This is a genomic window from Kitasatospora sp. NPDC002551, from assembly GCF_040296005.1.
In the GTDB taxonomy this organism is placed as follows: Bacteria; Actinomycetota; Actinomycetes; order Streptomycetales; family Streptomycetaceae; genus Kitasatospora.
Genome location: NZ_JBEOWI010000052.1, coordinates 1 through 55875, shown reverse-complemented (window position 1 = coordinate 55875; position 55875 = coordinate 1). Strand labels below are relative to the sequence as shown.

General features: G+C 74.0%; 50 protein-coding genes and 2 tRNA genes (1 of these 52 only partly in view). 17 read left to right on the top strand and 35 right to left on the bottom strand.

The genetic code is table 11. The annotated features are described in order from the left end of the window. The 3 genes in view from purL to purS are tightly spaced (each overlapping or abutting the next) and all read right to left on the bottom strand, a layout consistent with a single transcriptional unit that may run on beyond the window. On the bottom strand, nucleotides 1–1057 hold the 5' portion of the coding sequence (purL, locus tag ABT093_RS32280; RefSeq protein WP_350570415.1) for a phosphoribosylformylglycinamidine synthase subunit PurL. 1199 nt of this gene lie to the left of the window's left edge; the window shows 1057 of its 2256 coding nt (coding positions 1–1057); the start codon lies at nucleotides 1055–1057; the stop codon falls past the left edge of the window. After that, the gene (gene purQ, locus ABT093_RS32275) at nucleotides 1057–1734 is read right to left on the bottom strand and encodes a phosphoribosylformylglycinamidine synthase subunit PurQ (RefSeq protein ID WP_350570413.1); all 678 of its coding nucleotides are present in this window, start codon (nucleotides 1732–1734) and stop codon (nucleotides 1057–1059) included. The genes purL and purQ overlap by 1 nt, the downstream gene beginning before the upstream one ends. Then, the gene (gene purS / locus ABT093_RS32270; protein ID WP_350570411.1) at nucleotides 1731–1985 is read right to left on the bottom strand and encodes a phosphoribosylformylglycinamidine synthase subunit PurS; all 255 of its coding nucleotides are present in this window, start codon (nucleotides 1983–1985) and stop codon (nucleotides 1731–1733) included. Before purS ends, purQ begins: the two co-directional genes overlap by 4 nt. Nucleotides 1986–2454: 469 nt before the next feature. On the opposite strand from purS, the gene ABT093_RS32265 reads away from it, so the two are divergent. From ABT093_RS32265 to ABT093_RS32235, 7 genes are all read left to right on the top strand, one after another. Continuing rightward, a complete protein-coding gene (locus tag ABT093_RS32265; protein ID WP_030304494.1) occupies nucleotides 2455–2772 on the top strand; it encodes a histone-like nucleoid-structuring protein Lsr2 in 318 nt (105 codons plus the stop codon). A 132-nt stretch (nucleotides 2773–2904) separates the two neighbouring features. Next, a tRNA-Gly gene (locus ABT093_RS32260) sits at nucleotides 2905–2977 on the top strand. Nucleotides 2978–3017: 40 nt separating this feature from the next. Beyond that, nucleotides 3018–3090 (top strand) — tRNA-Gly (locus tag ABT093_RS32255). A 177-nt stretch (nucleotides 3091–3267) separates the two neighbouring features. Next, nucleotides 3268–4272: an ABC transporter ATP-binding protein gene (locus tag ABT093_RS32250; RefSeq protein ID WP_350570410.1), complete on the top strand. Its 1005-nt coding sequence runs from the start codon at nucleotides 3268–3270 to the stop codon at nucleotides 4270–4272. Then, nucleotides 4269–5099, top strand: coding sequence for an ABC transporter permease (locus tag ABT093_RS32245; protein WP_350570409.1), 831 nt, complete (start codon nucleotides 4269–4271; stop codon nucleotides 5097–5099). The genes ABT093_RS32250 and ABT093_RS32245 overlap by 4 nt, the downstream gene beginning before the upstream one ends. Before the next feature lie 92 nt (nucleotides 5100–5191). Then, on the top strand, nucleotides 5192–6418 hold the full coding sequence (locus tag ABT093_RS32240) for a sensor histidine kinase (RefSeq protein ID WP_350570408.1): 1227 nt from the start codon (nucleotides 5192–5194) through the stop codon (nucleotides 6416–6418). Nucleotides 6419–6527: 109 nt separating this feature from the next. Further along, a complete protein-coding gene (locus tag ABT093_RS32235) occupies nucleotides 6528–7148 on the top strand; it encodes a response regulator (RefSeq protein ID WP_350570406.1) in 621 nt (206 codons plus the stop codon). A 37-nt stretch (nucleotides 7149–7185) separates the two neighbouring features. Here the strand turns inward: ABT093_RS32235 and ABT093_RS32230 are convergent, their stop codons facing one another. The 4 genes from ABT093_RS32230 to purD all read right to left on the bottom strand — a co-directional run bounded on the left by ABT093_RS32230 (nucleotide 7186) and on the right by purD (nucleotide 13424). Then, nucleotides 7186–8085 carry a phosphoribosylaminoimidazolesuccinocarboxamide synthase gene (locus ABT093_RS32230; RefSeq protein WP_350570405.1) on the bottom strand — a complete coding sequence of 300 codons (900 nt, stop codon included), beginning with the start codon at nucleotides 8083–8085 and terminating at the stop codon, nucleotides 7186–7188. 14 nt (nucleotides 8086–8099) lie between these two features. Continuing rightward, on the bottom strand, nucleotides 8100–9731 hold the full coding sequence (locus tag ABT093_RS32225) for a N,N-dimethylformamidase beta subunit family domain-containing protein (protein WP_350570404.1): 1632 nt from the start codon (nucleotides 9729–9731) through the stop codon (nucleotides 8100–8102). A 238-nt stretch (nucleotides 9732–9969) separates the two neighbouring features. Continuing rightward, entirely contained in the window at nucleotides 9970–11553 is a 1584-nt protein-coding gene (locus ABT093_RS32220) for a hypothetical protein (RefSeq protein ID WP_350570402.1), read from the bottom strand. Nucleotides 11554–12176: 623 nt separating this feature from the next. Continuing rightward, nucleotides 12177–13424, bottom strand: coding sequence for a phosphoribosylamine--glycine ligase (purD, locus tag ABT093_RS32215; protein WP_350570401.1), 1248 nt, complete (start codon nucleotides 13422–13424; stop codon nucleotides 12177–12179). Nucleotides 13425–13895: 471 nt separating this feature from the next. On the opposite strand from purD, the gene ABT093_RS32210 reads away from it, so the two are divergent. Further along, complete coding sequence (locus tag ABT093_RS32210; RefSeq protein ID WP_350570400.1) at nucleotides 13896–14681, top strand: SLATT domain-containing protein; 786 nt, start codon at nucleotides 13896–13898, stop codon at nucleotides 14679–14681. A 57-nt stretch (nucleotides 14682–14738) separates the two neighbouring features. Here ABT093_RS32210 and ABT093_RS32205 read toward each other — a convergent pair whose 3' ends face one another. The 3 genes from ABT093_RS32205 to ABT093_RS32195 form a co-directional block, all read right to left on the bottom strand. Then, nucleotides 14739–15386 carry a putative DNA-mimic protein gene (locus tag ABT093_RS32205; protein ID WP_350570399.1) on the bottom strand — a complete coding sequence of 216 codons (648 nt, stop codon included), beginning with the start codon at nucleotides 15384–15386 and terminating at the stop codon, nucleotides 14739–14741. Nucleotides 15387–15503: 117 nt separating this feature from the next. Beyond that, nucleotides 15504–16628, bottom strand: a complete 1125-nt coding sequence (locus ABT093_RS32200; protein ID WP_350570397.1) for a GntR family transcriptional regulator — start codon at nucleotides 16626–16628, stop codon at nucleotides 15504–15506. Between the two features lie 209 nt (nucleotides 16629–16837). Then, a complete protein-coding gene (locus ABT093_RS32195; protein ID WP_350570395.1) occupies nucleotides 16838–17635 on the bottom strand; it encodes a carbon-nitrogen family hydrolase in 798 nt (265 codons plus the stop codon). Nucleotides 17636–17809: 174 nt separating this feature from the next. On the opposite strand from ABT093_RS32195, the gene ABT093_RS32190 reads away from it, so the two are divergent. Further along, complete coding sequence (locus tag ABT093_RS32190) at nucleotides 17810–18631, top strand: maleylpyruvate isomerase family mycothiol-dependent enzyme (RefSeq protein WP_350570393.1); 822 nt, start codon at nucleotides 17810–17812, stop codon at nucleotides 18629–18631. 183 nt (nucleotides 18632–18814) lie between these two features. Here the strand turns inward: ABT093_RS32190 and ABT093_RS32185 are convergent, their stop codons facing one another. Together ABT093_RS32185 and ABT093_RS32180 are read right to left on the bottom strand one after the other, a co-directional pair. Beyond that, nucleotides 18815–20164, bottom strand: a complete 1350-nt coding sequence (locus tag ABT093_RS32185; RefSeq protein WP_350570391.1) for an MFS transporter — start codon at nucleotides 20162–20164, stop codon at nucleotides 18815–18817. Nucleotides 20165–20256: 92 nt separating this feature from the next. After that, nucleotides 20257–21492 (bottom strand): M64 family metallopeptidase, encoded by a 1236-nt coding sequence (locus ABT093_RS32180; protein WP_350570390.1) that lies wholly within the window; start codon nucleotides 21490–21492, stop codon nucleotides 20257–20259. A gap of 387 nt (nucleotides 21493–21879) precedes the next feature. Between ABT093_RS32180 and ABT093_RS32175 the strand changes: the two genes are divergently transcribed. Then, a complete protein-coding gene (locus ABT093_RS32175; protein ID WP_350570389.1) occupies nucleotides 21880–22908 on the top strand; it encodes an LPXTG cell wall anchor domain-containing protein in 1029 nt (342 codons plus the stop codon). Between the two features lie 155 nt (nucleotides 22909–23063). Here ABT093_RS32175 and ABT093_RS32170 read toward each other — a convergent pair whose 3' ends face one another. The 4 genes from ABT093_RS32170 to pdhA form a co-directional block, all read right to left on the bottom strand. Next, complete coding sequence (locus tag ABT093_RS32170) at nucleotides 23064–24224, bottom strand: alkaline phosphatase PhoX (RefSeq protein WP_350570388.1); 1161 nt, start codon at nucleotides 24222–24224, stop codon at nucleotides 23064–23066. 261 nt (nucleotides 24225–24485) lie between these two features. Further along, nucleotides 24486–25901 carry a dihydrolipoamide acetyltransferase family protein gene (locus ABT093_RS32165; protein WP_350570386.1) on the bottom strand — a complete coding sequence of 472 codons (1416 nt, stop codon included), beginning with the start codon at nucleotides 25899–25901 and terminating at the stop codon, nucleotides 24486–24488. Between the two features lie 15 nt (nucleotides 25902–25916). Then, nucleotides 25917–26891 (bottom strand): alpha-ketoacid dehydrogenase subunit beta, encoded by a 975-nt coding sequence (locus ABT093_RS32160; RefSeq protein WP_502884368.1) that lies wholly within the window; start codon nucleotides 26889–26891, stop codon nucleotides 25917–25919. Beyond that, a complete protein-coding gene (gene pdhA / locus ABT093_RS32155) occupies nucleotides 26891–28045 on the bottom strand; it encodes a pyruvate dehydrogenase (acetyl-transferring) E1 component subunit alpha (protein WP_502884367.1) in 1155 nt (384 codons plus the stop codon). The genes ABT093_RS32160 and pdhA overlap by 1 nt, the downstream gene beginning before the upstream one ends. Before the next feature lie 379 nt (nucleotides 28046–28424). On the opposite strand from pdhA, the gene ABT093_RS32150 reads away from it, so the two are divergent. Then, nucleotides 28425–29087 (top strand): response regulator, encoded by a 663-nt coding sequence (locus ABT093_RS32150; RefSeq protein WP_350570383.1) that lies wholly within the window; start codon nucleotides 28425–28427, stop codon nucleotides 29085–29087. Nucleotides 29088–29148: 61 nt separating this feature from the next. After that, on the top strand, nucleotides 29149–30237 hold the full coding sequence (locus ABT093_RS32145; protein ID WP_350570382.1) for a phosphotransferase: 1089 nt from the start codon (nucleotides 29149–29151) through the stop codon (nucleotides 30235–30237). A 9-nt stretch (nucleotides 30238–30246) separates the two neighbouring features. Here the strand turns inward: ABT093_RS32145 and ABT093_RS32140 are convergent, their stop codons facing one another. The 12 genes from ABT093_RS32140 to ABT093_RS32085 all read right to left on the bottom strand — a co-directional run bounded on the left by ABT093_RS32140 (nucleotide 30247) and on the right by ABT093_RS32085 (nucleotide 42802). Beyond that, the gene (locus ABT093_RS32140; RefSeq protein ID WP_350570381.1) at nucleotides 30247–32067 is read right to left on the bottom strand and encodes a protein kinase domain-containing protein; all 1821 of its coding nucleotides are present in this window, start codon (nucleotides 32065–32067) and stop codon (nucleotides 30247–30249) included. Between the two features lie 110 nt (nucleotides 32068–32177). Continuing rightward, nucleotides 32178–33584 carry a protein kinase domain-containing protein gene (locus tag ABT093_RS32135; protein ID WP_350570380.1) on the bottom strand — a complete coding sequence of 469 codons (1407 nt, stop codon included), beginning with the start codon at nucleotides 33582–33584 and terminating at the stop codon, nucleotides 32178–32180. 306 nt (nucleotides 33585–33890) lie between these two features. Further along, entirely contained in the window at nucleotides 33891–34499 is a 609-nt protein-coding gene (locus ABT093_RS32130; RefSeq protein ID WP_502884366.1) for a bacterial proteasome activator family protein, read from the bottom strand. A 202-nt stretch (nucleotides 34500–34701) separates the two neighbouring features. Further along, the gene (locus tag ABT093_RS32125; protein WP_350570378.1) at nucleotides 34702–35748 is read right to left on the bottom strand and encodes a hypothetical protein; all 1047 of its coding nucleotides are present in this window, start codon (nucleotides 35746–35748) and stop codon (nucleotides 34702–34704) included. Between the two features lie 149 nt (nucleotides 35749–35897). Then, nucleotides 35898–36875 (bottom strand): NAD(P)H-quinone oxidoreductase, encoded by a 978-nt coding sequence (locus tag ABT093_RS32120; RefSeq protein ID WP_350570376.1) that lies wholly within the window; start codon nucleotides 36873–36875, stop codon nucleotides 35898–35900. A gap of 52 nt (nucleotides 36876–36927) precedes the next feature. Then, nucleotides 36928–37491, bottom strand: coding sequence for a YbaK/EbsC family protein (locus tag ABT093_RS32115; protein WP_350570374.1), 564 nt, complete (start codon nucleotides 37489–37491; stop codon nucleotides 36928–36930). A gap of 10 nt (nucleotides 37492–37501) precedes the next feature. Further along, entirely contained in the window at nucleotides 37502–38572 is a 1071-nt protein-coding gene (locus tag ABT093_RS32110; protein ID WP_502884365.1) for a potassium channel family protein, read from the bottom strand. Further along, nucleotides 38569–39759: a molybdopterin molybdotransferase MoeA gene (locus ABT093_RS32105; protein WP_350570373.1), complete on the bottom strand. Its 1191-nt coding sequence runs from the start codon at nucleotides 39757–39759 to the stop codon at nucleotides 38569–38571. Before ABT093_RS32105 ends, ABT093_RS32110 begins: the two co-directional genes overlap by 4 nt. A gap of 5 nt (nucleotides 39760–39764) precedes the next feature. Further along, nucleotides 39765–40034, bottom strand: coding sequence for a DUF6457 domain-containing protein (locus tag ABT093_RS32100; RefSeq protein WP_502884369.1), 270 nt, complete (start codon nucleotides 40032–40034; stop codon nucleotides 39765–39767). A gap of 127 nt (nucleotides 40035–40161) precedes the next feature. Beyond that, the gene (gene mobA, locus ABT093_RS32095; RefSeq protein ID WP_502884370.1) at nucleotides 40162–40749 is read right to left on the bottom strand and encodes a molybdenum cofactor guanylyltransferase; all 588 of its coding nucleotides are present in this window, start codon (nucleotides 40747–40749) and stop codon (nucleotides 40162–40164) included. A gap of 23 nt (nucleotides 40750–40772) precedes the next feature. Next, nucleotides 40773–41804, bottom strand: coding sequence for an MBL fold metallo-hydrolase (locus ABT093_RS32090; RefSeq protein WP_350570371.1), 1032 nt, complete (start codon nucleotides 41802–41804; stop codon nucleotides 40773–40775). A gap of 236 nt (nucleotides 41805–42040) precedes the next feature. After that, nucleotides 42041–42802: a polyprenol monophosphomannose synthase gene (locus ABT093_RS32085; protein WP_350570370.1), complete on the bottom strand. Its 762-nt coding sequence runs from the start codon at nucleotides 42800–42802 to the stop codon at nucleotides 42041–42043. A 324-nt stretch (nucleotides 42803–43126) separates the two neighbouring features. On the opposite strand from ABT093_RS32085, the gene manA reads away from it, so the two are divergent. After that, complete coding sequence (gene manA / locus ABT093_RS32080; RefSeq protein WP_350570368.1) at nucleotides 43127–44323, top strand: mannose-6-phosphate isomerase, class I; 1197 nt, start codon at nucleotides 43127–43129, stop codon at nucleotides 44321–44323. 41 nt (nucleotides 44324–44364) lie between these two features. Here the strand turns inward: manA and ABT093_RS32075 are convergent, their stop codons facing one another. Next, nucleotides 44365–45783: an acyltransferase family protein gene (locus ABT093_RS32075; protein WP_350570366.1), complete on the bottom strand. Its 1419-nt coding sequence runs from the start codon at nucleotides 45781–45783 to the stop codon at nucleotides 44365–44367. 58 nt (nucleotides 45784–45841) lie between these two features. After that, nucleotides 45842–47317 carry a replicative DNA helicase gene (gene dnaB, locus ABT093_RS32070; protein WP_350570416.1) on the bottom strand — a complete coding sequence of 492 codons (1476 nt, stop codon included), beginning with the start codon at nucleotides 47315–47317 and terminating at the stop codon, nucleotides 45842–45844. Between the two features lie 591 nt (nucleotides 47318–47908). Between dnaB and ABT093_RS32065 the strand changes: the two genes are divergently transcribed. Next, the gene (locus ABT093_RS32065) at nucleotides 47909–49234 is read left to right on the top strand and encodes an MATE family efflux transporter (RefSeq protein ID WP_350570365.1); all 1326 of its coding nucleotides are present in this window, start codon (nucleotides 47909–47911) and stop codon (nucleotides 49232–49234) included. 101 nt (nucleotides 49235–49335) lie between these two features. Here the strand turns inward: ABT093_RS32065 and rplI are convergent, their stop codons facing one another. From rplI to rpsF, 4 genes are all read right to left on the bottom strand, one after another. Continuing rightward, a complete protein-coding gene (rplI, locus tag ABT093_RS32060; RefSeq protein ID WP_350570363.1) occupies nucleotides 49336–49782 on the bottom strand; it encodes a 50S ribosomal protein L9 in 447 nt (148 codons plus the stop codon). 17 nt (nucleotides 49783–49799) lie between these two features. Further along, nucleotides 49800–50036: a 30S ribosomal protein S18 gene (rpsR, locus tag ABT093_RS32055; protein WP_030304537.1), complete on the bottom strand. Its 237-nt coding sequence runs from the start codon at nucleotides 50034–50036 to the stop codon at nucleotides 49800–49802. A 77-nt stretch (nucleotides 50037–50113) separates the two neighbouring features. After that, a complete protein-coding gene (locus ABT093_RS32050) occupies nucleotides 50114–50713 on the bottom strand; it encodes a single-stranded DNA-binding protein (protein ID WP_350570361.1) in 600 nt (199 codons plus the stop codon). Between the two features lie 96 nt (nucleotides 50714–50809). Beyond that, on the bottom strand, nucleotides 50810–51100 hold the full coding sequence (gene rpsF, locus ABT093_RS32045) for a 30S ribosomal protein S6 (protein ID WP_350570360.1): 291 nt from the start codon (nucleotides 51098–51100) through the stop codon (nucleotides 50810–50812). Nucleotides 51101–51398: 298 nt separating this feature from the next. On the opposite strand from rpsF, the gene ABT093_RS32040 reads away from it, so the two are divergent. The 3 genes from ABT093_RS32040 to ABT093_RS32030 all read left to right on the top strand — a co-directional run bounded on the left by ABT093_RS32040 (nucleotide 51399) and on the right by ABT093_RS32030 (nucleotide 54076). Further along, complete coding sequence (locus ABT093_RS32040) at nucleotides 51399–51698, top strand: hypothetical protein (protein ID WP_350570358.1); 300 nt, start codon at nucleotides 51399–51401, stop codon at nucleotides 51696–51698. A gap of 167 nt (nucleotides 51699–51865) precedes the next feature. Beyond that, nucleotides 51866–52984, top strand: coding sequence for a lipid II:glycine glycyltransferase FemX (locus ABT093_RS32035; RefSeq protein ID WP_350570356.1), 1119 nt, complete (start codon nucleotides 51866–51868; stop codon nucleotides 52982–52984). Nucleotides 52985–53041: 57 nt separating this feature from the next. Next, nucleotides 53042–54076, top strand: a complete 1035-nt coding sequence (locus ABT093_RS32030; RefSeq protein WP_350570354.1) for an alanine racemase — start codon at nucleotides 53042–53044, stop codon at nucleotides 54074–54076. A gap of 10 nt (nucleotides 54077–54086) precedes the next feature. Here the strand turns inward: ABT093_RS32030 and ABT093_RS32025 are convergent, their stop codons facing one another. After that, complete coding sequence (locus ABT093_RS32025; protein WP_350570353.1) at nucleotides 54087–55640, bottom strand: glycosyltransferase family 87 protein; 1554 nt, start codon at nucleotides 55638–55640, stop codon at nucleotides 54087–54089. Between the last annotated feature and the right edge of the window lie 235 nt (nucleotides 55641–55875).

The window sequence follows — 55875 nt, the reverse complement described above, 5'->3', positions numbered from 1 at the left end:
TGACGTTGGCGATGACGTCCCACTTCTCGCAGATCTCCAGGAAGCGGGCGACCTTGTCGGGCTCGACGATGGCGCACATGCGCTCCTGCGACTCGCTCATGAGGATCTCCTCGGGCGAGAGCGTGTGGTCGCGCAGGTGCACGGTGTCGAGGTCGATCCGCATGCCGCCGGAGCCGGCCGAGGCCAGCTCGGAGGTGGCGCAGGACAGACCGGCGCCGCCGAGGTCCTGGATGCCCTTGACGAGCTTCTCGCCGAAGATCTCCAGGGTGCACTCGATGAGGAGCTTCTCCTGGAACGGGTCGCCGACCTGGACGGCCGGACGCTTGGCCGGCTTGGTGTCGTCGAAGGTCTCGGAGGCGAGCACGGAGACGCCGCCGATGCCGTCGCCACCGGTGCGGGCGCCGTACAGGATGACCTTGTTGCCGGCGCCGGAGGCCTGCGCGAGGTGGATGTCCTCGTGCTTCATGACACCCACGCACAGCGCGTTGACCAGCGGGTTGCCCTGGTAGCAGGAGTCAAAGACGACCTCTCCGCCGATGTTCGGCAGGCCCAGGCAGTTGCCGTAGCCGCCGATGCCCGCGACGATCCCGGGCAGCACGCGCCGGGTGTCCGGGTGGTCGGCCGCACCGAAGCGCAGCGGGTCCATCACGGCGACCGGGCGGGCGCCCATCGCCAGGATGTCGCGGACGATGCCGCCGATGCCGGTGGCCGCGCCCTGGTAGGGCTCGATGTACGACGGGTGGTTGTGCGACTCGACCTTGAAGGTGACCGCGTAGCCCTGGCCGACGTCGACCACACCGGCGTTCTCGCCGATGCCGACGAGCATCGCGTCCGTCTCGGGCTTCTTCTCGCCGAACTGCTTCAGGTGGACCTTGGAGCTCTTGTACGAACAGTGCTCGGACCACATGACCGAGTACATCGCGAGTTCCGCGCCGGTCGGGCGGCGGCCGAGGATCTCCCGGATGCGCGCGTACTCGTCCTGCTTGAGGCCGAGTTCGGCCCACGGCTGGGCGGCGTCCGGGGTCTGCTCGGCGTTCTTGACGGTGTCGAGGCTCATCAGGCGTTCACCAGCTGCTTCAGGACGGAAGTGAAGAAGCCCAGGCCCTCGGTGGTGGGACCGGTGAGCGGCTCCACGGCGTGCTCGGGGTGCGGCATCAGGCCCACGACATTGCCGGCGGCGTTGGTGATGCCGGCGATGTCACGGTACGAACCGTTGGGGTTGACGTCGAGGTAACGGGCGACGACCCGGCCCTCGGCCTCCAGCTCGTCCAGGACGCGCTCGTCGGCGACGAAGCGGCCCTCGCCGTTCTTCAGCGGGACGACGATTTCCTGGCCGGCCGCGTAATCGCGGGTCCAGGCGGTGCCGTTGTTCTCGATCCGCAGCTTCTGGTCGCGGCAGATGAAGTGCAGCGAGTCGTTGCGGGTGAGCGCACCGGGCAGCAGGTGCGATTCGCACAGCACCTGGAAGCCGTTGCAGATACCGAGAACCGGCATTCCCGCCCTGGCCTGCTCGATGACGGTGTCCATCACCGGCGAGAAGCGGGAGATCGCACCGCAGCGCAGATAGTCGCCGTAACTGAATCCGCCCGGCAGGACGACCGCGTCGACCTGGTGGAGATCCTTGTCACGGTGCCAGAGCGCGACCGGCTCGGCGCCGGCGAGGCGGACCGCGCGACGGGCGTCGCGGTCGTCGAGGGAGCCGGGGAAAGTGACGACGCCGACGCGGGTGGTCACTTGCCCTCCTCCTCGACGCGGACCATGAAGTCCTCGATCACGGTGTTGGCGAGAAAGGTCTCGGCGGCTTCGCGGATACGGGCGAGCGCGGCGTCGTCGACCGGGCCCTCCAGCTCCAGCTCGAAACGCTTGCCCTGGCGGACGTCGGCGATCCCGGTGAATCCGAGACGGGGCAGTGCGCGCTGCACCGCCTGTCCCTGGGGGTCGAGGATCTCCGGCTTGAGCATGACGTCGACTACGACGCGTGCCACTGGCACTCCCGGTGGTGTCTTCGTGAGGCGGGGGAACTCCAGACTACCGGGGGTTTCGGGCGGGATTGCTGGCCGGGCGTAGTGACGCGCGTAGACCCACGACCCTTACGCCGCAAGGCCCGGACCGCCCCGCGACCCCCCGCCGCACGCCCCTTTTCGCCGGATTCCCCGGGGCGCCGCGGGAACCGCCGAAGAGCACCCGAATACCGGCACTCCGGACAGATCGACCAGTCGAGTGCTTCGGGTATCCGGCACCCCGGCGAAGACACGTGAATATCCGGAAAAGAAAGCCGGACTCTTCGATTTCTCCCCGCTTCGGGTGCAGAATAGGGCCACCTGCCGCGGCGAGTGCTGCGTATCCGGCACGGCCATCCGGCCTGCCCGTATGCACTTGAGCGAGTGGTGCACATCAGGCCCGGGAGCGCACCCGCGCCCTTGTCGGCCGAATTGCCCGAGAGGATTGACGCCCATGGCTCAGCGTGTAGTTGTCACGCTCTCCGACGACCTGGACGGCGGCGCCGCCGCGGAAACCGTCCACTTCGGCGTGGACGGGAAGTCGTACGAGATCGATTTGTCCGTGGACAACGCGGAAAAGCTGCGGGAGGCCCTCGCCCCGTTCGTCGCCGCCGGCCGCCGCCAGAGCCGTACCGGGAAGTCCTTCCGCCGCACCGCCCTCACCCCGGATCCGGCCGCGGTCCGGGCCTGGGCCCAGTCCCGCGGGATGGAGCTTCCGGCCCGCGGCCGGATCCCGAAGCACGTGTACGAGGCGTTCGCCGAGGCGAACTGACCACCGCGGACATCCGGTCGTCCCGCCCGCAACCGCAGGGCGGGACGACCACCCCTTCGGATGCTGTAGAGTATTCCTCGTCGCCGCAACGGAGAGATCCGAAGAGGCGGCCGGTGCCCCACCAGGCACCGTGCGGACGTGGCTCAGTTGGTAGAGCATCACCTTGCCAAGGTGAGGGTCGCGAGTTCGAATCTCGTCGTCCGCTCGCAGTGCGCGAGCACAGCACAATTACATAGTTCCATCCTGCGGACGTGGCTCAGTTGGTAGAGCATCACCTTGCCAAGGTGAGGGTCGCGAGTTCGAATCTCGTCGTCCGCTCCGGTACGAAGGGCCCTCTCGATCGAGAGGGCCCTTCGGCGTTCTCCGGTTCCGGCACCCGGTTCCGCCGGCCGCTCCGCACCCATGACATTTGTCATCGCCCACCCGTGGATCCGCACCGGGTTCTCATGAGGGCGCACACTGCCTCCGGCCGCCCGGCGACGGGAGGCTTGAGGCATGGAAACGAGCCAGCCCCACCAGCCCGGCGACCACGTGATCGAGGTCACCGACCTGCACCGCCACTACGGTGCCGGCAGCAGCCGCTACCACGCCGTCCGCGGCGTCGACCTGACCGTCGGCCGCGGCGAGCTCTTCGCGCTGCTGGGCACCAACGGGGCCGGCAAGACCTCCACCATGGAACTGATCGAGGGCCTGGCCACCCCGAGCGGGGGCACGGTCCGGGTGCTCGGCCACGACCCGCACCGCGAGCGCGCCGCCGTCCGGCCCCGGATCGGCATCATGCTCCAGGAGGGCGGCTTCCCCGGCGACCTCACCGTCGCCGAGACCGGCCGCGCCTGGGCCGGCGCCACCAGCCACGCCCGCCCGCTGGACGAGGCGCTGGAGCTGGTCGGCCTCGGCCACCGCCGCGACGTCCGGGTCAAGCAGCTCTCCGGCGGCGAGCGCCGCCGCCTCGACCTGGCGATGGCCCTGCTCGGCCGGCCCGAGGTGCTGTTCCTGGACGAACCGAGCACCGGCCTCGACCCGGAGGCCCGGGCCGCCGTCTGGCGGCTGGTGCGCGAGCTGCGCGCCCAGGGCACCACGGTGCTGCTCACCACGCACTACCTGGAGGAGGCCGAGGAGCTCGCCGACCGGCTGGCGATCATGCACGGCGGCCGGATCGTCGCCGCCGGCACGGTGGCCGAGGTGATCGCCGGGCGGCCGTCCCGGATCACCTTCGAGCTCCCCGGCTTCACCGGCACCTCGATCCCCCCGCTGACCGGCGCCACCGTGACCGCCGACGGCCGCAAGGTCACCGTGCAGACCCCGCACCTCCAGGCCACCCTGACCGACCTGCTCGGCTGGGCCGACCACAACGGCATCGCGCTCGGAGCCCTCGACGCCCGCAGCGCCTCGCTGGAGGAGGCCTTCCTGGCCATCGCCTCCGAGGCCGCCGACCGGCCCCCGGCCGACACCCCCGCCGCCCCCTCCGCCCGCCGCAAGCTGATCGGACTCGCCCGATGACCACCGCCACCGTCACCGCCGCCACCGGGCCGAAGAGCACAACCGTCCGCCGGCTGCTCGCCCTCGGCCGGGCCGAGGCCATCCTGCTGGTCCGCAACCGGACCGCCCTGTTCACCGCCGTCCTGCTGCCGCTGCTCCTGGTCTTCGGACTGCAGAACGTGCTCGCCCAGCAGGCCAAGAGCAACCCCGGCCTGGACGTCGACTCGCTGCTGGTCAACGGCGCGGTCGGGATGGTGCTGGCCTTCGTCGTCTACTACAACCTCACCGCCGCCTACGTCGCCCGCCGCGGCGAGCTGGTGCTCAAGCGCCTGCGCACCGGCGAGGCCCGGGACCTCGAAATCCTGGCCGGCACCGCCGTCCCCTCGGTCGGCCTGGCCCTGGTGATGTGCACCGTGATCGGCGTCGTCGGCGCCTCGGCGCTGGACCTGACCGCCCCGGCCAACCCGGTCCTGCTGGCCGTCGGCCTGGTCCTGGTCATCGCGACCCTGATGGCGCTGGCCGCCGTCTCCAGCGCCTTCACCCGCACCGTGGAGAGCGCCGGCATCACCACCATGCCGGTCCTGCTGCTCACCCAGTTCGGCTCCGGCCTGTTCGTCCCGCTGGAGGTCATGCCCTCCCAGCTCGCCGACGTCTGCCGGCTGCTGCCCACCACCCCGGCGTTCCAGCTGGTCCGGGTCGGCTGGTTCGGCACCGACGGCTCCGCCGCCCCGACCGGCTTCGCCGGCACCTGGGCCACCGCCGCCCCGCACCTGGTCACCGGTGGCATCTGGCTCGCCCTCGCGGTCTGGGGCGCCGTCCGGTACTTCCGCTGGGAGCCGCGCCGCTGACCACCGCGCTCCTCGAACCGAAGGTCCGCTCTCCGTTCCACCTCTGATAGGAAGGCAGCAGCACGATCATGGTCGAACGGGGAGCTGGGCAGATGGGCGTCACGAATCCGGTGCGCGCGTGGAAGGGCTACTCCAAGCCCCAGCGTTCCGAGCTCTACCTCCGCTGGTCGCTCTACCTGATGGCGCTCGCCCCGCTGCCGATCGGACTGCTGATCAACCTGTCCGACCCGAACTACCGCACCCACCCGGCCGCCCGGGTCGCCCTGGTGCTCGGGTTCGCCCAGACCCTGGTCACCCTGCGGGCCTACCGCACCTCTCTGGACCACTACCTGAAGCGGCCCACCGACCACCTGCGCTGGCTCGCCCTCACCGGCGGCCTGGCGGTGGCCGGCTGCTGGGCGGTGCTGCTGCTCGGCCCCCGGGTCGGCGCGGCCTCCGAGGCGGAGTCCGTGGTCTTCACCCTCCCGGTCACCACCACCGTCCTGTTCTCCGCCTTCGGTCCGGCCTCGGTCGGGCTGCCCCCGCGCCGGGCGGCCCTCGCCGGGGCCGCCGGCCTGCTGGCCGTCTTCCCCGCGATGCTGCTGACCGGCGCCACCCCGGGGACGTGCCTCGGGCTCGTGACCGGAAGCGCGCTGGTGATGCTCTTCATCGGGTGCAGCTGCCGCAGCTTCGCCTGGCTCCAGTCGGTGGTCTGGGAGCTGGACTCCGCCCGGGAGGCGCAGTCCCGGCTGGCCGTCGCCGAGGAGCGGCTGCGGTTCTCCCGCGACCTGCACGACGTGATGGGCCGCAACCTCACCACCATCGCCCTCAAGAGCGAGCTGGCCGTCCAGCTGGCCCGGCGCGGCCGCCCGGAGGCCGCCGACCAGATGGCCGAGGTCCAGCAGATCGCCCAGGAGTCCCAGCGCGAGGTCCGCGACGTGGTCCGCGGCTACCGCACGGCGGACCTGCACGCCGAGGCGATCGGCGCCCGCGCGGTGCTCCGCTCCGCCGACGTGGCCTGCGACATCGACCTCGGTGAGGACGCCGACCGGCTGCCGGCCCCGGTCCAGTCGGTGCTCGGCTGGGTGATCCGCGAGGCCACCACCAACGTCCTGCGGCACAGCGAGGCGGGCCGCTGCGCGATCCGGCTCCGCCGGGAGGACGGCCGGGCGGTGCTGGAGCTGGAGAACGACGGGGTGCCGGCCGTGCCGCTGCCCTCCCAGGGGAGCGGCACCGGACTGCGCGGACTGCGCGAGCGGCTCGCCGCCCACGACGGCGAGCTGACCCTCCCGGACGCCGCGCCCGGCAGCTTCCGGCTGCTCGCCAGCGTCCCGCTCTGAGGCACCGGGCCGGGGCCGCGGGACCCCGGGGCCGGGCGGCCTGAGACCCTGAGGCCCTGAAGCCCCGAGGTTGCGAAGCCCGAGAAGACCCGCACGGAAGGCCCCGCCGATGACCGACACCGCGCCCGTCCGCGTCCTGCTCGCCGACGACGAGCACCTGATCCGCGGCGCGCTGGCCGCGCTGCTCTCGCTGGAGGAGGACATCACGGTGGTCGCCCAGGCCGCCTCCGGCCCGGAGGCGCTGGCGATGGCCCAGGCGCACCGGCCGGACATCGCGGTGCTCGACCTGCAGATGCCCGGGCTGGACGGCATCGAGGTGGCGACCAGCCTGCGCGCGCTGCTGCCGGACTGCCGCTGCATGATCGTCACCGGCCACGGCCGCCCGGGGTACCTCAAGCGGGCCCTGGAGGTCGGCGTCCGGGGCTTCCTGCCGAAGACGGTCTCGGCGGCCGACCTCGCCGGGATCATCCGGACCGTCCGGGCCGGCGGCCGCTACGTGGACCCGGAGCTGGCGGCGGACGCGATCGCCGCCGGGGAGAGCCCGCTGACCCCGCGCGAGACGGACGTGCTGGAGCTCGCCGCGGACGGCACCTCGATCGCCGAGATCGCCGAGCGGGCCTCGCTCTCCCAGGGCACCGTCCGCAACTACCTGTCCGCGGCCGCCGCCAAGCTGGGCGCGGAGAACCGGCACGCGGCGGTGCGGATCGCCCGCGAGCACGGCTGGATCTGACGGATCCGACCGCCGGGCCCGCGGGCGCGTCCGGGCCTCAGACCCAGCCGAGGCCGGTCAGCCGCTCGTAGGCCTCGACGTACTTGGCGCGGACCTTCTCCACCACCTCGGCGGGCAGCGCGGGCGGCGGCTGCTCGCTCTTCCGGTCCCAGCCGGAGGCCGGGGAGGTCAGCCAGTCGCGGACGATCTGCTTGTCGAAGGAGGGCTGCGGGCGGCCCGGCTCCCACTGGTCGGCCGGCCAGAACCGCGAGGAGTCCGGGGTCAGCACCTCGTCGCCGATCACCAGCTCGCCGTCCAGCAGACCGAACTCGAACTTGGTGTCGGCCAGGATGATGCCCCGCTCACGGGCGATGTCCCGGGCGCGGGAGTAGACGGCCAGGGTGGTCTGGCGCAGCTGGGCGGCCAGCTCGGCGCCGATCCGGCGGGCGGTCTCCTCGTAGGGGACGTTCTCGTCGTGCTCGCCGACCTCGGCCTTGAGCGCCGGGGTGTAGACCGGGGCGGGCAGCTCGGAGCCGTCGTCCAGGCCCTCGGGCAGGGCGATGCCGCAGACGGTGCGGGAGGCGCGGTACTCCTCCAGGCCGGAGCCCGCCAGGTAGCCGCGGGCCACGCACTCGACCGGGATCATGTCCAGGCTGCGGCAGACCAGGGTGCGGCCCTTCCAGTCGGCCGGGGCGCCGGCCGGGACCTCGGTGGAGATCACGTGGTTGGGCACGAGGTCCGCGATCCGCTCGAACCACCACAGCGAGAGCTGGGTGAGGATGCGGCCCTTGTCCGGGATCTCGTTGGGCAGCACCCAGTCGTAGGCGGAGGTGCGGTCGCTGGCGACCATCACGAGGTCACCCGACTCGGCGCGGTACAGGTCGCGCACCTTGCCGGTGTGCAGGTGGACCAGGCCGGGCACCTGGACCGGCTCGGGCTTGGTGACAAATCCGCTCAAGGTCGTCTCAGTCCTCAGGGGTCGTTCGCGGGCGGTGCGGCGCGAAAGGGGAGGTCACTGGGGTCGAGTCTGTCATGGCCACCCGCGCGGACCGGCCCGAGGGCCGTTCGGTCGTTCTTGCAGAGGCGGTCCAGCAGGTTGGCGGTGGCCCGCTGGATCCGTTCGTCGGTGAGCCCCGGGCGGTCCAGGGCGGGCGACCAGGCGAAGGTGCCGGCGGCGAACACGTACGCGCCGCTGGGCGCCCGGTAGAGCGAGGTCTCCTGGTAGCGGGTGCGCCCGGCCGGGTCCTGGTACGGGGAGTGGGCGAGCAGCACGCGTTCGGTGTGCCCGGGCAGGGCGACCTTGGGGTAGTAGCGGTCCGCCTCGCCCGCCACCAGCCCGGGCAGGCCGTCGCCCTCGTGCAGGCCGGTGCCGTCCCAGAACCAGTGCGCGGTGTGCCGGGCGACGAGCGGGACGGGTGTGGCGACCCGGCCGGAGTACTGCACGCCGAGCAGGTGCTGCTCCGGCTCGCCGGCGTCGCGCCACAGCGCGCTGGCGGCGCCGGGCGCCCCGGCGGCCGGGCTGTCGGGGCGGACCTTCTGGCGCTTGCGGCAGTTGAGCATCCGGTTGGGCTCGCCGGAGGGGCCGGGGCTCAGCTCGACCCGCCAGTACATGGTGTTGGCGGAGAGGAAGACCAGCGAGGTGCCGCCGTCCCGGGCGTCCTCGACGGCGCGGCGCATCGGTTCGGACCAGTACTCGTCGTGGCCGGGGAAGACCAGCGCCTTGTGCCGGGAGGCGTCGACCAGTCCGGCGTGCAGGTCGGTGGCGGTGGCGTAGGAGAGGTCGTAGCCGTAGCGCTCGGCCCAGCGGATGAAGTCGTAGGCGTGGCCGACGTGCAGCGGCAGGCCGGCGGTGGCGTGCGGGCGGTCGAAGGAGACGGTGACGGCCGCCTCGGTCTCGCCGACCAGCAGGCCGCCGTCCCAGGCGTGGTAGAGGCTGGCGCCGCTGCGGCCGTCCTCGGGGAAGAGGTTGTACGCCTGCCAGGTGACGTCGGGGACCACCAGCAGCAGCTCGGCGGCGCGGGTCTGGTCCTCGAAGTCCCGGACGGTGAAGGGGATGTGGCTGCGGTGCAGCATGTCGGCGGTGGTGAGCACCGCGACGTACGCGCCGGGCCGCCAGTGCTGCGGGATCTGCAGCCGCCAGGTGTGCCACCAGTGGTGGCAGGAGACGGTCCGGCCGGCCACCATCGGGGCGGGCTGGACCATGCCGGCGATCAGCGGGCTGGAGGTCATGTGGTGGGCGCCGTCGCCCGCGTAGTGGCCGATCCGGTAGACGTCGACGGTGAACTCGCGGGGCGGGTTGACGGTGACCCGCAGGTCCACCGAGCCGCCGGGGCGGACCACGCCGGCCGAGGCGAAGCCCTTGATCTGCTGTTCCTCGTCGTTGGCGCTCAGCGGGGTGCCGACCGGGGGCTTGCCGCGCACCCCGGCGGCCAGCGGGCGCTGTCCGGGGGCGTCCACCGAGACGTACCAGGGGACGTCCCCCTCGGCGCCGGCGAGGTACTGGTCCGGGCTGCGCAGCCAGGGCAGCGGACCCTGGCCGAAGGGGTCGGAGACGCTGTGCGCGTGCGTCCCGGACTCCCAGCGGCGGTTGAGTTCGGTCCCCACGCGCGCCCCTCCCAGGTGCACCTCCGCCGGTTGGCACGTGCCTCCCGGATGTGCGTGCGGACTAATACACCACACCGCGCTGGCGCTGCGTCACCCCGCGGTAGCAACTAGTGGCGGGAATCTTCCGCTCCGGCGGGTGGAGGGCCTCCGGCCTGCGACGACCCGGGGCGGCCGGTTCGGCCGGGGGCGCTCGCGGACGGGGTTCGCGCCCCTCTCGCGGGCGTCGGCGCGGGGCCGGTCAGAGCCGGACCGGTTTCTCCAGCCGGACGTCGGCGGCGTCCAGCCAGGCCCGCAGCGGCCCGTCCTGGCCCTGCTCGACGGCCTGGGCGACCGGTTCGGCGAGGTCGGTGCGGCGCACCCCGCCGAGCAGCAGCACCGGGCCGTCCAGCCAGTCCAGCCCGGGGACGGCGCCCGCGGTGTCCACGGCGGCGCAGCAGACCATCGCGGTGACGTGGTCGACCAGCACGTCCCGTTCGGTGCGGACCGGTTCGAGCAGGGGGGCGGGGGCGTCGGTGCGGGCCGACCGGGCGGCGAGCGCGGCGGCCAGCCGTTCGCCGTCGCCGTCGGCGAGCCGGCCCAGCAGCCGGGTCAGCGTCGGGGCGCCGGGGCGGGCCTGCGGGGCGAGCAGGTCCAGGGCGGACTGCAGGGCGGCGGCGCGGGCCCGCCAGCCGGCGTCCACCACCTCGGCCGGGTAGTCGGCCCACTCCAGCTCGCGCCAGCCGCCGGAGGCGGGCGCGCCGAAGAACAGCTCGGCGGCCAGCCGGGAGACCGCGGCGTCCACCGCGCCGGGCTCCTCCAGCAGGTCGCAGGCCGGACGGTCGCCGAGCCGGCTGCCGTAGCCGTCGGCCAGCCGGTCGCGCCGGGACAGTTCGGTGAGCGCGGCGGCCACGCCCGCGTTGAGGTGGGCGGGGTGCCGGCCGAGCCGCCAGGCGGGCAGCGCGACCCGGGTGAGCAGCCGGTCCCAGCCCGCGTAGGCGAGGCCGACCTGCTCCTGGGCGGCGATCCGCAGGCCGTAGTCGACGCCGCGGGCCTGTTCGGAGGCCCAGCCGGCGACGGAGCGCTCCAGCTCGGCGGCGTGCGCGCGGCAGGCGCCGAGCAGCCGCCGGGTGATCCGGTCGGTGACCCGGTCGGCGAGCGCGGCCGGGCCGCGCCGGTGCGGGCCGGCACCGCCGGGCCCGGGGGCGCCGGCCGGGCCGGGGCCGGAAGCGGTGTCCAGGCTGGCGTCGAGGGCGCGCAGGAAGCTCCGGGCGGCGGCGATCTCGGGGTCGGCGGCGGCTGCGGTGCCGGCCACCACCGGGGCGAGCAGGGCGCGCAGCTCGCCGGCCCGCATCCACCAGAGGAAGGGCGAGCCGATCACCAGGACCGGTGCGGTCGGCGCCTCGCCGGCGGCGCGGGCCCGGCGACGGCGGGGCCGGGGCGCGGGGACGTCCTCCAGCCAGCTGTCGCAGTCCGGGGTGAGCGCGACGGCGGAGGGCGCGGGCACCTCCAGCCGGTCGGCCAGCTCGTCGATCAGCCGGTACAGCTCGGGGGCCTGGGCGCGGCCGAGCGGGACGGCGGGGGTCTGCGGCGGGACGGCCCGGCGGTGCCTGCGGGCGGCCAGGGCGGCCACCAGCAGGGTCAGCGCGGCCACCGCGCAGACCGTCCAGCGGGCGGCGTCCCAGCCGGCGGCGTCGGGGGATCCGGGGGCACCGATCCGGCCGGTGAACCGGCCGGCGAGCAGGACCACCGCGGCGGCGGCGGGCAGCGCGGCGGCGGCCAGGGCGAGTCCTCGGATCCGCAGGACCGCTTGGGCGTGAGCGCGCGCGGTGTCGACAGCGGCCATACGGTGCGGCACCCCCTTCGGAGCCCTCGGGCGCCCGGCGAAGGGCCCCTGAGCCGATTCGAAACGATCAGTTCCGACCGGGAAACGGCGGCGGCCGAGCCCCGGTCGTCCATGCTGGTGGCGCTTCTGACATTTTCGACGCCCGTGTCCGGGTGGGTGTTCCGGATCGCCCCGGTTCCACTCGTCCCGGTGACGTCGCCCGGATTCCGGACGACCGCCCGGGGCGGCCTCGGACGGCCCGGGCAGGTCCGGTCCGGCCGGACGCCGTCCAGCATCCCCCCGCGCGACCACCGCTACCCGGCGGCGGGCGGAAACGGCCCGGCCTGTGGCGCCTCGGTCCAGCGCACCATAAGGCCGGGCGCCCGGTTACGTCAGCCGGATGCGCCCGCTGTCACTCGATGGGCTGGATTCCGGCCGCCGAACGGTGCGTCGGCCCCGGGAGCCGCTCCGGCCCCCTCCGGGCCCGAAACGCCCGGGGGACCCTGCGTCCATGGGGGTTGTCCGCGGGGCCCGCGGCGGTGCGCGGGGGGCACGGGGGCCGCACGGGGGCCGGCAACGCCCGGGCCCCCGGCGCGCGGATCGCTCGCCGGGGGCCCGGGGGTGGAACAGGGGGTGCGCGGCCGCTACTGCGCGGCCTTCAGCGCGATGTCGCCGCGGTGCTGGCCGCCCGGCAGCGAGATCCGCTCGACCGCCCGGTAGGCCCGCTCGCGCGCCTCGGCCAGCCCGGCCCCGGTCGCGGTGACCGACAGCACCCGGCCGCCGGCGCTCAGCACCCGGCCGTCCTCGGCCGCCTTCGTCCCGGCGTGCAGCACGTACGCGGTGCCGTCGGCGGCCTCCGCCTCGGCCAGGCCCTCGATCGGGTCGCCGGTGCGCGGCGAGGCCGGGTAGCCCTCGGCGGCGATCACCACGGTGACCGCGGCGCCCTCGTCCCAGCGCAGCGGCTCCAGCTGGTCCAGCGTGCCGGTCGCCGAGGCGTGCAGGACGCCGGCCAGCGGGGTGCGCAGCCGGGCCAGCACGACCTGGGTCTCCGGGTCGCCGAAGCGGGCGTTGAACTCGATCACCCGGGTGCCGCGCGAGGTCAGCGCCAGGCCCGCGTAGAGCAGGCCGGAGAACGGGGTGCCGCGGCGGCGCAGCTCGTCCACGGTCGGCTGCAGGACGCTCGCCAGGACCTCCTCGACCAGGCCCTCGGGAGCCCAGGGCAGCGGCGAGTAGGCACCCATGCCGCCGGTGTTGGGGCCCTGGTCGCCGTCCAGGGCGCGCTTGAAGTCCTGGGCCGGCTGGAGCGGCAGCACGGTGCTGCCGTCGGTGATCGCGAACAGCGAGACCTCGGGGCCGTCCAGGTACTCCTCGATCACCACCTGCCCGCAGGCGGCGGCGTGGGCCAGCGCCTCGTCGCGGTCGGAGGTGACCACGACGCCCTTGCCGGCGGCCAGGCCGTCGTCCTTGACCACGTACGGGGCGCCGAAGGCGTCCAGCGCCTCGGCGGCCTCGGCGGGGGTGGTGCAGACGTAGGAGCGGGCGGTGGGCACGCCGGCGGCGGCCATCACGTCCTTGGCGAACGCCTTGGAGCCCTCCAGCCGGGCGGCTTCGGCGGACGGGCCGAACACCGCGACGCCGGCCGCGCGCAGGGCGTCGGCGACGCCCGCGACCAGCGGGGCCTCCGGGCCGACCACGACCAGTTCGGCGCCGAGCCCGCGGGCGAGCGCGGTGACCTGCGCGCCGTCCAGCTGGTCGACCGGGTGGACCGTCGCCACCTGCGCGATCCCGGCGTTGCCCGGGGCACAGTGCAGCTCGGTCACGGCAGGATCTTGGGACAGAGAGCGGCACAGGGCGTGTTCGCGGGCGCCGCCGCCGATGACGAGGACCTTCACGCTGCGCAAGGGTAGCCGGTGGCCGGTTCCGGCCGCTCTCCGGTCCCGTAGGAAGAGACGGTCACGCCCGTCCGGCACCCGGAGGGCCTCGGAGGATCCTCCAGCTCCGGAGGCCGGTGATCATCGCGCGGTGCCCGGGTCAGGACAGCGGGTCACCGAAGCCTCGCTCGGACGGGTGAAATTCCGCCGACCGCCGCAACCCTCTCACCTCGGGATCCGGTGGCCGAATCCGGTAACGATCATTGGCGAAGCGCCCACACGGTAAGCCATTTGGCGGTAAGAAGTGCTGTTGGACCACTACCGGCGACCGCCGGTGACGCCACCCCGGGGCACCAGCGACACGCTCCGGACCGGCGGTGTGGCCACCGCGTTGCCCCTCGTTCCACGGGCCGTCAGGCCGGTGAAACGTCGGTCCGCGCAGAGTCGGAACCAGCCAGACCAGCAGTCCGCCCGCCACAGGGAGCCCCACAGGTGAGCCAGCCGGAAATGCAGCCCGAGGAGAGTGCCTGGGGCAAGGAGATCGGCGAGGAGGACCCGCCCGCCACGACCGTGGCGCGCCGCGCCTCGACCCGCCGCCGGTCCGATCTGAGCACCCGCCAGTTCCCCCTGGGGGACTGGGGCGAGCCCGCCGAACGCCTGGAGGAGCTGTACCGCTGGTCCGAGGAGCGGGCGGTCGAGGCCATCGAGTGGTACCGCCGGGACCGGGTCTGGAAGCGCCGCTGGGCCCGGCTGCTGCGGTTCGGCTCGGCCGGCTTCGCGATCGGCGGGGTCACCGCCCCGCTGGTCGACCTCACCGGCACCGTCGAGCACGCCACCAGCTGGGGCTACGTCGGCCTGGCGCTGGCCGCCGCCTGCTACGGCGCGGACCGGGTGTTCGGCCTGACCTCCGGCTGGATGCGCGACGTCTCCACCGGGCAGGCGCTGCAGCGCCGCCTGGAGGCGTTCCAGTTCGACTGGGCCTCGGAGTGCGTCCGGGAGGTGCTCGGCCCCACCGAGGGCACCGCGGGCGAGGCCGCCGAGCGGTGCCTCGGGGTGCTGCGGCGGTTCTGCGAGGACGTCTCGGACATGGTCCGCACCGAGACCTCGGAGTGGATGCTGGAGTTCCGGGCCGGGATGACCCGGCTGCCCACCCAGGCCGCCGGCAGCTGGGGCGGCCGCACCGAGCCGGGCATCGGCGCCCAGGTGCGGGTGCTGCCGCCGCCGGGGACCAGGCCCACCATGCCGCGCCAGCGGCCGCCGGAGGGGCCGCTGCGGTAGTCCGGGCGTGACGGCCGCCCCGGGGCCCGTGCGGGTCCCGGGAGGGCTGTCCCGGGGTCAGGCGAAGACGATCATCGAGCCCTGGTGCAGGCTCCGGGTCGCCGCCGCGTACAGACCCGCCCAGGCGTGCCGCTCCCGGGCGAACGGGTGCAGGTCGTCCAGCGGCGGGCCGAACGGCTGCTCCAGGCCGGTCGGGCCGAGCGGCCTGGTCGGCGCCGGCGGGTCGAGCGGGTCGATGTCCAGCGCCGGGGCGACCGCCTGCAGCTCGCGCAGCAGCCCGTGGCTGGAGCCGAGCGGACCGCCCGAGGCGAGCAGCGACTCCTCCACCAGCGGGGCGGCGAACTCGACCGGCACGTACGCGCCGGCGTGGTCGAAGTGCCAGACCAGGTGCGACTGCTCGGCGCTGCTCTCGAACATCTCCAGCAGCTGCTCGTAGTCGCCGCCGAGCGCGTCCACCGGCGTGATGTCCAGGCCGGTCAGGCCCAGCAGGTAGGCCCGGCGCAGGAAGTGCAGCGAGTCGTAGTCGAACGCGGCTATCGGCTCGACCGCCCCGCTGAGCCCCGGCACGAAGCCGTAGACCGGCATCTCGGGCAGGCCGCGGGAGGCCAGCACCTGGTTGTAGAGCGCGAGGTCGTCCCGGAAGGGGTTGTCGGGGCTGTGGCTCAGCACGTCCACCAGCGGGACGAGCCAGAGGTCGCAGGCCATGGCCGGCTCTTCCTCTCCGGACGCGGGAAACCGGCCGCGCGGCGGCGGACGGCGGATGGGCGGGTCGGTCCCCGGACGGCCGGTACGAGCGGCGGCCGGGACGGACGACCGCCCACCCTACCGGCCCGGCGAGCGGTACGGATCGGGCCGTCCCCCGGGCAGTTGGTCCGGCGGCGGCTCGGACGGCCGGCGGCCGAACCGCTTGTACGGCACCGCGCGCGGCTGCGGCACCAGTCCGAGCCCCAGACCCAGTTCGCGGCCCAGCTCCCGGCCGAGCTCGCGCTCCCCGCCCCGGGCGCCGCCGGCCGCCGGGCGGCCCGGTTCCGCGGGTCGGGCGGGCTCCCCCGGGCGGGACGCCCCGGCGGCGCCGGGCCCGGTGCCCGCCCCGGTCCTCCCCGGCTCCGCGTCCCCCGGGGTGTCGGGCGACGGGGTGTCGGGCGACGGGGCGTCGGACGGCCGGGTGCCGGACGACGGCGCGGCCGGGGCGTCCTGACCGCCCGGGGCGGCGGACGCCCGGCCGGTCAGCAGCGGCAGCACCCCGACCGACTCCACCGACTCTCCGGCCAGTTCGGCCAGCAGCCCGACGGTGAAGAGGTTGTACTCGCAGACGATCCCGTGCGCGCGCACCGCGTCACCCGCCGCGATCGCGTCCACCAGGTCCAGATGGCCGTCCCAGCAGACCCCGCCCAGCTGCGGCATGGTCCGCAGGTACCGCGCGGCGAACATCCAGGACTGCACCCGCAGCCAGTCCAGGTACTCGGCGATCCGGCGGTTGCCCAGCAGGCCGCCGACCTCCTGCCAGAACCGGCGGTCGCAGCCCACCATCACGTCCAGGTTCCCGGCCCGGGCCGCCCGCACCGCCGCGTCCGCCCGGCGGCGCAGCGAGGTCAGCCGGCTCTCGTCCGCCCGGCCGGGGTCGGCGGACAGCCGGCGGAAGTAGCTGTCGGTGATCAGCACCCGGGACTCGAAGATCTCCCGGAAGTCGTCCCAGCCGAACTCGGGAACGGTGAAGCCGCGGTGGTGCTCGGCCCGGAGCAGCCCCTGCGCGGAGAGGTCGACCAGCGCCTCGCGGGCCGGGGTCGCCGAGACCCCGTACAGCTCGGCGATCTCCTTGACGGTGAAGTTCCGCCCGGCGGCCAGCCGGCCGGCCATCATCTCCTCGCGCAGCGCACCGGCGATCTGCTCGCGCAGGCTGTTGCGCTGGATCACCGGACGGGAGTCGCCCGCGTCGGTGCCGAACATGCGCGCGACCTCCTCGGGCGGGCTGGACGGCCTGAGGGGAACAGACCGGTGACTACGGACGGGTAACACGACGAGGGCTCATCTTCTCAAAAGGGACACCGACGTGCACAAGCCCCCCGTACGCCCCGGCGCGCCCCCACGGGCGCGACCGGCGCGGCGGGGCGGTCCCGGGCCGGCACGGCGGGCCCGTCAGCGCTGCACCGGCGCCGTCAGCGCTGTACCGGCGCCGGGATGCCGAGCAGCCGGTCCCGGTGCACCGGGAACTCGGCGCGCGCCTTCGCCACCTCCGCCGGATCGAACTCCACGGTCAGCACCTGCTCCCCCGCCCCCGCCTCGGCCAGCACCCGGCCCCACGGATCCACCGCGATGCTGTGGCCCGCCTGCTCGACCCCGCCGTGCGTCCCCGCCGTGTTGCAGGCCAGCACGTACGCCTGCTCCTCCACCGCGCGCGCCCTGGCCAGCAGCGTCCAGTGCTCCCGCCGCCGCTCCGGCCAGGCCGCCGGCACCACCAGCACCTGCGCGCCGGCGTCCAGCAGCGCCCGGAACAGCTCCGGGAACCGCAGGTCGTAGCAGGTCGCCAGGCCCAGCGTGCCGACGTCGGTGGCCGCCGTGACGATCTCCTGACCGGCGCCCATCACCACCGCCTCGCCGCTGTCGAAGCCGAAGCGGTGGATCTTGCGGTAGGTGTGCACCAGCTCGCCGTCCGGCGCGAACAGCAAGGAGGTGTTGTAGATCGGCCCGTCCGGGTCCCGCTCGACCACCGAGCCGGCGTGCAGCCAGACCCCCGCCGCCCTGGCGGCGGCCGCCATCGCGTCCGAGGTCGGCCCGTCCAGTGCCTCCGCGCCGTCCGACCAGAGGTCGTAGGCGAAACCGCCGAGCGGCCACAGTTCCGGCAGCACGACCAGGTCGGATCCCCGCTGGGCCCGCACCAGCGCGGCCGCGCGGGCCCGCCGCTCGGCCGGGGGCTCGGCGTCGGAGACCGCGAGTTGGATCAATGAAGCGCGCACAGTACCACCGTCCACGGCAAGAGTCCTACGATCGTCACCCGAAAGCACTGCCCTGCTCTCACCCGGCAGCGTAACGTGCGGTTAGCGTGTGTGCCCGGAAGCCGGACTTCCCGGCCGATCCAGGACCCCGCGGGCACGCGTGGCAAGGCAGCTGACGGAGGGCCGGAGATTCCCGTGACGGACAACCAGACCGTGCAGGCTTACACCGAGGCGTGGACGCAGTCCATCGAGGCGATATCCGAGCTGGTGGCTCCCCTGCCCGAGGGCTCCTGGAACCGGGCCACCGAGTGCCCCGGCTGGTCGGTCCGCGACATCGTCTCGCACGTGATCGCGGTCGAGTCCGAGCTGCTCGGCGACCCCCGTCCGATCCACTCCCTCCCGCGCGACCTGCACCACGTCACCACCGAGGCGGCCCGCTACCTCGAACTGCCCGTCGACAAGCGCCGCTGCCACACCGCGCTGGAGATGACCAGCGAGCTGGAGTACACGATCATCCGCCGCTCGCGCGCGCTGCGGAACGCCAAGCAGATGCCCAACGAGCCGGTCCGCCGGCCGGCCGGCCCGCAGAGCGGCGACATCCCGTACCACGAGCTGCTGCGGCTGCGCGCCTTCGACGTCTGGGTGCACGAGCAGGACCTGCGCCGTGCCCTCGGCGTCCCCGGCAACCTCGACTCCCCCGCGGCGCTGGTCACCCGCGACGTCCTGCTGCAGGGGCTGCCGAAGGCCGTCGCCCGGCAGGCCGGCGCCCCGGCCGGCACCGCGCTGGTCGTCGACGTCACCGGCCCCGTCGAGTTCCTGCGCACCGTTCGCGTCGACTCCGCCGGGCGCGGCACCGTCGACGAGTCCATCAGCCTCGCCCCCGACGTCCAGCTCACCCTCGACTGGGAGACCTACGTCCGCCTCGCCTGCGGCCGCGGCCGCCCGGGCCCGGTGACCGTCGAGGGCGACAAGGAGCTGGCCGACCGCGTCCTGGCCAACTTCTCCGTCACCCCGTAGCCCCGCCCCTCACCCGCCCGGCGTACACACACCGTGCACGCCGGGCGGGCGCGCCTCGCGCTCCCGTACGTCACGTGCCGGCGCCGTCAAGGTCCTCGACTCGCGCCGGCGCCGAACCGTCGACCCGCGGTCGGTCACCCTCGCCCGTAGCAAGGGTGACGACGCTTCCGCAGGTCGGAAGCCCTACGCCGATACCGCCGCGAGCTTCTTCCGCAGCCGCAGGATCATCAGGGTGCCCACGGCCAGCGGCACGTACTGCCAGCAGAACGCCCAGCGGAAGGCGCTCGCCGTGTAGGTGTCGGCGGCGCCCGGGGTGAGGGTGTCCAGGAGGACGCCGATGCCGAAGAGCGTGATCATCGTGCCGATGAAGCCGCCCATGTTGACGATGCCGGAGGCGGTGCCGAGGCGTTCGACGGGGTTGCGGGCGCGGGCGTAGTCGAGGCCGACGAGCGAGGCGGGGCCGTTGCTGCCCATCACCAGGACGACCGCGACCAGCAGCCAGAGCGGCGGGTGGCCGCCGGGCCAGGCGAGCGCCACCGCCCAGAGCAGCGCGGTGGCGCCGATGACGGTGAGCACGATGGGCATCCGGGCCCGGGCGGTGCGGGACAGGACGCGGCCGAAGAGGAAGCCGAAGCTCATGTTGGAGAGCACCAGCAGGGTGAGCAGCCCGCCCGCCGCGGCGCGGGTCATGCCCTGGGCCTCGACGAGGTAGGGCAGGCCCCAGAGCAGGCCGAAGGCGTTGCCCGGGAACTGGGTGGTGAAGTGGATCCAGAGCCCCAGCCGGGTGCCCGGCTCCCGCCAGGTCTCCCGGACCTGCCGCCCGATGCCGGGCCGGGGCTGCGCGGCGGTCGGCAGAGCCCCGGCGGGCCCGTCCGGCGCCTCCTGGAGGAAGAGCGCGACGAGCGCGAAGACGGCGACCCCGAGCAGGGCGATGGCGGTGAAGGTGGGCGTCCAGCCCTCGCTGTGCAGGGCCTGGGCGAGGACGACGGTGGTGACCAGGTTGCCGCTCATCCCGGCCAGGCCGGTCAGCTGGGCGACCAGCGGGTTCTTGGCGGCGGGGAACCAGCGGGCGGCGATCCGCAGCACGCTGATGAAGGTCATCGCGTCACCGCAGCCGAGCACGGCCCGGGAGGCGAGCGCCGGGCCGAAGGAACCGGAGAAGGCGAAGGCGAGCTGGCCGGCGCTGAGCAGGACGACGCCGAACAGCAGCACCCGGCGCGGGCCGAACCGGTCGACCAGCAGGCCGACGGGTATCTGCATGGCCGCGTAGACGAGGACCTGGAGGATCGAGAAGGTGGAGAGCGCGGAGGCACCGATGCCGAAGCGGTCGGCGGCGTCCAGGCCGGCGACGCCGAGGCTGGTGCGGTGGATGACGGCCAGGACGTAGACGCTGACGCCGATGGACCAGGCGAGCCAGGCGGCCCGTCCACCCGGTGGGTGGTGGACGGCGGTGGGACCGGCCGTGGGGCCGGCGTCGGCACGGGGAGCGGGGACGGACAGGGGGCGGGCTGAACTGGCGGGCTCCACGGTCATAGTGGCCCCAGATTAGTCATCCCATCATTGGATGCCCAGGGCGGGGTGCCCGGGACGGATACGAACCATCCGGTCCGCCCCGGGGCACCGGCTCAGCCGACCAGCGTCCAGGAGACCGAGCGCGTCATGTAGTGGTCCCGGAAGGCCTCGTCGCGGACCCAGTCCGTGGTGTCCCGGACGGTCGCCGTGACGGTCGCGCTGCGCCCGGGCGCCAGCGGCAGCCCCGTGGTGTCCAGCCAGCTGCGGTCCGCCGCGTGCGGCTCGACCGGGACGCCGTCCACCGTCCAGTCCACCCGCAGCTGCCGGGCGCCGGCCAGCGGGAGCGGCCGGACCTCCAGCCGGGGCCGTCCGGTGACGTCGCCGGGCGGCGGCGAGGGGTTGTCGGTGGGCCTGACGCGCCGGTAGATCTCCTCGATGATCGCCTCCCGCGAGGGCAGGTTGTACGCCCCGCCGAGGGTGCGCATCACCGAGTCCGGGGTGGGCCGGTAGATGCCGTTGGCGCTGCGGTAGGCCCCGATCGTCCCGGCGCCGTCCGGGGACTCCGCGCCCAGCCAGCGCCACCACTTGGTCTGCTTGCGGCGCATCTCCTCGGCGTTGTCGGTGGCGAGGTTGGGGTAGTCGGCGTCGTCCGGCGCGCTGTCGTACTCGTCGCCGAGGTCCCCGACGGTGTGCCCTATCTCGTGCTGGATGATCCGCCCCGCGTCCGGGCTGCCGCCGGCCAGGGTGGTCACCCCGGTGCCGCCGGCGCCGCCGTACTCGGTGGAGTTGGCGAGCGCGATGAGGTACTGCGGCCCCTCGCCGTTGCCGGCGAGGCGGGCGGTCGCCTCCTCGTCGGCGCAGAGCAGCCGGGCGGTGCCCTCGCACCAGAAGTGCATGCCGAGCGGGGTGGCGGGGCGCCGGCCGCGGTTCTCGGTCTCGGCGATGCCGGAGACCGCGGAGACCACCTCGACGCGCCTTATGTTGAAGAACCCCTGGTAGCTGCGGAACGGCTCGATGTCCATCAGCGAGCGCCAGGCCCGGTCCGCCTGCTCGCGGAACAGGTCCTGCTCCCCGGTGGTGTAGCCGTCGCCGAGCAGGACCAGGGTGATCCGGTTGGCCGGGTCCCCGGTCCGCCTTATGTCGACGGTCGGCGCCCCGCCGGCGGCGGGCAGGTCGGCGCTGCGCACCGCGGTGTGCGGCGGCACCGCGCGGTCGGCGGGAGCGCCGGGCCCGATCACCCCGAACGGCGGGGGCCCGGCCAGTTCCAGCGCGGCCGGGAGCACGGCGGTGGACACCAGCACGAGTGCGGCCAGACTCCGGACGATCCGGCCAGGGTTGCCAGGCGGCATACGGGTGCGTCCTCGACGTTTCCGGTCACCCGGCGTCGCCCGGGTGGTGGACGCGAAGACGTACCCGGCCCGGCGTGTCGTCCTCACCGAATGACGAAAAGATCACCGGTCTGGACGAACCACAAGAATCTCACCAGTCATACCGATCAGTCTGATCATGTGAACGATGGGGGCCATCCGCGGCGCCAGGGCCACCGAAAAGTCTCCCGAAAAAACTCCGGACCCGACGCAACCCTTCGGGGGCGATCGCTGTCTGTACGTACGAAGGAAGCGGGAAGCCGGATCGGCCGAGCCGGGGGGCGCGAACTGCTCGACAGGAGCAGGCCGATCACCTTCACCCCACACCATTCGCACCAGCATCAGGCCCAGGGGGGTCCCATCATGCGCATGTCCGTTATGCCCGGGTTCGCGAAGAGCTCCGGCACCTCTGCCACCACCCGTCGCCGCCGGATCGCCACCGTCGCCGCCACCGTCGTCCTCGCGGGCTCCGTCCAGCTGCTGACCGCCGAGTCCTCCTGGGCCTGCGCCGGGGACAACGCCAAGGTCCCGGCGTCGAGCACCACCAAGGCGGCCCCGACGGCGGCTCCCGAGGCGGCACCGAAGGCGGACGCCGCCGACCGTTCGAGCGTCTCGATCGGCTTCTTCATGACCCCCGACCTGGCCGTCAAGGCCGGCGGGCCCAAGGTCGAGTTCGGCGCCGAGATCGGCAACCACAGCGGGGCGCCGATGCGCAACGTGGTGCCCTCCCTCGCGCTCTCCGCCGGCTTCGCCGGTGACGCCGAGGGTGGTGTCCGGTACCTGGCCAGCAAGTACCTGACCGTCGAGTACCGCTTCACCGGGGGATGGCAGAAGCTCTCCCTGAGGCACGGCTGCGACCCGACGCTCTTCGCCGCCCCGGCCAAGGGGGTGCCGGTCGCCACCGACCGGGTCGAGCACGTCACCTTCCGCGTCGGCCTCGCCGCGGACGCCCCCGCCGGCCTCCGCACCCTCCACGCCGGTCTCGCCGCCACTGCTGAGAACGGGAAGCGCAGCGAGTGGGTGTCCCGGAACATCGCCGTCACGGTGCCGAAGCCCTCGAAGCCCGCCCCCGACAAGTCCGCCACCCCGAAGCCCACGCCCACCAAGCCCGCCGCCACCGCCCCGGCCAAGCCCGCCGCCGCGAAGCCCACCGCCACCGCCCCGGCCAAGCCGGCGAACCCGGCCGGCGACAGGACCGCGGCCGCCCCGACCGCCCCCGCCACCCCGGAGAGCAAGCCCGCCGCCGCGCCCGCCACCAGCGCGCCCGCCGGTACCCCGGAGCTCGCGCAGACCGGCGCCGGTACCCCCAACGGCCTGCTCGCCGGCCTGGCCGCCGGCCTCGCCGCGCTCGGCGCCGGCCTGGTCGTCGCCGTGCGCCGCGTGCGCGCCCAGGGCTGAGACCCCGGAACGCCGGAGGCACAGCATGCCGATGAACCCGGAGAGGACCGTCGCCGACGACGACACCGCCTGGTCCTGAGCTCCGCCGGGACCACTGGAACGAAGGGGCCCGGCCCGCGCACCGCGGTGCGCGGGCCGGGCCTCCTTCCCGCCGGTCAGCGGCGGAACGGACCGGTGACCTCGTAGGTGATGCCGCCGGAGGAGCTGCCGCTGGTGCCGCGCTGGCTGGAGAAGTAGAGGCGGGTGCCGTCGGGGGAGAACGCCGGACCGGTGATCTCCGAGGAGGACTGGCCGGTGATCCGCAGGAAGGGCGCGACGACGTCGTCCGGCGTGATGACGCAGATCTCCATGTTGCCGCCGTCCTCGGCGACGTACAGGTCGCCGAAGGTGGAGCCGGTGACGTTGTCCACACCGGTCAGCGGCGCGGTGCCGGGGCTGACCAGCGAGTCGTCGTAGGCCAGCTCGTAGGTGCCGGCGGCCAGGTTGACCTGCCAGACCCGGTTGTCGCCCTTGGTGGTGAACCAGACCGTGTCGTTGGCGTAGTGGCAGCCCTCGCCGCCGTTGAAGCGCTTCGCGCCGCTGACCTGGTTGCGGGTGGTGGTCGGGGCGCCGTCGGGGTCGGGAACGGTGGCCCAGGTGAAGGTGCCGGAGGTGGCGGTGCCGGCCTTGAGGACCTGCAGGGTGCCGGCGGACAGGTTGCCCCAGGTGGCCGGGACGAACCGGTAGAAGCAGCCGTCGGTCTCGTCCTCGGTCAGGTAGACCACCCGGCGGACCGGGTCGGCGGCGGCCGCCTCGTGCTTGAACCTGCCCAGCGCGTCACGGCGGACGGCGGCGTTCACGCCGAACGGGTCGGTCTCGTGGACGTAGCCGAGGCTGACCTCCTCGCAGGACAGCCAGGTGTTCCACGGGGTGGCACCGCCCGCGCAGTTCTGCCGGGTGCCGGACAGGATCCGGTACGCGCCGGTGACCGTGCCCGAGGAGTTGAACCGCAGGGCGCTCGCACCGCCGGAGGGATTGATCTCCGAGTTCGAGACGTAGATCCAGCCCGCCCCGTCGGCGAAACAGGCACCGCCGTCGGGCGCGCTGTGCCAGGCGTACGAGGTGCCCGTGACCGCCTGGCCGGAGCGGGCGACGACCCGGCTGGTGAAGCCGGAGGGGAGCTGGATGCCGTTGGCGTCGGCGGCGCCGAGCGCCCCGTACGGGCCGGGCCCGTTCTGCGCCGGGGCCGCGTAGGCGGCGCCGTGCGTCAGGGTGCCGACGAAGGCCGCGGCCGAGGCACCGGCGACGGCGCCGCGCAGGAAGGTACGTCGTTCCATGCTGACTCCCGGGGGGAAGCGTATGGTCCGCCGTCCGGTCGGACGGCGGGGACGCGCGCCCGAAGGCTAGGGAGCGGGGGTGGCCGTACCGGCAACGAGCGGTGAACGGCTCGCCCGTCCCCCGGGAACAGCGCTGTTCACCGTTCACCGACGATGCGGCCACGCAGGGTCACCGGAAGAGGCGGCGTGGACACGGCAGGGCCCGCCCCGCCGGACGTACCGGCGGGGCGGGCCCCGTGCGCGCGTCGGACCGGCCGGGGATCAGCCCCAGGTGATCAGCCGCTTCGGGTGCTCCAGGATGCCCGCGATGTCGGCCAGCACCTTGGAACCCAGCTCGCCGTCGACCAGCCGGTGGTCGAAGGACAGGGCCAGCGTGGTGACCTGACGCGGGACGACCTTGCCCTTGTGCACCCACGGCAGCTCCCGGACCGCCCCGAAGGCGAGGATGGCCGCCTCGCCGGGGTTGAGGATCGGGGTGCCGCTGTCGACGCCGAAGACGCCGACGTTGGTGATCGTGACCGTGCCGCCCTGCATGTCGCCGGGCGCCGTCTTCCCCTGGCGCGCGGTGTCGATCAGCTCACCGAGCGAGACCGCCAGGCCGGAGAGGGTCTTCGCGCCCGCGTCCTTGATGTTGGGGACGATCAGGCCGCGCGGGGTGGCCGCGGCGATGCCGAGGTTCACCTGGCCCTTGATGACGATCTCCTGGGCCGCCTCGTCCCACTGGGCGTTGATCTCCGGGTTGCGCTTGATCGCGGTGAGCAGCGCCTTGGCGACCAGCAGCAGCGGGCTGACCCGGACGTCCCGGCCCAGCTCGCCGCTCTCCTTGAGGCGGCGGACGAACTTCATCGTCCGGGTGACGTCGACCTGGACGAACTCGGTGACGTGCGGGGCGGTGAAGGCCGAGGCCACCATCGCCTGCGCGGTCGCCTTGCGGACGCCCTTGATCGGCACCCGGACGTCGCCCGCGCCGGGGACGGCCACCGGGGCGGCGGCCGGCTCGGCGGCCTGCTCGACCACCAGGGCCGGAGCCGGGACGGCGACGGCCGCCGCGTGGGCGTGCAGGTCCTCGCGGGTGATCACGCCGTCCGGGCCGGTCGGGGTGACGGCCCGCAGGTCGATCCCGAGGTCCTTGGCCAGCTTGCGCACCGGCGGCTTGGCCAGCGGCCGGTCACCGGTCACCGCGACGGCCGGGGCCGGGGCCGCGACCGGTGCGGGGGCCGGAGCCGGAGCGGGCGCCGCGGCCGGGACAGCGACGGGCGCCGGCGCGGCGGCGGTGGTGCGGCGGGCCCGGCGCTGGCTGCCGCCGGTCCGCGGACCGTAGCCGACCAGCACCTCGCGCCGCTCGGGCTCGGCGGCCTCCGCGGCAGCGGCGGCGGCGGGCGCCGGGGCGGCGGCCGGGGCCGCGGGCGCCGGCGCCTCGCCGGCCACCGCGACCGAGATGATCACGGTGCCGACGTCGACCGTCGCGCCCTCCGCGAAGAACAGCTGCTCGACGACCCCGGTGAACGGGATCGGCAGCTCCACGGCGGCCTTGGCGGTCTCCACCTCGCAGACGACCTGGCCGTCGGTGACGGTGTCACCGGGCTTGACGTACCAGCTGAGGATCTCGGCCTCGGTGAGGCCCTCGCCCACATCGGGCATCTTGAACTCGCGGAGCGAGCGAACTTCGGTGGTCATCAGCGCTCCCCGGGATCAGTACGCGAAGGCGCGGTCGACGGCGTCGAGCACGCGGTCCAGGTCGGGGAGGAAGGCCTCCTCGACCCGGGACGGCGGGTACGGCGCGTAGTAGCCGCCGACCCGCAGGACCGGCGCCTCCAGGTGGTAGAAGCAGCGCTCGGTGAGCCGGGCGGCCAGCTCGGCGCCCATGCCCAGGAACACCGGTGCCTCGTGCACCACGATGGCGCGCCCGGTCCGCTTGACCGACCCCTCCAGGGCGGCGAAGTCGACCGGGGTGAGCGAGCGCAGGTCGACGACCTCCAGCCGGCGGCCGTCCTCCTCGGCGGCCGCGGCGGCCTCCAGGCAGACCTTGACCATCGGGCCGTAGGCGATCAGCGTGGCGTCGGCGCCGGGGCGCACGATCCGCGCGTCGTGCAGGCCCAGGTCGGCGGCGGCGCCGACCTCGCCCTTGTCCCAGTAGCGGCGCTTGGGCTCCAGGAAGATCACCGGGTCGTCCGACGCGATGGCCTGGCGCAGCATCCAGTGCGCGTCGTGCGCGCTGGACGGGCTGACCACCCGCAGACCCGCGGTGTGCGCGAAGTACGCCTCGTGCGACTCGCTGTGGTGCTCGACGGCTCCGATGCCACCCGCGTAGGGGATGCGGATGGTGACCGGGAGCTTGACGTGGCCGAGCGCCCGGGCGTGCATCTTGGCCAGCTGGGAGACGATCTGGTCGAAGGCCGGGTAGACGAAGCCGTCGAACTGGATCTCCACGACCGGGCGGTAGCCGCGCAGCGCGAGGCCGATCGCGGTGCCGACGATGCCGGACTCGGCGAGCGGGGTGTCGATCACCCGGTCCTCGCCGAAGTCCTTCTGCAGGCCGTCGGTGATCCGGAAGACGCCGCCGAGCTTGCCGATGTCCTCGCCCATCAGGACGGTCTTCGGGTCGCTCTCCAGCGACTTGCGCAGCGCGTCGTTGAGCGCCTTGGCGATGCTGAGCTGACCGGCCATCAGAGGTTCTCCCCCGCCTCGAAGGAGGCCGCGTACTCGACGTACCCGGCCCGTTCCTCATCGACCAGCGCGTGCGGCTCGGCGTAGACGTGGTCGAAGATCAGGGTGGGGTCCGGGTCCGGCATGCCGCGCACGCCCTCGCGCACCCGCAGCCCGAGCTGCTCGCTCTCGGCGTCGATCGAGGCGAAGAACGCCTCGTCGGCCAGGCCCTCCTTCTCCAGGAGGGCGCGGAGCCGGGCGATCGGGTCCTTGGCCTTCCAGGCCTCGGTCTCCTCGGCGAGCCGGTAGCGGGTCGGGTCGTCGGAGGTGGTGTGCGCGCCCATCCGGTAGGTGAACGCCTCGATCAGCACCGGGCCGTTGCCGCTGCGGGCGTGCTCCAGGGCCCAGCGGGTCACCGCGAGGCAGGCCAGCACGTCGTTGCCGTCGACCCGCACGCCCGGGAAGCCGAAGCCGGAGGCGCGGCGGTACAGCGGGATCCGGGTCTGGGTGGTGGTGGGCTCGGAGATCGCCCACTGGTTGTTCTGGCAGAAGAACACCACCGGCGCGTTGTAGACCGAGGCGAAGGTGAAGGCCTCGTTGACGTCGCCCTGGCTGGAGGCGCCGTCGCCGAAGTACGCGATCACCGCGTCGTCGGCGCCGTCCTTGGTGATGCCCATCGCGTAGCCGGTGGCGTGCAGGGCCTGCGCGCCGATCACGATGGTGTAGAGGTGGAAGTTCTTCTCGTTCGGGTCCCAGCCGCCGTGGTTCACGCCGCGGAACATGCCGAGCAGGTTCAGCGGGTCGACGTCGCGGCACCAGGCGACGCCGTGCTCGCGGTAGGTCGGGAAGGCGTAGTCGCCGGGACGCAGCGCGCGGCCGGAGCCGACCTGGGCCGCCTCCTGGCCGAGCAGCGAGGCCCACAGGCCCAGCTCGCCCTGGCGCTGCAGGGAGGTCGCCTCCGCGTCGAACCGGCGCACCAGCACCAGGTCACGGTAGAGGGCCCGAAGCTCGTCCGGCTCCACGGTGAGCGGGAAGTCCGGGTGCTCGACCCGCTCGCCTTCCGGGGTGAGCAGCTGTACGAGCTCCGGCTGGGCGTCCTTACCCTTGGCGCGGAGGGTGCCAGGGACGCCGGGGGCCGCCTTCTTGCGGGCCCTCGCCGTGCTTTTGACGGTCACGTTCACTCCTCGGTCTGTCCGGCCGCCCGGGGTCGCCGGTGACCGGTCCGGTCACCGCCTCGCGGGGCGCGCGTGGGTGTGCGCTCCCATCCGCGGGGCAGGTGGTGCTCCTTTTCCGACGGCGCCCTCACGAGAACGTTACCCAGCGTCCGCCCCTCGCGCGTCTGCGCTAGGACGTCCTACTTGTTCGGGCTCTACAAACGCACGTGTGGCGCAGCTCTCAATTCGGTCGCCTTCAGGACACCTGCGCACGTTATCCGGGCGAAGGCTCCGGCGTAAGGGGGTTACCGGCATCGGTTTCGACCGCTCTGGCCGGATAGCGACCCCGGTCCGGTGCGGGCAAGAGGTCTTTCGTAGGGTGATATGGGAGGCTTTGCGCGTGACTGATAAGGGACAAATCAGGGTATTCCTTCTCGACGACCACGAAGTGGTCCGCAGGGGCGTTCACGAACTCCTCTCGGTCGAGGACGACATCGACGTGGTCGGCGAGGCCGGCACCGCCGCCGAGGCGCTGACCCGGATCCCCGCCGTCCACCCCGACGTCGCCGTCCTGGACGTCCGGCTGCCGGACGGCAACGGGGTCGAGGTCTGCCGGGAGATCCGCTCCCGGCTGCCGGAGATCAAGTGCCTGATGCTGACCTCGTTCTCGGACGACGAGGCACTGTTCGACTCGATCATGGCCGGTGCCTCGGGCTACGTGCTGAAGGCGATCCGCGGCACCGACCTGATCACCGCCGTCCGGGACGTCGCGGCCGGCCGCTCGCTGCTCGACCCGGTCGCCACCAGCCGGGTGCTGGCCCGGCTGCGGGACGGCGGCGAGAAGGAGGACGAACGGCTCGCCCAGCTCACCAAGCAGGAGCGCCGCATCCTGGACCTGATCGGCGAAGGGATGACCAATCGTCAGATCGGCAACGAGCTGCACCTCGCCGAAAAGACGGTGAAGAACTACGTCTCCAGTCTGCTCGCGAAGATGGGAATGGAGCGGCGGACGCAGGCGGCCGCCTTCGTGGCCCGGCACCAGGCGGACCACCAGCACGGATAGGCCGATGCACACAATTGACGACCTGTCAAGGACCCCCGCCGAGAGGTCCTAACCTCTGGCTGTGACTTTCAGCCAGACCCTCGCCCTCGCACCAGCCCGCCCCGACCTCGCCGCTCCCCCGATAGGAACCCTCAGCCCGCCCGTCCCGCACGCCGCGCTCGCCGAGGTCCTGCGCCGCTACCGGGTGGGCCGCCTGCTCACCGCCGAACCCGTCGCCGAAGGCCTGCTGAACCGCGGCTACCGGGTCGCCACCGAAGCCGGCGAGTACTTCCTGAAGTGCTACGTCGACGCCGCGACCGCCGGCCGGGAGGCCGTCGCCGCCCACCACCGCGCGATGGGCGCGCTGGCCGCCCTGGACCTGCCCGTCGCTCCCCCGCTGGCCCTCTCCGGACGGACCTCGACGATCGCCGCGTTCGGCGGCCGGCTGTTCGCGCTCTTCCCCTGGGTGGACGGCCGGCACCGGCACGGCACCGAGCTGGCGCTGCCGCAGTGTGCCGGGCTGGGCGCGCTGCTCGGCCGGCTGCACGGCGCACTCGACGAGGTCTGCGCTCCCGTCGCACAACCCTCCGGCTACCGCAGCGCCGACCCGCTGGACAGCTCCGCGCTCGCCCGCGAGCTGCGCAGCCGGGCCCGCGAGCACCAGCCGCACGGCGAGCTGGACGCCCTGGTCGAGCGCCGGCTGACCGAACGGCTGGAGCTGCTCGCCGAGCACGCCCACCGCCGACCCCTCCCGCAGGCCGCCCCGCCCACCGGCTGGACCCACGGCGACTTCCACGGGCTCAACCTGCTGCACCGGGACGGGCGGATCACGGCCGTCCTGGACTGGGACAAGCTCGGACCGCAGCCGCGCGCCGAGGAGGCCGTCCGCGCGGCCACCCTGCTCTTCAACGACCGCGTCACCGGGGTGCTGGACCTCGTCCGGGTCCGGCACTGGTCGCAGTCCTACCGGGCCACCGGCGCCGCCACCGCCGAGCACCTGGCCGCCGCGGCGCACCGGGTCTGGTGGGAGCGGCTGAACGACTTCTGGATGCTCCAGTGGCGCTACCAGCGGGCCGACCACCGGGCCGACCCGCTCTACCCCGCCTCGGCGGGCCAGTTGGCGTGGTGGTGCCAGGAGTACGAGCAGGTCCTGGACGCCTTCGCCAACTGACCCGGCGGGTCAGGGCGTCGGTGTACCGCCGGCCGCCGGCTGCGTCGGCTTCGTGGTGGCTCCGCCCCCGCCCGCCGCCGGCGGCGTCGTGCCGCCGCCCCCGCCCGCCGGGGGCGGGTTGGTCGCCGGCGCCGTGGCCGGGGGCGTCGTCGCTCCGCCGCCCGTCCCCGTGGTCGGGGTGCCGGTCGACGGGGCGGTACCGGTCCCGGTCGCCGGCGCGGACGGCGTGGCCGACTTGCTGCCGGACATCGTCGGCGTGGCCGTCGGGCTCGGGGTGTTGTGCTTGCCGGTCTGCTGGCTCGGCTGCTGGCTCTGGTTGCCGCCGCCGTTGTTGTTGTTCCCGTTGTCGGTCGGCTGCTGCGGGCGCCGGGTGTTCTGGCCGGTCTGCGGGCTCTGGGTCGCCGTCGAACCGGAGCTGGGCGTGGTGGCCTCGGGGGCCGTCGACACCACCCCGGCGGACGGGCTGGTACCGCCCGGCTTCCCGTCCGTGCCGTCGTCGTTGCCGCTGAGCGCCATGCCGATGCCGACGCCGGCCGCGACCACCACCGCCGCGATGCCGGCCACCAGGCGCCACGGCCCGCGCCGGGCACCGCCGCCGTGGCCGCCGCCGGAGTCGCCGTCGCCGCCGTACGACCCACCGACCGCCGGGTAGGGCGCGGACGGCGTGCGCGGGCCGCCCGGCCCCCCGTACGGCAACACCGCGGTCGGGTCGCCCGGGACACCGGCCCCGAGCACCGCCGTCTCGTCCGTGCCGACCGCCGGCAGCGCGCCGCTGCCCCCGTACGCCCCGCCGACCCCGGCCGCGGCGCCGATGGCCCAGCCGCCGGTGCCGCCGGTCAGCTCGCGCAGCGCGTGCTCGATGTGGGCGCGGAACTCGTCGGCGTCCTGGAAGCGGTCGTCCGGGTTCTTGGCCAGCGAGCGCAGCACCAGCGGGTCCAGCCCGGCCGGCACCCGCGGATTGGCCTGCGAGGGCGGCACCGGCTGGTCCTGGACGTGCTGGTAGACCACCGACAGCGGGGTGTCGCCGGTGAACGGCGGGCGCAGCGTCAGCAGTTCGTACAGCATGCAGCCGGCCGCGTACAGGTCGGAGCGGTGGTCGACCGGCTTGCCGAGCGCCTGCTCCGGCGAGAGGTACTGCGGGGTGCCCATGACCATGCCGGTCTGGGTCATCGTCGAGGCCGTGCCGGTCAGTGCCCGGGCGATGCCGAAGTCCATCACCTTGACCGCGCCGTTGGTCGTGATGATCACGTTGGCCGGCTTGATGTCGCGGTGCACGATGCCGTGCCGGTGGCTGTAGGACAGCGCCTCCAGCACCCCGGCGATGATGATCAGCGCCTGGTCGACCGGCGGCGCCGTCTCGTCCACCAGCAGCTCGCGGACGGTCTTGCCCTCCACCAGCTCCATCACGATGTACGGCGTCGACTCCTCGCCGACGTACTCCTCGCCGGTGTCGTACACCGAGACGATCGCGTGGTGGTTGAGCGCCGCGACGGCGTGCGCCTCCCTGGTGAAGCGCAGGCGGGCGATCTCGTCCTGCGCCAGCTCACCGCGGAGCAGCTTCACCGCGACCGTCCGGCCGAGCCGGACGTCCTGGGCGGCCAGCACCTCGGCCATGCCGCCCCGGCCCAGCCGGTGGGTCAGCCGGTAGCGGCCGTCGCCGACGGTGCCCAGCGGGGCGGCGGTGCCCCGGCCCGGCGTCTGCGGGCCGCCGTACGGCGGGAGCGCGGTCGTGGCGGCGTCGCTACCGGGCTCGGGCGTCCTCGGGGCCCCGCCGGCCGGACCGGTCGCCCAGGCCCCGTCGTCGTCGTCCGGATGCTGCGTCTGTGCCATCGCTCCTCGCCCCGGGCCTTCGCTCGGATCGCGGTGCCCTGTCGCTCGTATCCCCGAACGCTACCGCCTCCGGCCGACGCCTGTAGCACGCGCGATCCGGACGGAACGCGTCAGAGCAGGCCATTCCGGTCGGCCGGACCGTCCAGGCGCAGCACGGTGGCGGTCGGCCCCGAGACCCGCGAGCCGGAACTCGAGCCGGAGCCCGAATCCCGCTCGGCCCGGTTGACCACGATCGCGATGATGATGACCGCCAGCACGATCACGCCGACGATGATGCCGATGATCACCAGCGCGGTCGAGCAGCCGCCGCTGTTCGACGCCGGGGCCGGCTGGAACGGCGGCGCCGGCATCGGGTGCGGCGGCGGGGTGTGGGCCTGCGGAGCCCCCTGCTGGTGGAGGAACTGCGGCTGCGGGGTGTGCGGCTGCTGGAACGCCGGCGGAGGCGTCTGGTACGGCTGCGGCGCGGCGAACGGCTGCGGGGTCTGCGGCTGCTGGAACGCCGGCGACGGGGTCTGGAACGGCTGCGGCTGCGGGAACGGCGTCGGCGTCCGCGGGGCCTGCGGCGCCGCGTGCACCGAGCGCGGCCCGTCGGTGATCACCAGCGGGTTGCTGGCCGCCAGCGGGCTGCCGCCGCCCTTGCCCGCGTCCATCAGCCGCTCCGCCTCCTCGCGCATCGCCGCCGCGCTCGGGAAGCGGTGCGCCGGGTCCTTGCGCAGCGCCCTGGCCACGAACTCGTCGACCGCCGGGCTGAGCCGCGGGTTGAGCGTGGACGGCGCCGGCGGCTCCTCCTGGACGTGCTTGTACGCGATCGAGAAGGCCGAGTCGCCGTCGAAGACCAGCTGGCCGGTGAGCATCTCGAAGAGCATCACGCCGACCGAGTACAGGTCGGAGCGGGCGTCCACCGGCTTGCCGAGCGCCTGCTCGGGCGAGAGGTACTGCGGGGTGCCGACCACCATGCCGGTCTGGGTCATCGAGGTGACCCCGCTCTCCAGCGCGCGGGCGATGCCGAAGTCCATGACCTTGACGTTGCCCTTGCGGTCGAACATGACGTTGCCGGGCTTGATGTCGCGGTGCACCAGGCCCATGTCGTGCGAGGCCTCCAGCGCGTTCAGCACGCCGATGGTGACCTGCAGCGCCTCCTCGACCGCGATCGCGCCCTGCTGGGCGACCGCCTCGTTGATGGCGTCCCGCAGGCCCTTGCCGTCGACCAGCTGCATGACGATGTACGGGGTGCTGGAGCCGTCCGGGGCGATGTCCTCGCCGCTGTCGTACACCGTGACGATGTTGGGGTGCTCCAGCCGGGCCACCGCCTGCGCCTCGCGGCGGAACCGCTCCTTGAACGAGTCGTCCCGGCCCAGCTCGGCGTGCATGCTCTTCAGCGCGACCTGGCGGTCCAGCACGCTGTCGTACGCGAGGTGGACCGAGGCCATGCCGCCCTCGCCCAGCACCCGCTGCAGCACGTACCGCCCGTTGCCCAGGGAGTAGCCCTCGACCGCCGCGTTGCCGTGCTCGCTCATGGTCCTCTGCTCCCCCTCGGCGCGGCCCTGCCGCCGCGACCGTGACGTTCGGTCTCGTCCGTGCGTTGTCCGGGCCCGGCCCGCTGGCCCGCCCGACCCCTGTCGCGGTGCTCGCCCGGCCTGCGACAGGGGCTCAGGGTATCGGCTCGCGCCGACACCGACCGGCCCAGGGCCGACACTGTGTCCGGGTCGCGACCGGGTACCGGCCGGTCGCGCGTACGGCCCCGGGACGCCGTGCCGTGCCCGGGGCCCCGCGGCCCGGCGGGGCCGTGGCGGTACGGGTACGGCCTACGCGTAGGTACGGCCTTACAGGTACGGGCCGGAACGGATGCCGCGGCCCTCGCCCGGCTCGTCGCCCTCCGGCTCCGCGCCGTGCAGGCCCGGCGGCAGCGCCCGCCGCATCTGCTCCAGCTGCGCCCGGGCCGCCATCTGCTGGGCGAACAGCGCGGTCTGGATGCCGTGGAACAGGCCCTCCAGCCAGCCCACCAGCTGCGCCTGGGCGATCCGCAGCTCCGCCTCGGTCGGGATCGAGTCCTCGGTGAACGGCAGCGAAAGCCGCTCCAGCTCGGCGACCAGCTCGGGCGCCAGGCCGAGCTCCAGCTCCTTGATCGAGCTGGCGTGGATGTCCTTCAGCCGGGCCCGGCTGGCCTCGTCGAGGGGAGCCGCCCGGACCTCCTCCAGCAGCTGCTTGATCATGCTGCCGATCCGCATGACCTTGGCCGGCTGCTCGACCATCTCGGTCACCGGCAGTTCACGCGGGCCGTCCCCCTCGTCGTCCCCGGCCATGCCGACCATCCCCTGGCCCACCGGCAGCCCGTCCGGTCCGACGATCAGCACCTTCTGGCCGTCCTGCGACTGCCCGCCCATGGCCTGGTGGAACTCGTGCGACGAGCGCTCGTTCATCGGATTCGTCATGAACCACATTCTCCCTCACTGGGGTTGCCGGAGTGGAGGCCCCCGGCCACCCGGGCAACGACGCTACGCCCCGGGCACGCGGGCCGGTATCCGTACGGATACTCAGTCCGCCCGGGTACCGGGGCTCGGCTTCGTGCGGCCCGGGGCGCTCCCGCCGGCAGGGCGCTCCGGGCGGCGGGACGCTCCGGGCGGCGGCGCGCGGTCAGCCGCGCCGCAACCGCAGGCCGATCAGGCCCAGCCCGCAGCCGATCAGACCGAGCCCGGCGCCGAGCGGGAACTGGCGGGTGGAGGCGTCGTCCCACCGGGTGGGCAGCACCACCGGGCCGGCCACCACGGTCTGCGCCCCGGGGCCGAGCGCCAGCGTCGCGCTCCCGGCGCCGTCGGAGGGCTCGGCCGGGGCCTCGGCGCCGGCCGTCCCCGAGGGGGCCGCGGCGGGGTCCGGCGCGCTCTCGACGGGCTGCTCCGGGGTCTGCCCGGCGGCGTGCCCGGGGCCGCGCCCGGTGCGTTCCGGCGCCGAGGCGGGGTGGTGCCGCAGCCGGCGCTGCTCCCACTCGGCCCGGGGGAGGCCGGGGCGCAGGTGCCCGGTCCGCTGCCACCCGGGCGTCCCGGCCGACACCACGGCGGTCGCGGGGGCGGTCACGGACTTCTCGGCGGCCTCGGGCGCCGCCGCCGGCGCCGAGGACTCCCCGGCGGCGGGCTCCGGCACGGCGGGCTCCGGGACGACCGGCTCCGTGGCAAACGGCTCCGGGACGGCGGACGCCGCCGGGGAGGCCGGGGCCGGGGCCGCCGTCGCGGACGCCGCCGCAGTCCCGGTCACGGTCGGGGACGAGGCGACGGACGGCGCGGACGGGGCCGCCGGGGACGGCGGGGACGCCGGGGACGCCGGGGACGCCGGGGACGCCGGGGACGCCGGGGACGCCGGGGACGGCGGGGACGGCGGGGACGGCGGGGCGGACGGCCCGGCCGTCGGTCCCGGGGAGACCACCGGGACCGGCACGACGCCGGTGGCCCCGGTCGGACCGGTCGGCACGGCCACCGCCGCCGGGCCGAGGGCCAGCGGCACGGCGAGGCCGAGCACGGCCGCCACCAGCAGCCGCCGGGCACGCCGCTCGGCGCGGCGGCCGCCCAGGAGACGGGTGACCGGGCGGATACCCGCCCGGCCCCGGACGCACCCGGGGAACCGCCGGGACGGGGACGGCAGTGGTGCTGCGGGCAGTGGCCCGAGGAACGCGGACGAAGGTGCGGGCACGGTCGAGGTCCTTCCGCGACGGCCGACCGCGCGGGGCGGGGTCGGCGGCGGGACAGCTCCCGTCCAGACTCACACAGCCCGGCATTCCGGGCATGTCGGACGGCCCGGACCGGCGGAAGGCAGGCCCCCGCCGGCTCCGGGCGGGGCCGTCACGCCCGCAGCACCACCTTGCCGACCTGCCCGCCGGCCTCCAGGACCCGGTGCGCCTCGGCGGCCTCGGTCAGCGGCAGCACCCGGTCGACCACCGGCTTCACCACCCCGGAGGCGACCAGCGGCCAGACGTGCTCGCGCACCGCCGCCACGATCGCCGCCTTCTCGGCCAGCGGCCGCCCGCGCAGATTGGTCGCGATCACCGCGCCGCGCTTGCGCAGCAGCGTGTTGAGGTTCAGCTCGCCGTTCACCCCGCCCTGCAGCCCGATGATCACCAGCCGCCCGTTGACGGCCAGCGCGTCCACGTTCCGCTGCAGGTACTTGGCGCCCATGATGTCGAGGACCACGTCCGCCCCGGCGCCGCCGGTGGCCTCCCGGAGCACCTCGACGAAGTCCTGCGCGCGGTAGTCGATCAGCACGTCGGCCCCCAGCTCCGCACAGCGGGCCAGCTTCTCCGGCCCGCCCGCCGTCACCGCCACCCGGGCGCCGACCGCCTTGGCCAGCTGGATCGCCATCGTCCCGATGCCGCTGGCACCGCCGTGCACCAGCACCGTCTCGCCCGGCCGCAGGTGCGCGGTCAGGAAGACGTTGGACCACACCGTGCAGACCACCTCGGGCAGCGCGGCGGCCTGCTCCAGGGTCAGCCCGTCCGGCACCGGCAGCAGCTGGCCGACCGGCACCGCGACCCGCTGCGCGTAGCCGCCGCCCACCAGCAGCGCGCAGACCTCGTCGCCGACCGCCCAGCCGGACACCCCGGGGCCGAGCGCGGCGATCCGGCCCGCGCACTCCAGGCCCGGGTAGCGGGGGCTGCCGGGCGGCGGGTCGTAGAAACCCTGCCGCTGGAGCAGGTCGGCGCGGTTGACGGCGGTGGCCGCCACCTCGACCAGGACCTCGCCCTCCCCGGGCACCGGGTCCGGCACCTCCGCCCAGACCAGTGCCTCGGGCCCGCCGGGTTCAGGAATCGTCATCGCATGCATGGGCCCGACGCTACTGCGCGCCGGCGGCCCGGCGGTCGGGCGACCCGCGCCGTCAGCCGGCCAGGTCGTCGAGCGGCACGGCGCCGGGCAGCGCGGCCACCGCCGCGCCCGGCAGGATCAGCTTGCCGCGCCGCCGCCCGCTGCCCACCAGGACGAACGGGGCCGCCGCCACCGCCGCGTCGACCAGCAGCGGCCAGTCGGCCGGCAGGCCGATCGGGGTGATGCCGCCGTACTCCATGCCGGTCGCCTCGACGGCGGTGTCCATCGGCGCGAACGAGGCCTTGCGGGCCTCCAGGTGCTTGCGGACCGTCCGGTTGACGTCGACCCGGGTGGTCGCCAGCGCCAGGCAGGCGGCCAGGGTGGTCTCCCCGCCGCGCTTGGCGGCGACCACCACGCAGTTCGCCGAGGCGTCGAGCGGCACGCCGTAGGTCTCGCAGAAGACGGCGGTGTCGGCCTTCTCCGGATCGGTCTCGACGTACAGCACGGACCGGGCGGCCTCCCGGTCGTCCCAGTTCTTCAGCGCGTCGGCCACCGGGGCGGCCAGCCGGTCCACCACCTCCAGCGCGGGGGCGGAGAAGTCGAACGTGCCGAACGGGAGCTGCGGTTGACCGGTCATGGCGGGAACCCTACGCCCCCTCGGCCGACTTGATGACGATCACCCGGTCGGTGAGCTGCAGCGTCCGCGCCTCCGCCTCGGTGTAGTTGATCACCCGCCGGCCGCGCACCACCGCCACCACCAGGTCGTCGAGTTCGCGCGGGTCGTGCCCGGCCTCGGCCCGGGTGACCGGGCGCTCGACCACGTCCAGGCCGTTGCCGTAGGTGAGCAGGTCCTCCATCACCGCGCCGGCGTGCGGGCTGAGCATCGACATGCCCAGCAGCCGGCCCGCCGAACTGGAGCTGGTGACCACCACGTCGGCGCCGCTCTGCCGCAGCAGCGGGGCGTTCTCGTCCTCCCGCACCGCCGCGACGATGGTCGCCGCGCGGGTCAGCTGGCGGGCGGTCAGGGTGATCAGCGCGGCGGTGTCGTCCCGCTCCGGCGCGACCACCACCCGGGCGGCGGTGGGCAGTCCGGCGCGCAGCAGGGTGTCGGTCCGGGTGGCGTCGCCGACCACGCCGACCAGGCCCTGCTGGGCGGCCTGGTCGACCGCCTTGCGCTGCGGGTCGACCACCACGATCTCCTCCTTGCGCACCCCCTGCCCGAGCAGGGTGTCGATGGCGCTGCGGCCCTTGGTGCCGTAGCCGATCACGACGGTGTGCTCGCGCACGGTGGACCTCCAGCGGTTCAACCGCCACTGCTGACGGGTGCGTTCGGTGAGCACTTCGAGGGTGGTGCCGACCAGGATGATCAGGAAGACCACCCGCAGCGGAGTGACCACGAAGATGTTGGTGAGCCGGGCGCTGTCGCTGAACGGGGTGATGTCGCCGTACCCGGTGGTGGAGAGCGTCACCGTGGCGTAGTACGCCGAGTCCAGGAAGCTCAGCCCGCCGCCGGCGTTGTCGTTGTAGCCGTCGCGGTCCAGCCAGACGATCACGGTGGTGGCCACCAGGACGCCGAGTGCCAGCAGCAGCCGGGAGCCGACCTGCCGCACCGCCGGGGCGGAGCGCCGGGCGGGCAGCACGATCCCGGCGTCGGCCCAGGGCTCGGTGCCGGGAACGGACGGTCCGGCCGACCGTCCCCGGACGCGTCGGACACTCACGGGACCTCCAGCAGTTCGATTTCGTCACCGGCCGCGGCGCCGCCCGGCGGCACCACCGCGAGCGCCTCGGCCCGGGCCAGGCCGCGGAGCATCGCCGGACCGTCGTGGCGCAGGTGCACCACGCCGCGGGCGGTCCTCCGCACCGGCAGCAGCCGGGTGTCCACCGGGTGACCGGGCAGCGGGTCGACGGCGACGGCCAGGACCGGCTCGTCGGCGCCGCGGCCGGACAGCGCCCGCAGCAGTGGCAGGGCGAGCGTCACCGTTCCGGCGACGGCGGCCAGCGGATTGCCCGGCAGACCCACCAGATGGCGCCCGCCGGGGAGTTCGGCGAGCAGCATCGGATGGCCGGGGCGCACGGCGACCCCGTCCACCAGCAGCCGGGCGCCGCACTCGGCCAGCGCCCGGTGCAGGAAGTCCACCGGACCGGCCGCCGTCCCGCCGGTGGTGACCACCACGTCCGCGGCGGAGTGCCGCAGGGCGTCCCGGAGCAGGCCGAGGTCGTCGCGGACGGAGCGCGGTTCGCCGGTCTCGGCGCCGGCCGCGCGCAGCCACGGCGGCAGCAGCGGGCCGAGCGCGTCCCGGACCAGGCCGTCCCGGGGCAGACCGGAGCCGAGCAGCTCGTCGCCGAGCACCAGCAGCTCCACCACCGGGCGGCGGCGCACGGACAGCCGGTCGTGGCCGCAGGCGGCGGCCAGGCCGAGCACCGCCGGGCCGACCGGGGTGCCGGCCGGCAGCAGCACCTCGCCGCGCCGGCACTCCTGGCCGCGCGGCCGGACGTCCTGGCCGGTGGTCAGCGCGCCGGCGGTGCGCTCGCGAAGCAGCGGACCGCCCGGCTCGCCGTGCTCGCGGCGGAGCACGGCGGTGGCACCGGGTGGCAGCTGGGCCCCGGTGGCGATCTCGACGGCGGCGCCGTCGGCCAGCGGGCCGTCGGCGGGGCGCCCGGCGAGCAGCCGGCCGCCGACCTGCCAGGGGCCGGGGCCGGCCACCGCCCAGCCGTCCATCGCCGAGGTGTCGAAGGCCGGCAGGTCGGTGAGCGCGGTGAGCGGCTCGGCGAGGGTGTGGCCGAGCGCGCCGTCCAGCGGCAGGCTCAGCGCGGGCAGCGCGGGGCGGCCGGCCCGGCGGGCGGTCTCCCGGGCCGCCGCCCAGCGGGCCGGGCGGGCCGGGGCGGGCGCGACGGGTTCCGCCATCACGCTCACGGCTGCCCCGGGTCGCCGGCCCTGGCCGCCGCCCAGCGCTCGGCGAGCGCGGCGGTGCGCCCGGAGGCCTCGGCGACCGCCTCCGGGCCGCCGCCGCGCTGCGCGGCCGCGTAGCCGATCAGGAAGGCGGTCAGCGGGGCCGCGGGCCGGTCCACCCCGTGCGCGACCACCCGGGCCAGGTCGAGCAGGCCGCGGACGTCGACGTCCAGGTCGATGTCCAGCTCGGCACGGACCTCGGCGATCCAGTCATCCAGCGTGCGCTCCATGCGAACATGCTGCCCGATCGGCGGTTTCTCCGGGATGTTTGCCCGGTGAGCGACACGCGTCGTTTCGCTCACGCCGGGGTGCCGGGCCGGTGAGCGGGCCCGGTGGACGGGCCGGTCCCGGCGGGGATCAGCCCTTGCCGCCGTCGCGTTCGCGGGCCTGCTCCAGGTCCTCCCAGGTGTCGCAGTCGTAGGTGACGTCGTCGGTGTCGGCCAGCCGGAGGGTGGGCAGGGCGCCGGTCAGCCTGCGCAGCGGGAGCCCGGCCGGGTCCCCGACGGCGGCCAGCGCGGCGCGCAGGGCGGCGGTGCGGTAGGCGGCGGCGAGCGGCTGGTCGCGGCCGGCGGCGTCGACCAGGACGGCCGCCGCGGTCCGCGGCCCGGCCCCGTCGAGGGCGTCGACCAGCCGGTGGACGGTCCGCCGGTCGAGGAACGGCAGGTCGGCGGCGAACAGCAGCACCAGGTCGGCGGTCACCTCGGCCAGTCCGGCGGCGACGGCGGCCACCGGACCGCCGCCCGGCGGGCTCTCGCGGGTCCACCGGACCCCGGGCCGGGCGGTGGGGCGGACCGGGCCGACCACCACGGTGGTCCGGGCCTGCGCGCAGGCGGCGAGCACCCGGTCCAGCAGGGTGGCCCCGCCGACCGTCAGACCGGGCTTGTCGGCCCCGCCGAGCCGCCGGGCGGCGCCCCCGGCCGGGACGATCACGTCGTACGGCGTCATGCCGCCAGTATCCGCCGCGGACCTCAGGCGGTCTTCCCGCCCTCCTCGGGCTCCGGGACGACGGCGGCCTCGACGGTGTCGTCCGGCTCAGCAGCGGTGTCCTCCGGCTCGGCAGCGGCGTCGTCCGGCTCCGGGGCGAGGACGGCGGCCTCGACGGTGTCCTCGGGCTCGGCGGCGGCGGTGCGGGCGGCGGCGATGTTGGCGGCGGCGCTCAGCTCCAGCACGGCCGGCAGGGTCAGCTCCCCGTACCGCCGGTTCACCGCCGCGACCAGCGCCTCCGGGTCGTCCGGGTGCTCGGCCAGCAGCCGGTCGAAGTCCTGCAGGTACTCCCCGGTGAACGCCAGCACCCGGGCCGCGTCGTCGCCCTGCTCGGGTGCCCGGTGCCCGGCGATCACCCGGTCCGCGCCGAGTTCGGCGATCCGGCCGAGGTTGCGGACCCACGCGGTGCGCTGCTCCGGCGTGGTGTCGGCGGTCCAGACGTGGGTGCCGTTGTACGCGAAGTCGCCGGCCACCACGGTGCGGATGCTCGGCACGTGCACCACCGTGGAGCCGCCGCAGTCGCCCTGCCCGAGCAGCAGCACCGGGATCACCTGCCGGTCGACCATCAGCGGCTGGGGCAGCAGCGGGGCCGGGACCAGCGGGTGGTCCGGGATGTCGTCGCCGAACACCGGCTTCCACTGGGCGACCTTCGCGGCGGCGGTGCGCAGGATGCCCTCGACGACCGGCGGCGCGGCCAGCAGCCGCGCGTCGGGGAAGAGCCGCAGCACCTCCTCGGCACCGAAGTAGTGGTCGGGGTGCTGGTGGGTGATCACGATGGCGAGCAGCCGGCGGCCCTTGCCCGCCACCCACTCGGCCAGCTCGCGGCCGGCGCTGCGGGTGAGCTGGGCGTCGACCAGGATCGCCGTGTGCTCGCCGAGGATCAGCGTGGAGGTGGCGAAGAAGGCCGACTCGGGGCCGGTGAAGACGTCGACCTCCAGCGGCCGGACCGGCGGTGCGGCGCTCTCCGCGTCGAGCGGGTCCGCGCCGGCGTTCTCCTCGGACGGGGACGACGTCACTGGCTGCTCCCTCTGGTTCGGCGGTCCCGGTTCCGGTCCGGCTCGGCGTCGGTGGTGCGTGAGGCGGTGGTGCGTGAAGCGGTGGTGGTGCGTGAAGCGGTGGTGGTGCGCATCACGGCGGCAGTGGCCGCGCCCTACAGCATGGGAGTACGGCGCGCGGAAAACGCGGAAGGCGCGCCCGGCGGGGGCGCGCCTTCCCGATCACATGTCCGGTCGGCGGCTCGTCGCCGCCGGGATCAGCCCTTGCGGCCGGTCAGCTTGGCGACGCGGTCGGCGACACCCCAGGAGGTGACCCGCCACAGCGCCTCGACCACGATGTTCCGGCTCATCTTGGACGCGCCCAGCTCCCGCTCGACGAAGGTGATCGGCACCTCGGCGACCTTGAAGCCGGCCTTCACGGTCCGCCAGGCCAGGTCGACCTGGAAGCAGTAACCGGCCGAGGCGACCTGGTCCATGCCGAGGCCCAGCAGGGTCTCCTTGCGGAACGCCCGGTAGCCGCCGGTGACGTCCCGGATCGGCACGCCCAGCATCAGCCGCGAGTAGGTCGAGCCGCCGCGGGAGAGCAGCAGCCGGGACTTCGGCCAGTTCACCACCCGGCCGCCGGGGACCCAGCGCGAACCCAGCACCAGGTCGGCGCCGCGCAGCGCGGTCAGCAGCCGGCCCAGCTCCTCGGGGCGGTGGGAGCCGTCGGCGTCCATCTCGACGAGCACGTCGTAGCCCTCGTCGATGCCCCAGCGGAAGCCGGCCAGGTAGGCGGCGCCCAGCCCCTCCTTGCCCTTGCGGTGCATGACGTGTACCTGGGGGTCCTCGGCGGCCAGCTTGTCGGCCAGTTCGCCGGTGCCGTCGGGGCTGTTGTCGTCGGCGACGAGGACGTGCACCTCGGGGACGGCGGCGCGCACCCGGCCGACGATGCGCTCGACGTTCTCCGCCTCGTTGTAGGTGGGGATGATCACCAGCACCCGGCCGAGATCGGCGAAACCCTGCTGGTTGACGGTCACGTACTAACCTCTCGGCCGGTGGCGGGACGTGCCGGTCACCATTGCCCGCACTCATCGGAAGACACAGTCCCGGCCGGCACCCCGCCGGCCCGGACGACACCGTGGAAAACACTGGGTCCTGGCATCCTACTACCGCGCCCTCGGACCGACCTTCCGCGCGCGGCACTCCCGGCCGGCGCCCGCCGTTTCCCCGGCGGAGGTGCAGGTCGGCTAGGGTCGATGCCCGGCCTTTGCCCGGATGCCCGAACCCGTCCGCCCCCGCCCGCAGCCGCCTGACGGCGGCGAGGCCCACCAGCCACTGCAGCAAGGAGCAGGACCGCGCCCATGGACAAGCTCGTCAACACCGTCCGCCCGTACGCCTGGGGCTCGGCCACCGCGCTCCCCGAGCTGCTCGGGCAGGAGCCGACCGGCGAACCGCAGGCCGAGCTGTGGATGGGCGCCCATCCCGGGGACCCGTCGCGGGCGGACCGGGGCGACGGGCCGCGCCGGCTGGACGAGCTGATCGCCGCCGACCCGGAGGGCGAGCTGGGCGCCGCCTCGGTGGCCCGCTTCGGCCCCTCCCTGCCGTTCCTGCTCAAGGTCCTCGCCCCGGGCATCCCGATCTCCATCCAGGCCCACCCCTCGCTCGAACAGGCCCGCGCCGGGTACGCCGCCGAGAACGCCCTGGGGATCCCGCTGGACGCCCCACACCGGAACTACCGGGACGCCAACCACAAGCCCGAACTCATCTGCGCGCTCGGCGACTTCGACGGTCTCTGCGGCTTCCGCCGGCCCGCCGGGGCGGCCGCGCTGCTGGCCGCTCTCGCGGTGCCCGCGCTGGAGCCGGTGATCGCCCTGCTGGGCGCCGAGGACGAGTCCGAGGCGCTCAGCGGCGCCCTGGCCGCCGTGCTCACCCTGTCCGGGCCCGAGGCGGCGGAGGCGGTCCGGGAGACCGCCGACGCGCTCGGCAAGGCCGCCGCCGAGGACCCGGACGGTCCGTACGCGCCGTACACCCGGATCGCCCGGGACTTCCCGGGCGACGTCGGGCTGATCGCCGGACTGCTGCTCAACCACGTCCGGCTGCGCGCCGGCGAGGCGCTCTACCTGGGCGCCGGCGTCCCGCACGCGTACCTGCACGGCCTGTGCGTCGAGCTCCAGGCCAACTCGGACAACGTGCTGCGGGCCGGGCTCACCCCCAAGCACATCGACGTGCCGGAACTGCTCCGGGTCGTCGAGTTCGCCGCCTGCGCGCCCACGCCGCTGCTGCCGGTCGCGGTCGACGGGACGCCCGGCGAGGAGCTGTACCCGGTGCCGATCGACGAGTTCCGGCTCTCCCGGTTCGCGCTGGACGGCCGGGAGCGGACGGTCGGCGGCGAGGCCCCGCAGATCCTGCTCTGCACCGCCGGCACCGCCCGGCTGACCGCGGCGGACGGCACCGCGCTGGAACTGTCCCGCGGCGAGTCCGCCTTCCTCCCCGCCACCGGCGCCCCCACCCACCTGAACGGCACCGCCACCGTCTTCCGCGCGACCGTCACCCTCTGACGCCGGGGCCCCGACCCTCCGGGGCCCCGACCGCGGTCCGGCTACCGGTCGCGCTCCGCCCCGGCGGCCACCGGCGCCGGATCCGCGGGCGCCGCGGCCGCCGCACCGTCCGGCCCGGCCGTCCCGTCCGTCCGGGCGGCCGGGAGCGCCCCGCCCACCGCCTCCAGCGGCTGCGCGGGCCAGCGGGCGTTCACCGCCTTGGTCAGGCGCCGGCCCAGGTTCTGGAAGGGGATCTCGACCAGCCGGTACAGCAGGTAGCTCGCCAGCAGGGTGGCGCCCAGGAACTCCGCGGTCCAGAGCAGCTTGCCGGCGCCCGTGGTCGGCAGCGGGGGCACGCCCAGCTTGGGCGCGATGGTGTGCAGGATCGGGTTGTGCAGCAGGTAGACCGAGAAGCTGATCGCTCCGAGCCAGGTCAGCACCTTCGGGAACCTGCGCTTGCGCAGCGCCATCCCGATCCCGAAGCTGAGCCAGGCACCCAGGTACGAGGCGGTCCAGGAGATCCAGCCCGCCGTCCAGGTGTTCGACTCCATGCCGTTCTTGTTGTACATCCACCCGACGGCCGCACCCGCGACGATCACGAAGCCGAGGCAGAACCAGGCCGGGAGCCGTTCCATCTGCCCGCGCTCGGCCCGGTACACGACGGTGCCGGCGAACATCGTGGCGAAGATCATCCAGGTCTCGAAGGCGGGCGCCCGGCTGTTGTTGACCACCAGGACGACGCCGAGGCCGGCCACCAGGACGGCACCGGTACGGGTCAGCACCGCGTTGCCGCTGAGCATGCAGGCCAGGCCCATCACCATGACCAGGGCGGCCGCCGCGACGAGGTTGCGCACCTCGTCGATGTTGTGGGTCAGCTGCATGGTGGCGATCGAGGTGCCGAAGAGCAGCGCCACCGCGGCGAGCCCGACCGAGATCGCGCCGCTCTTGCGGTGCCAGTTGAGGGTGAACAGCGCGGTGACCACGAAGTAGAAGACCATCTCGTAGCAGAGGGTCCAGGTCACGGCGAGGCCGTTGTAGACGCCCAGGAAGTCCTGGAGCATCGTCCCGTTGGCGACCAGGGCGATCAGGTCGTGGCCGGTGCGGAAGATCGTCACCGCCCCGTCGCCCTCGGGCAGGATCATGATCGAGACCGCGATCCCGATGATCAGGGCCGGGTAGATCCGGAAGATCCGGCCGATCCAGAACGCCCTGACGTCACCGCGCCGCTCCAGCGAGGCCGGGATGATGTACCCGCTCACGATGAAGAACAGCATGACCCCGTAGAGCCCGAGGTCGAAGTGCCACCAGATCGCCCCGCCGATGGCGGGCGGCAGGATGTTGACCACCTCGAAATGGTGGAAGGCCACCATCAGCGCGGCGAAGCCGCGCAGAGCGTCGAGCCAGCCCAGCCGGGCGCCGCCGCCAGGCGGGGTCGTCGCGCCGCCGGCCCGCGCGGAGAAAGGTCGTCTTCGCACTGTCATGCCGGGAGGCTAGCGCCCGGGCCGGAAGGGCTCTGCACTACCCCCCGGTCGGGGGGGGTCAGTCCCGGGTCATGTCGACGAAGCGGGAGTAGTGGCCCTGGAAGGCCACGGTGATGGTGGCGGTGGGGCCGTTACGGTGCTTGGCGACGATGAGGTCGGCCTCGCCCGCGCGCGGGGACTCCTTCTCGTAGGCGTCCTCCCGGTGCAGCAGGATGACCATGTCGGCGTCCTGCTCGATCGAGCCGGACTCGCGCAGGTCGGAGACCATCGGGCGCTTGTCGGTGCGCTGTTCGGGGCCTCGGTTCAGCTGGGAGAGCGCGATCACCGGCACCTCCAGCTCCTTGGCCAGCAGCTTCAGGTTTCGCGACATGTCGGAGACCTCCTGCTGGCGGTTCTCGGCCCGGCGGGAGCCGCCGGACTGCATCAGCTGGAGGTAGTCGATGACGATCAGCTTGATGTCGTTGCGCTGCTTGAGCCGGCGGCACTTGGCGCGGATCTCCATCATCGACAGGTTCGGCGAGTCGTCGATGAACAGCGGCGCCTCGCTGACGTCCGGCATCCGGCGGGCCACCCTGGTCCAGTCGTCGTCCGTCATGGAGCCGGAGCGCATGTGGTGCAGCGCCACCCGGGCCTCGGCGGAGAGCAGGCGCATGGCGATCTCGTTGCGGCCCATTTCGAGCGAGAAGATCACGCTCGGCAGCTTGTTGTGGATCGAGCAGGCCCGGGCGAAGTCCAGCGCCAGGGTGGACTTGCCCATCGCGGGACGGGCCGCGATGACGATCATCTGGCCGGGGTGGAGCCCGTTGGTGAGCGCGTCGAAGTCGGCGAAGCCGGTCGGCACGCCGGACATCTGGCCGTTGCGGGAGCCGATCGACTCGATCTCGTCGAGGGCGCCCTCCATGATGTCGGCGAGCGGAGCGTAGTCCTCGTTGGTGCGCTGCTCGGTGACGGCGTAGATCTCCGCCTGGGCCGCGTTGACGATCTCGTCGACGTCGCCCTCGGCGGCGTAGCCCATGCCGGCGATCCGGGTGCCGGCCTCGACCAGCCGGCGCAGCACCGCGCGCTCGTGCACGATCTGCGCGTAGTACTCGGCGTTGGCGGCGGTCGGGACGGAGTTGACCAGGGTGTGCAGGTAGCCGGGGCCGCCGACCCGCTGGAGCTCGCCGCGCTTGGTCAGCTCGCCGGCCACGGTGATCGGGTCGGCCGGCTCGCCGCGCGCGTACAGGTCCAGGATCGCGCCGTGGATCAGCTCGTGCGCGGGCCGGTAGTAGTCGGCCGGCTTGAGCACCTCGACGACGTCGGCGATGGCGTCCTTGGAGAGCAGCATGCCGCCGAGGACGGACTGCTCGGCCGCGAGGTCCTGCGGGGGGACGCGCTCGAAGCCGTCCAGGCCGCCCTCGGCGCGCTCGTCCTCGCCCTGGCGGCGTTTGCCGCCGTCCCGCTGGAAGCCGCCGGACCCGCCCGGGCCGCCCTTGCCGCCCTTCTGGAAGCCGCCGCCCTGGCCCTGGCCGCCGCGGCCTCGCGAGACCGGCAGCCGGTCGCCCGGGCCGTCCGGGAACGGGGCGTCGGCGAAGGCGCCGACCGGGAAGGGGTCGTCGGCGCCCTGCCAGTCGTCCTCCGGCGGCGGGGCGTCGTGGTCGTCGTACTGGGGGCCGGTCACGCGTGTTCCCCGATCAGCGAGTGGTGCGAGTTGGAGCGGGCCTTGCCGGTGGCTGGGATGGTGCGGAACCCGACTCCGCGCCACCGCATTTTCTACGCCACCGCACCGACAAATCGGACGCCGAGGCGGATGGGAGTGTCGGACGGAGGGCCCACGCTAAGGCGCCGGGCGGCCTTCAGCCAAGACGGTTATCCACAGGGGGTGTGGACGAGCGGCCCACGGCTGTGGAGAAGTGCCGCAAACCTGTGGACGCCCCTGTGGAAAGCCCTGTGGATAACCAGACCATCGATCCACCGTCAACCCGCTGACCTGCACATCCCTCGTCCCGGGGCTGTGCATGAGAAATTCTTCACACAGAGCCGGGTGGCGGTGGACACACACACGCACGGGCCGGTCGCTCGCCCGTGCGAGTAAGTGGCACAAGGCCCTGGCATCGCTTACCTGTGGATGAGTAGCCTGGATGGCATGACCCTCACCACCGACCGCCGCCGGCACGACCGGGAGATCCTCGCCCTCGCCGTCCCCGCCTTCGGCGCCCTGGTCGCCGAGCCGCTCTTCCTGATGGCCGACTCGGCGATCGTCGGCCACCTCGGCACCGCCCAGCTGGCCGGCGTCGGCGTCGCCTCGGCCGCGCTCACCACCGCCACCGGGGTCTTCGTCTTCCTCGCGTACGCCACCACCGCCGCGGTGGCCCGCCGGATCGGCGCCGGGGACCGCCGGGCCGCGATCCAGCAGGGCATCGACGGCATCTGGCTGGCGCTGGCGCTCTCCGCCGGGGTGGTCGCGCTGACCCTGCTGCTCGCCCCGCAGGTGGCCGGCGTGCTCGGCGCCTCGCCGACCGCCGCCCCGTACGCCGTGACGTACCTGCGGATCAGCGCGCTCGGCATCCCGGCGGTCCTCATGGTGATGGCCGCCACCGGCGTGCTGCGCGGCCTCCAGGACACCCGGACGCCGCTGTACGTGGCCGTCGCCGGGTTCGCCGCCAACCTCGGGCTGAACGTCGGCCTGGTGTACGGCGCCGGGCTGGGGGTGGCCGGTTCGGCCTGGGGCACGGTGATCGCCCAGACCGGGATGGCCGCCGTCTACCTGGTCGTGGTGGTCCGCGGCGCCCGCCGGGAGCAGGCCTCGCTGCGGCCGGACGCGGCCGGGATACGGGCGAGCGCCAGGGCCGGCGGACCGCTGATGGTCCGCACCCTGAGCCTGCGCGCCATCCTGATGATCGCCACCGCGGTGGCCGCCGGGCTGGGCGACGACGAGATCGCCGCGCACCAGATCGCCATGACGGTCTTCCTGTTCATCGCCTTCGCCCTGGACGCCATCGCGATCGCCGGCCAGGCCATCATCGGCCGCTACCTGGGCGCCGGGGACGTCCCGGGCACCAGGGCCGCCACCCGGCGGATGATCGAGTGGGGCATCGGCTCCGGCCTGCTGCTGGGCCTGCTGGTGGTGGTCGCCCGCCCCCTGTACGTCCCGCTGTTCACCCCGGACCCGGCGGTGCAGCACCAGCTGAACACCGTCCTGCTGCTGCTCGCGCTCTGCCAGCCGGTCTCCGGCCTGGTCTACGTCCTGGACGGCGTGCTGATGGGCGCCGGGGACGGCCCGTTCCTGGCCTGGGCGATGCTCGCCACCCTCGCGGTGTTCGCGCCCGTCGCGCTCGCGGTGCCGGCCAGCGGCACCGGGCTCGCCGGGCTCTGGTGGGCGATGAACCTCTTCATGCTGGTCCGCGGCGGCTTCCTGGCCTGGCGGGCCCGCGGCGGCAGGTGGCTGGTCACCGGCGCCGTGCGGAGCTGAGCGGCGCCGCCCGGCGAACGACCGAGGGCCGGTCCCCGCGAAGGGGGACCGGCCCTCGGGCCACTGCTACGGAGCTGACGCTACCGGTGCGTGGTCGTGGCTCAGGCGGCGACGACGGCGATGTCCAGGTTGGCCTGGACGTCCGAGTGCAGCTTGACCGAGACCTTGTGGGTGCCCACGGTCTTGATCGGCGAGGCGATCGCGACGGCGCGCTTGTCGACCGCCGGGCCGCCGGCGGCCTTGATGGCCTCGACGACGTCGGCCTGGGTCACCGAGCCGAACAGGCGGCCGGCCTCGCCCGAGCGAACGGCCAGCTTGACCTGGACGCCCTCGAGCTTGCCCTTGACCTCGTTGGCGGCCTCGAGGGTCTGGATCTCGTGGATCTTGCGGGCGCGACGGATGGCGTCGACGTCCTTCTGACCGCCCTTGGTCCAGCGGATGGCGTAGCCACGCGGGACCAGGTAGTTGCGGGCGTAGCCGTCCTTGACCTCGACGACCTCGCCGGCCGAGCCCAGGCCCGGCACCTCGTGGGTGAGGATGATCTTCATTGTTCGGTCACCCTCTCTTAGCGCGCGGTGCTGGTGTAGGGCAGCAGCGCCATCTCACGGCTGTTCTTCACGGCCGTGGCGACGTCACGCTGGTGCTGGGTGCAGTTGCCGGTGACCCGGCGGGCACGGATCTTGCCGCGGTCGGAGATGAACTTCCGCAGCAGGTTCGTGTCCTTGTAGTCAACGTAGTTGACCTTGTCCTTGCAGAAGACGCAAACCTTCTTCTTCGGCTTGCGAGCAGGCGGCTTCGCCATTGTGTGCTCCATTGGGGTTCACGGCTGGGCGGGCGTCTCGCGACGCCCGCGGCCAGGCCGCACGAAATCTGTCAGCTCTAGAACGGGGGCTCTTCCGAGAAGCCGCCGCCGGACGGGGCACCCCAGCTGCCGCCACCCTGGTTTCCACCAGAGGGAGCGCTGGACGCCCAGGGGTCGTCGGAGGGGCCGGACTGGCCGCCGGAGTTGCCACCCCAGCCGCCGCCCTGCTGGCCGCCACCGCCGCCCCAGCCACCGCCCTGGCCGCCGCCCTGCGGGCCGCCGCCGAAGCCGCCGCCCTGGGGACCACCGGACCGGTTGGCCCGGGTGACCTTCGCGGTCGCCGAGCGCAGGCTCGGACCGACCTCGTCGACCTCGACCTCGAAGACCGTCCGCTTCTCGCCTTCCTTGGTCTCGTAAGACCGCTGGCGCAGCCGGCCCTGCACGATGACGCGCATGCCGCGCTGGAGCGACTCGGCCACGTTCTCCGCCGGCTGCCGCCAGACGTTGCACGTGAGGAAGAGGCTCTCGCCGTCCTTCCACTCGTTCGTCTGACGGTCGAAGGTGCGGGGGGTGGACGCGATGCGGAACTTCGCGACCGCCGCACCCGACGGGGTGAAGCGCAGCTCGGGGTCGTCGACGAGATTGCCGACGAGGGTGATGACGGTCTCGCCTGCCATGGTGGTGATGACCTCTCGGGAAGATGTCCGTTCACCGCTGTTTCACGTGAAACAGCGGTCGCGAGCTACCCGAGACCCGAAGGCCTCAGAGGTGGCTCAGTGGGTGTCCGGGCGCAGGACCTTGGTCCGCAGAACCGACTCGCTCAGGCCCAGCTGGCGGTCGAGCTCCTTGACGACCTCAGGCGTGGCCTGCAGGTCGATGACCGAGTAGATGCCCTCGGACTGCTTGTTGATCTCGTAGGCCAGACGGCGGCGACCCCAGGTGTCGATCTTCTCGACCTTGCCACCCGCGTTGCGGACGACAGCCATGAAGCTCTCGATCAGGGGGGAAACGGCGCGCTCCTCGACCGAGGGGTCGAGGATCACCATCACCTCGTAGTGACGCATGAGTAACCCACCTCCTTTGGACTCAGCGGCCACGGTCTCTCCGTGGCAGGAGGGTTGTGCAGCGTCGGCACCGGAGCAGTGACGACACGGCCACCGTAGCGGCCGGGTCGGACAGCCCGTCCTCGTTCACTCGGAAGAGGGCAGAGGAGGGCACAACTACACCAGTGCAGACGACACACCCTACCCGCACCCGGACGGACGAACAAAACGCATAGGGGTTGTGAGACCCGGCCAACCGCCGCAATCTGGACGGAACGGGTTTCCCGCCCGTTCGTCTCCACGCCAGGAGGTGGGACACATGGCCCAGACCGTCCACCGCATGCCCGCCCTCACCCTGAACACCGACGGCCACCCGCACCCGCGGGAGAACACCCTGGTCGGCCTCACCGCCGCACTGGGCGCGATCGCCTTCATCACGTCGTTCTTCCACAACCTGCACCTGCTGACCTCGTGGACCGGCCTGTTCGGGATCGTCACCGGCCTGCTCGGGATGTACATCTCCGTCACCACCGCCGAGCGCTTCGTCCTGATGATCGCGCTCGGCGCCTCGGCGATCGGCTTCTACCTCGGCATCGCACGCGGCGGACTGTGGGGTTAGCCCCACCTCCCCGAGGAACCCCGGGCGCCCCCGTGGCGTACTTGTCTTCAGGTGGACGGGTACGCGGCGGGGGCGCCGCCGTGCCCGTGGCCGACGGGACCCCGGACGATAGGGTCACACCGAGAAGACGGGGCCCACCGCAGCCCGACCGACGAGGAGCACCGAGCATGAGCCTGCGCCTGAGGACGATCACCCGCGAGGAGCACCTCGCCTTCATCAGGAGCCGCGCCTCGGCGAGCCACATGCAGGTGCCGTCCTGGGGCGACGTGAAGGCCGAGTGGCGCTCCGAGTCGATCGGCTGGTTCGACGAGGCCAACCAGCTCGTCGGCGCCGGCCTGGTGCTGTACCGGCAGCTGCCCAAGCTCAAGCGCTACCTGGCCTACCTGCCCGAGGGCCCGGTCATCGACTGGTTCGACCGCGACCTCGACCGCTGGCTGCAGCCGATGCTGTCGCACCTGAAGTCCCAGGGCGCCTTCTCGGTGAAGATGGGCCCGCCGGTGGTCATCCGCCGCTGGAACGCCCCGACCATCAAGGAGGCCATCGCCGCCAAGCAGGCCAAGCGCCTGCGCGACGTCGAGGCCGACTGGTACGAGCCGCGCGCCTTCGAGGTCGCCGACCGGCTGCGCAAGGCCGGCTGGCTGCAGGGCGAGGACGGCGGCGCCGGCTTCGGCGACGTCCAGCCGCGCTACGTCTTCCAGGTGCCGCTGGCCAACCGCTCGCTGGACGACATCCAGAAGGGCTTCAACCAGCTCTGGCGCCGCAACATCAAGAAGGCCGAGAAGAGCGGCGTCGAGGTGGTCCAGGGCGGCTACGACGAGCTTCCGGTCTTCCACCAGCTCTACCTGGTGACCGCCGAGCGCGACAAGTTCACCCCGCGCCCGCTGGCCTACTTCCAGCGCATGTGGAAGGCCCTCACCGCCGAGGACCCGAACCGGATGCGGCTGTACATCGCCTACCACGAGGGCGAGCCGCTGGCCGCGACCACCATGCTGGTCGTCGGCGAGCACGTCTGGTACTCCTACGGCGCCTCGGCCAACCACAAGCGCGAGGTCAAGCCGTCGAACGCGATCCAGTGGCGGATGATGCGCGACTCCTACGCCCTGGGCGGCGGGGTGTACGACCTGCGCGGCATCTCCGACACGCTGGACGAGAACGACCACCTGTTCGGCCTGATCCAGTTCAAGGTCGGCACCGGCGGCCAGGCCGCCGAGTACCTCGGCGAGTGGGACTTCCCGCTCAACAAGCTGCTGCACAAGGCCCTCGACCTCTACATGTCGCGCCGCTGAGCAGCCCGCTCCGAGCCACCGAGCAGCCGTGCCCAACACCCTCTGGGAGATGACCCGATGACGCTGTCGCTCTACCTCGACACCGAACGCTGGCGCACCCACCAGCGCTCCGTGCTGGCCGAGTTCCCCGGCCTGGTGCCGGTGGCCAAGGGCAACGGCTACGGCTTGGGCAACCACCGCCTGGCCGAGGAGGCGACCCTCCTCGGCACCGGGGTGCTGGCGGTCGGCACCGCCTACGAGGCCGCCGACGCGGCCGAGTGGTACGGCGGCGAACTGCTGGTGCTCACCCCCTACCGGGTCGGTGAGGAGGCGCTGCCGATGCCGCACGCCCGGGTGATCCGGACGGTGGCGGGCCTGGACGGCCTGCGGGCGCTGCACGGCGCCCGGGTGGTGGTGGAGTGCATGACCACCATGCGCCGGCACGGCGTCTCGGCGGACGACCTCCCGGCCGTCGCCGCCGAGCTGGAAGGCGTCGCCTTCGAGGGCCTCGCGCTGCACCTGCCGATGGACCGCCCGGACGGCTCCAGCCCGGTCGAGGAGGTCGCGTACTGGGTGGAGACCGCCCGGGCCGCCGGCATCCCGGTGCACACCGTGTTCGTCAGCCACCTCGGCGCGGCCGGCATGGAGCAGCTGGCCCAGCGCTTCCCGCAGACCGTCTTCCGGGCCCGGATCGGCACCCGGCTCTGGCTGGGCGACCACGGCGCGCTGGAGGTCCGGGCGACGGTGCTGGACGTCACCCCGGTGCGCAAGGGCGACCGCTACGGATACCGCCAGCACCCGGCGCCGTCCGACGGCCACCTGCTGGTGGTGGCCGGCGGCACCGCGCACGGCATCGGTCTGGAGGCGCCCAAGTACGTGCAGGGGATGTCCTCGCGCGCCAAGGGGATCGCCCGGGCCGGTCTGGCGACCGTCAACAAGACCAAGTCGCCCTACCACTGGGCGGGCAAGCAGCTCTGGTTCGCCGAGCCGCCGCACATGCAGGTCTCGCTGCTCTTCCTGGACGGGGAGGCCAAGCCGCCGGCGGTCGGCGACGAGCTCGGCCTGCAGGTGCGGCACACCACCACGCACTTCGACCGCGTGGTGGACCGCTGAGTCCCGCCGGTCAGTCCTTCTTCGCGGCCGGTTCCTCGGCCGGTTCCGCGGCGGGCGGCTCCTCGAGCCACGCCTCGGGGCCGGCCGGCGCGTACCCGGCGTAGCTCTCCTCCTCGCGCATCCGGCGCGCGGCGCCGAGCACGAAGACGTCCGGGGCGCCGTCGAGCACCCCGCCGGACGGGTCGTCGCTGCCGTCCCAGCGCACCGGGTCACGGTCCGGCAGCAGGATGTCCCGGATCACCATGCCGACCAGGTAGAGCGTGCCGAGCAGGTGCAGCACGACCGCGAAGTGGTACCAGGACTCGCCGAGCCCGTGCTGCTTGGCCCCGGTGACGAAACCCAGGTGGGACCAGATGCCCAGGGTGTAGAGCACCTCGCAGGCCTGCCAGATCAGGACGTCCCGCCAGCGCGGCCGGGCCAGCACCGCGAGCGGCAGCAGCCAGAGCACGTACTGCGGCGAGTACACCTTGTTGAACACCACGAACGCGGCCACCACCAGGAAGGCCAGCTGGGCCACCCGCGGCCGGCGGGGTGCCGCGAGGCCGAGCCACGCTGTCCCCGCGCAGCTCAGCACCATCAGGACGGCGATGAAGGTGTCGAGGTTGGCCAGCCCGACACCCCGGTTCTGCATGAGGATCAGCCACAGCGAGCCGTAGTCCTCGGTGCGGTGCTTGCTGAAGACGTAGAAGGTCGACCAGCCCTGCCAGTTGGCCATCATGATCGGCAGGTTGACCAGCAGCCAGGCGCCGGCCGCGCCGCCGAGCAGCGCCCGCAGGTCGCGCCAGCGGCCGGCCCGCCAGCAGAGCACCAGCAGCGGGCCGAGCAGCAGCACCGGGTACAGCTTGGCCGCGGTGGCCAGGCCGATGAACACCCCGGCCCAGAGCGGCCGCGAGCCGGACCACCAGGCCAGCGCGACGGCGGCCAGCGCGACGGCCAGCAGGTCCCAGTTGACGGTGGCGTTGAGCAGCAGGACCGGCGCCAGGGCGAACATCAGCGCGTCCCAGGGGCGGCGCCGGTGGGTGCGGGAGAGCGCGACCACGGCGACCACCGCGCAGGCCATCAGCAGGCCGGCGTTGATCGTCCAGAACCACCGCTCCTGGTCCTGCAGGGTGCCGCCGCCGGGGGTCAGCCAGGCCGAGATCTGCATGAACAGGCCGGTCAGCACCGGGTACTCGAGGAACTGGAGGTCCCCGGTGGTGCCCGGGATCCGGTCCACGTACGGGTGCAGGCCGGCCGCGAAGCCGCGTCCGGAGAACAGGTGCGGGATGTCGCTGTAGCAGCCGTGCACGTACTGCGGCGAGCCGGGCTGGAACCAGGCGGCGTTGTAGCAGGGCAGCTTCTGCGCCATGCCCAGCACCGAGACCACGATCACCACCAGCGCCAGGAAGCGCGCCGGGATCCACCACGAGACGCCGAGCAGCGCGCGCTTTCCGGGCGGACCGCCGATCACCTCGCTTCCGGCCGCCGCGACCGGATCCTCGTCCGCCGGCACCACCACGGTGTTGGCCTGCGGCCCGGGCACCGGCGCGGCCGGGGCCTCTTCGTCACGAACGCTGGACGTCATGGCGGACATCCTGCCGCACCCCGCCCGCCCGTACGAGGAGGCCCCTGCTCCTTTTCCCCGGTCCCCCGGCGACCGCCGGGGCGCCGGGCACCGCGGGACCGGCACGAATCGCTCCGAACACGGCGAAACGGCGGTGGGGGGGGGCCCCCGGGGCGCCCCCCCCCCCCGAGGCCGGGCCCGGGCTCGGGGGGGGGGGCGGTTGCGGTGGGGGGCGGGGGGGGGGGGGCGCGGGGGC

What these genes read in the sequence shown, in the direction of transcription:
- ABT093_RS32120 (WP_350570376.1), bottom strand. Translation starts at nt 36,875, where the DNA reads ATGCATGCGATGACGATTCCTGAACCCGGCGGGCCCGAGGCACTGGTC.
- ABT093_RS32200 (WP_350570397.1), bottom strand. Translation starts at nt 16,628, where the DNA reads ATGTTCGGCACCGACGCGGGCGACTCCCGTCCGGTGATCCAGCGCAAC.
- ABT093_RS32245 (WP_350570409.1), top strand. Translation starts at nt 4,269, where the DNA reads ATGACCACCGCCACCGTCACCGCCGCCACCGGGCCGAAGAGCACAACC.
- ABT093_RS32250 (WP_350570410.1), top strand. Translation starts at nt 3,268, where the DNA reads ATGGAAACGAGCCAGCCCCACCAGCCCGGCGACCACGTGATCGAGGTC.
- ABT093_RS32050 (WP_350570361.1), bottom strand. Translation starts at nt 50,713, where the DNA reads ATGGCAGGCGAGACCGTCATCACCCTCGTCGGCAATCTCGTCGACGAC.
- ABT093_RS32165 (WP_350570386.1), bottom strand. Translation starts at nt 25,901, where the DNA reads ATGACCACCGAAGTTCGCTCGCTCCGCGAGTTCAAGATGCCCGATGTG.
- rpsR (WP_030304537.1), bottom strand. Translation starts at nt 50,036, where the DNA reads ATGGCGAAGCCGCCTGCTCGCAAGCCGAAGAAGAAGGTTTGCGTCTTC.
- ABT093_RS32075 (WP_350570366.1), bottom strand. Translation starts at nt 45,783, where the DNA reads ATGACAGTGCGAAGACGACCTTTCTCCGCGCGGGCCGGCGGCGCGACG.
- ABT093_RS32160 (WP_502884368.1), bottom strand. Translation starts at nt 26,891, where the DNA reads ATGGCCGGTCAGCTCAGCATCGCCAAGGCGCTCAACGACGCGCTGCGC.
- ABT093_RS32130 (WP_502884366.1), bottom strand. Translation starts at nt 34,499, where the DNA reads ATGACGAATCCGATGAACGAGCGCTCGTCGCACGAGTTCCACCAGGCC.
- ABT093_RS32030 (WP_350570354.1), top strand. Translation starts at nt 53,042, where the DNA reads ATGACGCTGTCGCTCTACCTCGACACCGAACGCTGGCGCACCCACCAG.
- mobA (WP_502884370.1), bottom strand. Translation starts at nt 40,749, where the DNA reads ATGACGCCGTACGACGTGATCGTCCCGGCCGGGGGCGCCGCCCGGCGG.
- ABT093_RS32240 (WP_350570408.1), top strand. Translation starts at nt 5,192, where the DNA reads ATGGGCGTCACGAATCCGGTGCGCGCGTGGAAGGGCTACTCCAAGCCC.
- ABT093_RS32065 (WP_350570365.1), top strand. Translation starts at nt 47,909, where the DNA reads ATGACCCTCACCACCGACCGCCGCCGGCACGACCGGGAGATCCTCGCC.
- ABT093_RS32205 (WP_350570399.1), bottom strand. Translation starts at nt 15,386, where the DNA reads ATGGCCTGCGACCTCTGGCTCGTCCCGCTGGTGGACGTGCTGAGCCAC.
- manA (WP_350570368.1), top strand. Translation starts at nt 43,127, where the DNA reads ATGGACAAGCTCGTCAACACCGTCCGCCCGTACGCCTGGGGCTCGGCC.
- ABT093_RS32040 (WP_350570358.1), top strand. Translation starts at nt 51,399, where the DNA reads ATGGCCCAGACCGTCCACCGCATGCCCGCCCTCACCCTGAACACCGAC.
- rpsF (WP_350570360.1), bottom strand. Translation starts at nt 51,100, where the DNA reads ATGCGTCACTACGAGGTGATGGTGATCCTCGACCCCTCGGTCGAGGAG.
- ABT093_RS32140 (WP_350570381.1), bottom strand. Translation starts at nt 32,067, where the DNA reads ATGGCACAGACGCAGCATCCGGACGACGACGACGGGGCCTGGGCGACC.
- ABT093_RS32180 (WP_350570390.1), bottom strand. Translation starts at nt 21,492, where the DNA reads ATGCCGCCTGGCAACCCTGGCCGGATCGTCCGGAGTCTGGCCGCACTC.
- ABT093_RS32170 (WP_350570388.1), bottom strand. Translation starts at nt 24,224, where the DNA reads ATGGAACGACGTACCTTCCTGCGCGGCGCCGTCGCCGGTGCCTCGGCC.
- ABT093_RS32100 (WP_502884369.1), bottom strand. Translation starts at nt 40,034, where the DNA reads ATGGAGCGCACGCTGGATGACTGGATCGCCGAGGTCCGTGCCGAGCTG.
- ABT093_RS32235 (WP_350570406.1), top strand. Translation starts at nt 6,528, where the DNA reads ATGACCGACACCGCGCCCGTCCGCGTCCTGCTCGCCGACGACGAGCAC.
- ABT093_RS32115 (WP_350570374.1), bottom strand. Translation starts at nt 37,491, where the DNA reads ATGACCGGTCAACCGCAGCTCCCGTTCGGCACGTTCGACTTCTCCGCC.
- ABT093_RS32035 (WP_350570356.1), top strand. Translation starts at nt 51,866, where the DNA reads ATGAGCCTGCGCCTGAGGACGATCACCCGCGAGGAGCACCTCGCCTTC.
- ABT093_RS32025 (WP_350570353.1), bottom strand. Translation starts at nt 55,640, where the DNA reads ATGACGTCCAGCGTTCGTGACGAAGAGGCCCCGGCCGCGCCGGTGCCC.
- rplI (WP_350570363.1), bottom strand. Translation starts at nt 49,782, where the DNA reads ATGAAGATCATCCTCACCCACGAGGTGCCGGGCCTGGGCTCGGCCGGC.
- ABT093_RS32135 (WP_350570380.1), bottom strand. Translation starts at nt 33,584, where the DNA reads ATGAGCGAGCACGGCAACGCGGCGGTCGAGGGCTACTCCCTGGGCAAC.
- ABT093_RS32265 (WP_030304494.1), top strand. Translation starts at nt 2,455, where the DNA reads ATGGCTCAGCGTGTAGTTGTCACGCTCTCCGACGACCTGGACGGCGGC.
- ABT093_RS32105 (WP_350570373.1), bottom strand. Translation starts at nt 39,759, where the DNA reads ATGGCGGAACCCGTCGCGCCCGCCCCGGCCCGCCCGGCCCGCTGGGCG.
- ABT093_RS32185 (WP_350570391.1), bottom strand. Translation starts at nt 20,164, where the DNA reads ATGACCGTGGAGCCCGCCAGTTCAGCCCGCCCCCTGTCCGTCCCCGCT.
- ABT093_RS32220 (WP_350570402.1), bottom strand. Translation starts at nt 11,553, where the DNA reads ATGGCCGCTGTCGACACCGCGCGCGCTCACGCCCAAGCGGTCCTGCGG.
- ABT093_RS32175 (WP_350570389.1), top strand. Translation starts at nt 21,880, where the DNA reads ATGTCCGTTATGCCCGGGTTCGCGAAGAGCTCCGGCACCTCTGCCACC.